General features: G+C 47.3%; 54 protein-coding genes and 1 riboswitch (1 of these 55 running past the window's edge). Of the genes, 11 read left to right on the top strand and 43 right to left on the bottom strand.

The window, feature by feature from the left end; translation table 11 throughout:
- Nucleotides 1–24 precede the first annotated feature (24 nt).
- A complete protein-coding gene (locus MHI52_RS07725) occupies nucleotides 25–708 on the bottom strand; it encodes a queuosine precursor transporter (protein ID WP_405158773.1) in 684 nt (227 codons plus the stop codon).
- 374 nt (nucleotides 709–1082) lie between these two features.
- Nucleotides 1083–2480 (bottom strand): L-cystine transporter, encoded by a 1398-nt coding sequence (locus tag MHI52_RS07720; RefSeq protein WP_405158772.1) that lies wholly within the window; start codon nucleotides 2478–2480, stop codon nucleotides 1083–1085.
- A gap of 352 nt (nucleotides 2481–2832) precedes the next feature.
- On the opposite strand from MHI52_RS07720, the gene MHI52_RS07715 reads away from it, so the two are divergent.
- Nucleotides 2833–4533, top strand: a complete 1701-nt coding sequence (locus tag MHI52_RS07715) for a methyl-accepting chemotaxis protein (protein ID WP_315371785.1) — start codon at nucleotides 2833–2835, stop codon at nucleotides 4531–4533.
- 128 nt (nucleotides 4534–4661) lie between these two features.
- Here MHI52_RS07715 and MHI52_RS07710 read toward each other — a convergent pair whose 3' ends face one another.
- The 11 genes from MHI52_RS07710 to cobD form a co-directional block, all read right to left on the bottom strand.
- A complete protein-coding gene (locus tag MHI52_RS07710; RefSeq protein ID WP_405159369.1) occupies nucleotides 4662–6206 on the bottom strand; it encodes a cobyric acid synthase in 1545 nt (514 codons plus the stop codon).
- Between the two features lie 125 nt (nucleotides 6207–6331).
- Nucleotides 6332–7222 (bottom strand): adenosylcobinamide-GDP ribazoletransferase, encoded by an 891-nt coding sequence (gene cobS / locus MHI52_RS07705; RefSeq protein ID WP_405158771.1) that lies wholly within the window; start codon nucleotides 7220–7222, stop codon nucleotides 6332–6334.
- Complete coding sequence (gene cobU / locus MHI52_RS07700; protein WP_211084100.1) at nucleotides 7219–7779, bottom strand: bifunctional adenosylcobinamide kinase/adenosylcobinamide-phosphate guanylyltransferase; 561 nt, start codon at nucleotides 7777–7779, stop codon at nucleotides 7219–7221. The genes cobS and cobU overlap by 4 nt, the downstream gene beginning before the upstream one ends.
- A complete protein-coding gene (gene cobT / locus MHI52_RS07695) occupies nucleotides 7776–8897 on the bottom strand; it encodes a nicotinate-nucleotide--dimethylbenzimidazole phosphoribosyltransferase (RefSeq protein WP_405158770.1) in 1122 nt (373 codons plus the stop codon). Before cobT ends, cobU begins: the two co-directional genes overlap by 4 nt.
- A gap of 45 nt (nucleotides 8898–8942) precedes the next feature.
- Nucleotides 8943–9755 (bottom strand): ABC transporter ATP-binding protein, encoded by an 813-nt coding sequence (locus tag MHI52_RS07690; protein WP_036610732.1) that lies wholly within the window; start codon nucleotides 9753–9755, stop codon nucleotides 8943–8945.
- Nucleotides 9752–10798: an iron ABC transporter permease gene (locus MHI52_RS07685; protein WP_036610733.1), complete on the bottom strand. Its 1047-nt coding sequence runs from the start codon at nucleotides 10796–10798 to the stop codon at nucleotides 9752–9754. Before MHI52_RS07685 ends, MHI52_RS07690 begins: the two co-directional genes overlap by 4 nt.
- The gene (locus MHI52_RS07680; protein WP_405158769.1) at nucleotides 10795–11793 is read right to left on the bottom strand and encodes an ABC transporter substrate-binding protein; all 999 of its coding nucleotides are present in this window, start codon (nucleotides 11791–11793) and stop codon (nucleotides 10795–10797) included. The genes MHI52_RS07685 and MHI52_RS07680 overlap by 4 nt, the downstream gene beginning before the upstream one ends.
- Before the next feature lie 410 nt (nucleotides 11794–12203).
- A riboswitch (cobalamin riboswitch) is annotated at nucleotides 12204–12322 on the bottom strand.
- 179 nt (nucleotides 12323–12501) lie between these two features.
- Nucleotides 12502–13188 (bottom strand): histidine phosphatase family protein, encoded by a 687-nt coding sequence (locus tag MHI52_RS07675; protein WP_405158768.1) that lies wholly within the window; start codon nucleotides 13186–13188, stop codon nucleotides 12502–12504.
- On the bottom strand, nucleotides 13179–14159 hold the full coding sequence (gene cbiB, locus MHI52_RS07670; protein WP_405159368.1) for an adenosylcobinamide-phosphate synthase CbiB: 981 nt from the start codon (nucleotides 14157–14159) through the stop codon (nucleotides 13179–13181). Before cbiB ends, MHI52_RS07675 begins: the two co-directional genes overlap by 10 nt.
- Nucleotides 14160–14203: 44 nt before the next feature.
- Nucleotides 14204–15034, bottom strand: coding sequence for an adenosylcobinamide amidohydrolase (locus MHI52_RS07665; RefSeq protein WP_405158767.1), 831 nt, complete (start codon nucleotides 15032–15034; stop codon nucleotides 14204–14206).
- Nucleotides 15031–16221, bottom strand: coding sequence for a threonine-phosphate decarboxylase CobD (gene cobD / locus MHI52_RS07660; RefSeq protein WP_405158766.1), 1191 nt, complete (start codon nucleotides 16219–16221; stop codon nucleotides 15031–15033). Before cobD ends, MHI52_RS07665 begins: the two co-directional genes overlap by 4 nt.
- A gap of 189 nt (nucleotides 16222–16410) precedes the next feature.
- On the opposite strand from cobD, the gene MHI52_RS07655 reads away from it, so the two are divergent.
- Complete coding sequence (locus MHI52_RS07655) at nucleotides 16411–17415, top strand: lipoate--protein ligase (RefSeq protein ID WP_036610740.1); 1005 nt, start codon at nucleotides 16411–16413, stop codon at nucleotides 17413–17415.
- A gap of 241 nt (nucleotides 17416–17656) precedes the next feature.
- Complete coding sequence (locus MHI52_RS07650; RefSeq protein WP_282319017.1) at nucleotides 17657–18460, top strand: Cof-type HAD-IIB family hydrolase; 804 nt, start codon at nucleotides 17657–17659, stop codon at nucleotides 18458–18460.
- A gap of 327 nt (nucleotides 18461–18787) precedes the next feature.
- On the opposite strand, the gene MHI52_RS07645 is transcribed toward MHI52_RS07650, so the two are convergent.
- Nucleotides 18788–20314, bottom strand: a complete 1527-nt coding sequence (locus MHI52_RS07645) for an NAD(P)/FAD-dependent oxidoreductase (protein ID WP_405158765.1) — start codon at nucleotides 20312–20314, stop codon at nucleotides 18788–18790.
- 156 nt (nucleotides 20315–20470) lie between these two features.
- Here MHI52_RS07645 and MHI52_RS07640 point away from each other — a divergent pair, with 156 nt between their 5' ends.
- Nucleotides 20471–21040 carry a TetR/AcrR family transcriptional regulator gene (locus MHI52_RS07640; RefSeq protein WP_405158764.1) on the top strand — a complete coding sequence of 190 codons (570 nt, stop codon included), beginning with the start codon at nucleotides 20471–20473 and terminating at the stop codon, nucleotides 21038–21040.
- Between the two features lie 64 nt (nucleotides 21041–21104).
- Here the strand turns inward: MHI52_RS07640 and MHI52_RS07635 are convergent, their stop codons facing one another.
- The gene (locus tag MHI52_RS07635) at nucleotides 21105–22043 is read right to left on the bottom strand and encodes a DMT family transporter (RefSeq protein ID WP_036610747.1); all 939 of its coding nucleotides are present in this window, start codon (nucleotides 22041–22043) and stop codon (nucleotides 21105–21107) included.
- 120 nt (nucleotides 22044–22163) lie between these two features.
- Between MHI52_RS07635 and MHI52_RS07630 the strand changes: the two genes are divergently transcribed.
- A complete protein-coding gene (locus MHI52_RS07630; protein ID WP_405158763.1) occupies nucleotides 22164–23585 on the top strand; it encodes a PLP-dependent aminotransferase family protein in 1422 nt (473 codons plus the stop codon).
- A gap of 149 nt (nucleotides 23586–23734) precedes the next feature.
- Here MHI52_RS07630 and MHI52_RS07625 read toward each other — a convergent pair whose 3' ends face one another.
- From MHI52_RS07625 to MHI52_RS07595, 7 genes are all read right to left on the bottom strand, one after another.
- On the bottom strand, nucleotides 23735–24361 hold the full coding sequence (locus MHI52_RS07625; RefSeq protein ID WP_405158762.1) for an ABC-2 transporter permease: 627 nt from the start codon (nucleotides 24359–24361) through the stop codon (nucleotides 23735–23737).
- The gene (locus MHI52_RS07620; protein ID WP_076319127.1) at nucleotides 24354–25220 is read right to left on the bottom strand and encodes an ABC transporter ATP-binding protein; all 867 of its coding nucleotides are present in this window, start codon (nucleotides 25218–25220) and stop codon (nucleotides 24354–24356) included. Before MHI52_RS07620 ends, MHI52_RS07625 begins: the two co-directional genes overlap by 8 nt.
- Before the next feature lie 5 nt (nucleotides 25221–25225).
- Entirely contained in the window at nucleotides 25226–25600 is a 375-nt protein-coding gene (locus MHI52_RS07615) for a GntR family transcriptional regulator (RefSeq protein ID WP_036610760.1), read from the bottom strand.
- 227 nt (nucleotides 25601–25827) lie between these two features.
- A complete protein-coding gene (clpP, locus tag MHI52_RS07610) occupies nucleotides 25828–26409 on the bottom strand; it encodes an ATP-dependent Clp endopeptidase proteolytic subunit ClpP (RefSeq protein ID WP_036610761.1) in 582 nt (193 codons plus the stop codon).
- An 18-nt stretch (nucleotides 26410–26427) separates the two neighbouring features.
- Entirely contained in the window at nucleotides 26428–27300 is an 873-nt protein-coding gene (locus MHI52_RS07605; RefSeq protein WP_405158761.1) for an RNA polymerase sigma factor, read from the bottom strand.
- A 118-nt stretch (nucleotides 27301–27418) separates the two neighbouring features.
- Nucleotides 27419–28225, bottom strand: coding sequence for an MBL fold metallo-hydrolase (locus tag MHI52_RS07600; protein WP_405158760.1), 807 nt, complete (start codon nucleotides 28223–28225; stop codon nucleotides 27419–27421).
- Nucleotides 28226–28508: 283 nt separating this feature from the next.
- Nucleotides 28509–28955 (bottom strand): hypothetical protein, encoded by a 447-nt coding sequence (locus MHI52_RS07595; protein ID WP_076327244.1) that lies wholly within the window; start codon nucleotides 28953–28955, stop codon nucleotides 28509–28511.
- Nucleotides 28956–29224: 269 nt separating this feature from the next.
- On the opposite strand from MHI52_RS07595, the gene MHI52_RS07590 reads away from it, so the two are divergent.
- The gene (locus MHI52_RS07590) at nucleotides 29225–29953 is read left to right on the top strand and encodes a C39 family peptidase (protein WP_405158759.1); all 729 of its coding nucleotides are present in this window, start codon (nucleotides 29225–29227) and stop codon (nucleotides 29951–29953) included.
- Between the two features lie 60 nt (nucleotides 29954–30013).
- On the top strand, nucleotides 30014–31264 hold the full coding sequence (locus MHI52_RS07585) for a hypothetical protein (RefSeq protein ID WP_405158758.1): 1251 nt from the start codon (nucleotides 30014–30016) through the stop codon (nucleotides 31262–31264).
- A gap of 193 nt (nucleotides 31265–31457) precedes the next feature.
- On the opposite strand, the gene MHI52_RS07580 is transcribed toward MHI52_RS07585, so the two are convergent.
- Genes MHI52_RS07580 through cysT form a run of 4 tightly spaced genes read right to left on the bottom strand, consistent with a single transcriptional unit; the run spans nucleotide 31458 to nucleotide 35223 of the window.
- Nucleotides 31458–32522 carry a sulfate ABC transporter substrate-binding protein gene (locus tag MHI52_RS07580; RefSeq protein WP_405158757.1) on the bottom strand — a complete coding sequence of 355 codons (1065 nt, stop codon included), beginning with the start codon at nucleotides 32520–32522 and terminating at the stop codon, nucleotides 31458–31460.
- Nucleotides 32523–32547: 25 nt separating this feature from the next.
- Nucleotides 32548–33612, bottom strand: coding sequence for a sulfate/molybdate ABC transporter ATP-binding protein (locus MHI52_RS07575; protein ID WP_036610770.1), 1065 nt, complete (start codon nucleotides 33610–33612; stop codon nucleotides 32548–32550).
- 1 nt (nucleotide 33613) lies between these two features.
- Nucleotides 33614–34411, bottom strand: a complete 798-nt coding sequence (locus MHI52_RS07570) for a sulfate ABC transporter permease subunit (protein ID WP_017689977.1) — start codon at nucleotides 34409–34411, stop codon at nucleotides 33614–33616.
- Nucleotides 34408–35223 carry a sulfate ABC transporter permease subunit CysT gene (cysT, locus tag MHI52_RS07565; RefSeq protein ID WP_405158756.1) on the bottom strand — a complete coding sequence of 272 codons (816 nt, stop codon included), beginning with the start codon at nucleotides 35221–35223 and terminating at the stop codon, nucleotides 34408–34410. The genes MHI52_RS07570 and cysT overlap by 4 nt, the downstream gene beginning before the upstream one ends.
- Before the next feature lie 494 nt (nucleotides 35224–35717).
- Here cysT and MHI52_RS07560 point away from each other — a divergent pair, with 494 nt between their 5' ends.
- Nucleotides 35718–36119, top strand: a complete 402-nt coding sequence (locus MHI52_RS07560) for a secondary thiamine-phosphate synthase enzyme YjbQ (protein WP_405158755.1) — start codon at nucleotides 35718–35720, stop codon at nucleotides 36117–36119.
- 189 nt (nucleotides 36120–36308) lie between these two features.
- Here MHI52_RS07560 and MHI52_RS07555 read toward each other — a convergent pair whose 3' ends face one another.
- The 5 genes from MHI52_RS07555 to tkt form a co-directional block, all read right to left on the bottom strand.
- Nucleotides 36309–36911 carry a TetR/AcrR family transcriptional regulator gene (locus tag MHI52_RS07555; RefSeq protein WP_405158754.1) on the bottom strand — a complete coding sequence of 201 codons (603 nt, stop codon included), beginning with the start codon at nucleotides 36909–36911 and terminating at the stop codon, nucleotides 36309–36311.
- Nucleotides 36912–36916: 5 nt separating this feature from the next.
- A complete protein-coding gene (locus MHI52_RS07550; protein WP_036669098.1) occupies nucleotides 36917–37549 on the bottom strand; it encodes a YigZ family protein in 633 nt (210 codons plus the stop codon).
- Nucleotides 37550–37725: 176 nt separating this feature from the next.
- Nucleotides 37726–39081 (bottom strand): glucose-6-phosphate isomerase, encoded by a 1356-nt coding sequence (locus MHI52_RS07545; protein WP_017689982.1) that lies wholly within the window; start codon nucleotides 39079–39081, stop codon nucleotides 37726–37728.
- Nucleotides 39082–39317: 236 nt separating this feature from the next.
- Complete coding sequence (locus tag MHI52_RS07540; protein WP_017689983.1) at nucleotides 39318–39635, bottom strand: pyrimidine/purine nucleoside phosphorylase; 318 nt, start codon at nucleotides 39633–39635, stop codon at nucleotides 39318–39320.
- A 370-nt stretch (nucleotides 39636–40005) separates the two neighbouring features.
- Nucleotides 40006–42048 (bottom strand): transketolase, encoded by a 2043-nt coding sequence (gene tkt / locus MHI52_RS07535; protein ID WP_405158753.1) that lies wholly within the window; start codon nucleotides 42046–42048, stop codon nucleotides 40006–40008.
- 437 nt (nucleotides 42049–42485) lie between these two features.
- Between tkt and MHI52_RS07530 the strand changes: the two genes are divergently transcribed.
- Nucleotides 42486–42965, top strand: a complete 480-nt coding sequence (locus MHI52_RS07530; protein ID WP_405158752.1) for a hypothetical protein — start codon at nucleotides 42486–42488, stop codon at nucleotides 42963–42965.
- 74 nt (nucleotides 42966–43039) lie between these two features.
- On the opposite strand, the gene purU is transcribed toward MHI52_RS07530, so the two are convergent.
- Nucleotides 43040–43933: a formyltetrahydrofolate deformylase gene (purU, locus tag MHI52_RS07525; protein WP_017689986.1), complete on the bottom strand. Its 894-nt coding sequence runs from the start codon at nucleotides 43931–43933 to the stop codon at nucleotides 43040–43042.
- Nucleotides 43934–43975: 42 nt separating this feature from the next.
- Nucleotides 43976–45082 carry a deoxyribonuclease IV gene (locus MHI52_RS07520; protein ID WP_405158751.1) on the bottom strand — a complete coding sequence of 369 codons (1107 nt, stop codon included), beginning with the start codon at nucleotides 45080–45082 and terminating at the stop codon, nucleotides 43976–43978.
- Between the two features lie 170 nt (nucleotides 45083–45252).
- Between MHI52_RS07520 and MHI52_RS07515 the strand changes: the two genes are divergently transcribed.
- Together MHI52_RS07515 and MHI52_RS07510 are read left to right on the top strand one after the other, a co-directional pair.
- Nucleotides 45253–45720: a DUF2621 domain-containing protein gene (locus MHI52_RS07515; RefSeq protein ID WP_036610792.1), complete on the top strand. Its 468-nt coding sequence runs from the start codon at nucleotides 45253–45255 to the stop codon at nucleotides 45718–45720.
- A 159-nt stretch (nucleotides 45721–45879) separates the two neighbouring features.
- Nucleotides 45880–46791, top strand: a complete 912-nt coding sequence (locus MHI52_RS07510; protein WP_036610794.1) for a TIGR01777 family oxidoreductase — start codon at nucleotides 45880–45882, stop codon at nucleotides 46789–46791.
- 12 nt (nucleotides 46792–46803) lie between these two features.
- Here MHI52_RS07510 and MHI52_RS07505 read toward each other — a convergent pair whose 3' ends face one another.
- The 10 genes from MHI52_RS07505 to MHI52_RS07460 all read right to left on the bottom strand — a co-directional run.
- Nucleotides 46804–48531 carry a DUF6382 domain-containing protein gene (locus MHI52_RS07505; RefSeq protein ID WP_405158750.1) on the bottom strand — a complete coding sequence of 576 codons (1728 nt, stop codon included), beginning with the start codon at nucleotides 48529–48531 and terminating at the stop codon, nucleotides 46804–46806.
- A gap of 343 nt (nucleotides 48532–48874) precedes the next feature.
- Nucleotides 48875–49390 (bottom strand): prepilin peptidase, encoded by a 516-nt coding sequence (locus tag MHI52_RS07500; protein WP_076251552.1) that lies wholly within the window; start codon nucleotides 49388–49390, stop codon nucleotides 48875–48877.
- Nucleotides 49391–49401: 11 nt separating this feature from the next.
- The gene (locus MHI52_RS07495) at nucleotides 49402–50433 is read right to left on the bottom strand and encodes a pilus assembly protein (RefSeq protein WP_405158749.1); all 1032 of its coding nucleotides are present in this window, start codon (nucleotides 50431–50433) and stop codon (nucleotides 49402–49404) included.
- A gap of 29 nt (nucleotides 50434–50462) precedes the next feature.
- On the bottom strand, nucleotides 50463–52580 hold the full coding sequence (locus MHI52_RS07490; RefSeq protein WP_405158748.1) for a hypothetical protein: 2118 nt from the start codon (nucleotides 52578–52580) through the stop codon (nucleotides 50463–50465).
- A gap of 91 nt (nucleotides 52581–52671) precedes the next feature.
- Nucleotides 52672–53349 (bottom strand): TadE/TadG family type IV pilus assembly protein, encoded by a 678-nt coding sequence (locus tag MHI52_RS07485; protein ID WP_405158747.1) that lies wholly within the window; start codon nucleotides 53347–53349, stop codon nucleotides 52672–52674.
- The gene (locus MHI52_RS07480) at nucleotides 53330–53521 is read right to left on the bottom strand and encodes a Flp1 family type IVb pilin (RefSeq protein ID WP_282319039.1); all 192 of its coding nucleotides are present in this window, start codon (nucleotides 53519–53521) and stop codon (nucleotides 53330–53332) included. The genes MHI52_RS07485 and MHI52_RS07480 overlap by 20 nt, the downstream gene beginning before the upstream one ends.
- Nucleotides 53522–53532: 11 nt before the next feature.
- Complete coding sequence (locus MHI52_RS07475; protein WP_282319040.1) at nucleotides 53533–54402, bottom strand: type II secretion system F family protein; 870 nt, start codon at nucleotides 54400–54402, stop codon at nucleotides 53533–53535.
- A 12-nt stretch (nucleotides 54403–54414) separates the two neighbouring features.
- On the bottom strand, nucleotides 54415–55158 hold the full coding sequence (locus MHI52_RS07470) for a type II secretion system F family protein (protein ID WP_051153986.1): 744 nt from the start codon (nucleotides 55156–55158) through the stop codon (nucleotides 54415–54417).
- Nucleotides 55159–55198: 40 nt separating this feature from the next.
- Nucleotides 55199–56503, bottom strand: coding sequence for an ATPase, T2SS/T4P/T4SS family (locus tag MHI52_RS07465; RefSeq protein WP_339287112.1), 1305 nt, complete (start codon nucleotides 56501–56503; stop codon nucleotides 55199–55201).
- Nucleotides 56500–57671, bottom strand: partial view of a hypothetical protein gene (locus tag MHI52_RS07460; RefSeq protein ID WP_047842031.1) — the 3' portion only. The gene runs 46 nt beyond the window's last position; only the last 1172 of its 1218 coding nucleotides appear in the window; the start codon falls outside the window, past its right edge; its stop codon occupies nucleotides 56500–56502. The genes MHI52_RS07465 and MHI52_RS07460 overlap by 4 nt, the downstream gene beginning before the upstream one ends.

Genomic DNA, 57671 nt, shown 5'->3' with positions numbered 1-57671 from the left:
TAAGTGATACTCTTTGAATATTGTCTAAGCTTCATCCTTAAACTTAAAGCTACGTGCAGCATACAGAAACGGCGTTCCAACCGCAGTTAATACAAATTTGATAATATACGTCGTCAGGAAGATTTCCAGCCAAACATCCCAAGGGTAAATGAACGCAAACGCGATCGTGCAAAACACCAGTGTATCCACAAATGAACTGATGATGGAACTACCGTTGGTGCGAATCCACAACTGATTGCGCCCTGGAGCCACCTTGCGCAGCCAGGAGTACAATCGAACATCCAGGAACTGACTTATGAAGTATGCCGTCAGACTTCCGAGTGCCAAACGTGGCAGCAGACCAAACAATGTTTTCATCGAATCCTGTGCAAAGTCCGTTGATGCCGGGTCAAAGTACAACACCATCTGCATCAGAACCGTTGTCATGATGAGCGTGAAGAATCCAAACCATACGGCTTGGCGTGCCTCACCTGGTCCATATTTTTCATTAAGAAGGTCACTGGTCAGGTACATGCTGACATACATCGTGTTACCAAGCGTCAGCACAATTCCCATGATATCTATCGTTTTGGTCACCTGAATGTTGGCTATAACCGTAGCCACACCAATCCAGGCATAGAGACCTTTTTTACCGAACAAACGGTAACACAACAGGAAAAATCCATAAGTTACGAGAACAAAAACTGCTCCCCACCCTAAGTTAAACATAAATACATACACTGCCTTCCTAGTTTTGATTACGCGGGATGGTTACGAACCGCGGTTTGGCTCAGGGCCAAAACATGAATACTCTATCACATTTCTCGTCCCATGAACAGAACTAAATAACTCCAAGTGTGCCTGAGTGACTACGACCCCTTCTATATTCCTCCCGCTTCCCTCTCGACCATACTAGTTTTTCCTACCTCTATTCCCCTTGCACCGTGTATCGAAAAAGAAGACTGCTTCACCACCGTGCACAGCATAGTTTGATTGCCGCAAAAAAACCGCCCTCCGGATTCCTCCGAAGGACGGCTTTTCTCACTTGATTTGTAGACGGCTCTAGTTATCTTAATGTGAGCTTCTATTTAATCCATTTTGTATTAAGCCTGAGCCGCAGAATCCAGCTCACGGCTCTGATCGTTAAACGTGTCCCGATCGTTTTCCTTCAAAATTCTGCTCGTCACGAGTCCTGATGTCATCGACCCGTTCACGTTAAGCGCTGTACGACCCATGTCGATCAGCGGCTCCACGGAAATGAGCAGTCCAACCAGAGCCACAGGCAGATTCATAGTGGACAATACGATTAGGGAAGCGAAGGTTGCCCCGCCGCCAACGCCAGCCACACCAAACGAACTGATCATGACTACGAGGATCAAAGTCACAATGAAGTCCCAGCTCAGCGGGTCGATGCCGACCGTCGGAGCAATCATAACCGCCAGCATGGCCGGATAGATCCCGGCGCAGCCGTTTTGCCCAATCGTAGCCCCAAAGCTTGCAGACAGGTTCGCAATGCCGTCCGATACGCCGAGTTTCTTCGTCTGTGTCTCCACATTCAGCGGGATTGCCGCTACACTTGAACGGGATGTAAAGGCAAATACCAGTGTTGGCAGCACCTTCTTCAAATACGTAATCGGGTTGAACCCGGACAGCGAGATAATGATCAGGTGAATAATAAACATCACGATGAGGGCCACGTAGGACGCAATGACGAATTTGATGAGCTTTAATATCTCTTCCGCATTGGTTGTCGCCGTTACCTTTGTAATCAGTGCTAGAATCCCGTAAGGCGTAAGCCTCAGCACCAGCGTAACAATTCGCATAACCACCGCATATACCGCATTAACCATACCGCGGAACGTCTCCGCCTGCTGAGGTTTTTTGCGATCCAGTCCAAGTACGGCTACACCGATAAACGCGGAGAAGATAACCACCGCCAGTGTGGATGTACGACGTTCTCCTGTCATATCTGCAAATGGATTCGAAGGAATGAATTCCAGCACTTGCTGCGGGATGGTCTGATCCTTCACATCAACAAGCCGTTCCTCCACCTTCTGAATCTGCGCATTCTCCCGGTCTCCTCCTTGAATCTCAATGGAAGTCAGGTTGAAGCCCAGACTGGTCACAATGCTGACCCCTGCGGCAATCGCTGTGGTGATCAACAGAATGGCAATAATGGAAACACTCATCTTGCCGAGATTTTGCTTGCCCTTCAGATTCATAATGGCTGAGATGATCGACACCATGATCAATGGGATCACGACCATTTGCAACAAACGAACATATCCTGAACCGACCAGATTGAACCAATCGACTGATTTCGTAACTACATCAGAACCTGATGTGTACACCAATTGAAGAATAACCCCGTAAACAACCCCCAGTCCCAGACCCGCAAATACGCGTTTCGTAAAGGAGATATGCTTTTTCTGCATCCAGTAGAGGATACCAAGTAAGGCAAGTATAACCACTACATTCAATATGACTAGAAAAGTATCCATTTCTTTAAATCCTCCTCAGGCATGTGTGTAACCGGAGAATATCCGGTTTTCTCTTCTATCTTTTGTACTTCCGACAAAGACATTTTACAATATAACATATAACAAACTATTCTGGTAGGTATTAATTGATATTATGTAATATGCATGTAACAGATTCATCTATTTCTGAAAAAAATACACCAAATCGTGAAAATTGTTCTATTCAACCTCCGGTTAATTTTGTAATATAGGTATATCCGCTTATTCCCAAGTTTTCTCAATGTTCAATTTAGGTCTTTCTTCATTGGTAGATAGGTCTTAGGATTACGGAAAAGTGACAATGTTAATGAACTTGACGTGAAAGGATGATCATATGTTTCGTAATCGCACCGTTGCCGGTAAAATCAGAGGCACCTTGTTCCTCGTTCTGCTGGTTGCTTCCCTGTTGTTCAGTATTAGTTTTTATGCCGTATCGATGAATATTATTCAAAGCTACGTGCTACCGCAGTTTGACAAAGTCCTAAACACGTCCATTCAGGATATATACAAGAATACTTCAGCATCCAAAATCCTACAGGTACAGAGTGGCGGAGCCGGTTCTGAAGGTGCTGCCATGACCGTGGAATCGTACCTGGCAGATAAAGCAAAAGAACATAATTTGGATGCGGCTTACGTTGTTGCTATTCAAGATGGCTCAGCCAAAGTCGTTGTGGCCAACCCTTCTTCAAACATGAAGGCCCAGGATGAGATTAGTGTAGAACCCGCAATGAATGCAGCTATTGAGAACAAAGAAATGGTAATCAGTGAGGTCTACTCCGATTCCTTTGGTGTACATAAAGCAGCCTTTATCCCCATTGCAGGAAGTAACATGATTATGGCTGTGAGCATGGATGCCCAGTTCATTCAAGACAAGATTACCCAGATTTTCTGGTTGTGCCTTGGGATTACAGCATTAGTGTTTGTGCTCGGCTGGCTTATCTCCACTAGTATGATCAAAAGAGTTACCAAACCAATCATCAAGCTCGTCCAACATAGCAAACAAATATCCCAGGGTGATCTGACCGCTGAACTAGAGATCAAAGGTAAAGATGAAATTGCCCAGCTTGCCGCAAGCTTCCAGACGATGACGCATAACCTGAAAGAAATGATTAGCCGTGCCTTGTCCACGTCCAATGAAGTTGTATCAGGCTCCAATGACCTGCTTCAGCGAGTTGAATCGATGTCCGGTATGGTTCGAAACTCCAGCCGCTCTGCAGAAGATGCAGAAAAAGGCAGCATCAGCATTGCGTCAAGCGCATCCGAGAACGCCAGAGCTATGGAAGAAATTACGCAAGGTATCATGCATATTGCTTCTTCTTCTGCTGAAGTGTCTGACCAGATTGGTGAAGCAGCCAACGAGGCAGTTAACGGTAACCGACTGGCTCAGAATGCCATTGAGCAGATGGAGCGTGTAGGCCAGACAGCAAGCGAATCGTTGCGATATGTTGAAACTATGAATGAACGTTCGGTAGCCATCGGCGCCATTGTAGCTTCCATTTTTGAAATCACCAAACAGATTAACATGCTGTCACTCAATGCCTCCATTGAAGCAGCACGTGCCGGAGAGCATGGCCGCGGATTCGCTGTTGTTGCTGGAGAAGTTCGCAAACTTGCCGAGCAATCCAAGACAGCCACCGAAGAAATTTCGGATTATCTGGGTACCATTCGTGAAGATGCTGAGCGCTCGGTTGATGCAATGAACCGTGTAACCCAGGAGATTGGTTCAGGCACAACTGTTGTTCAACAAGCAGGCTCAGCCTTCCAGCAACTGAATGAATTGATTCAGAACGTGAATCTGACCATTCAGACCGTCTCTGCTTCTACACAACAAGTATCCGCTGGTGCTGAAGAAGTGAGTGCATCCGTTGAAGAAACGGCACAGATTACGACCAAATCCCGTGAAAGTATGCTACAGATTGCTTCAACAGCAGATCTTCAGCTCAGCGAGATGGATTCACATTCGAATACAGTTCGTCATCTGCATGAACAAGCTGTAGAGCTGCAATCCGCTATGAAAAATTTCAAAATAAACTAACAGGTTAACCATTAACCTATCATCACCTGTTTTAAACCTCATTTAATCATAGGATATACAATACACCCCCATGCCGCTAACATGCCGTTTCTAGAGAACGGTTTGTCGGACATGGGGGTATTGTTGTTTCACTCGGGTGCCTGAACACCCATAATCTCGTACACACGCTTCATATCCAATGCCGAACGCAACGATTCGGCTACCCGATCGAACTCCATCTCCTTACGCTCATGTGCACTATATGTCTCCTTAAGTGGAGCCAGTCCTTTTCCTGCACGCAAGGCATTTAGCCACGAACGTCGGAATTGATCACTTTCAAACAAACCATGCAGGTAGGTTCCCCACACCCTGCCATCTACTGAGCCCCAGCCTTCTTGGAAAGGTTGACCACCTGGATGCGAGATTTCAAACAACGCCGTTACACGTTCAGGCTCGTGGCACTCCGTAACGCCCATATGAATCTCATATCCGTTAATGGGTAATGAAGCATCTGCTACATCTTGCTCACCATACAGACGAAGCGGGTGATCAGGCTGCACCCGTCCGGAAGCTCTGACGGTCTGCTTTTCCTGAAGAAATGTTGTCGATAGCGGGAGCCAGCCAAGTCCTTTTGCTTCCTGGATCTGATTCGCCTCCACAGCAAACGGGTCCTTCAGATGACGTCCCAGCATCTGGTATCCGCCACATATTCCTACGAGCTGAACATGCTCACGCTCGGTCTGGCTCGCAATCGCCTGTTCCAGTCCAGACTCACGCAGAAATTCCAGGTCACCTATGGTATCCTTCGTACCCGGTAGAAGAATGGCATCCGGACTGCCCAATTCCTCTGGCGAGGTCACGTAACGCACATTCACATCCGGTTCACGGGAAAGTGTGTCAAAGTCTGTAAAGTTGGAAATTCGCGGATATCGGATCACCGCCAGATCCAGCTCGGTTTTGCCGGATTTACCATGACGCATGGAGTCCAGCACCACCGAATCCTCTGCTTCAATCTGAATATCTCTTATGTAAGGCAAAACACCTAATACTGGAATGCCTGTCCGTTCTTCGAGCCAGTCGAGTCCTGGTTGCAACAGGGACAGATCACCGCGGAACTTGTTGATAATGAACCCTTTGACTCGCACCACCTCATGGGGTTCCAGCAGCTCCAGCGTACCTACAATGGAAGCAAACACTCCGCCCCGATCAATATCGGAGATCAGAATCACCGGCGCATCGGCCCAGCCTGCCAGATTCATGTTGACGATATCCCGGTCCTTCAGATTGATCTCGGCCGGACTGCCCGCTCCTTCCATCAGCACAATATCATAGGTATCCCGTAGCCGGTTCAACGCATCCATAACCGTCTGCTTTGCTTCAGGCAGGAAATGCTGACGGTAGTCCGATGCACTCATCTGGGCAAAAGGTACACCATGTACCACGATCTGCGAATGCATGTCCCTCACCGGCTTGATCAGGATTGGATTCATATCGGTTGTCGCCTCAATACCACAGGCTTCGGCCTGTGCCCCCTGGGCCCGACCAATCTCCTTGCCATCTTCCGTCACATAGGAATTCAGTGCCATATTCTGTGACTTGAACGGAGCAGGCTTGAAGCCATCCTGCTTAAAAATCCGGCACAATGCCGTTGTGATGACACTTTTGCCTACATCGGAAGCCGTTCCTTGCAGCATCAGTACCGCCGCTGGTTGTGATGGCCTATCTTCCACACTCTCTCCCCCTGTCTCCGTGTTATATCCAGATCACCTTGCTCCCAACCTCATGCGTAACACTTTCCATACTGCTTCTTACTCAAAAGTTACAGCCAGAACAGTCCTTGAAGCACGCTCAGCACGGTCAACAAAGCCGCCTCCAGCAGCTCATTCATGGCACCATACGTATCCCCGGTTAAACCGCCGAGCCGTTCACTGATCCGGGCAGCCACGAATCGGCCGATATAATAACACGCCACAGGCAGTATAATAACTGCCGTCACCGGGTATAGCCACCATGGCAGTGTTCCCAGCCCACTCACCATCGCATCCGCAATCCCCATATCCGGCTTGAAAAGCCACACCGAGGCAAACGTAAGTGCCCCTGCGACCAAGGTCAGGCCCACAGCTGAACTTCGTGCACGCTGGACCTCCTTCCGCTCCCCGAGACCTTTAAACAATACAGCAAGTCCATCATCTTCGCGTGCATTCGGCCAGGCCGACATCGCATACACCATGAACCAGCGGCTCCAGATCATGGGCAGGATCAGCAACGCACCGTACACCCAGTGGCCCCGGGCAATAAAATCAGCGATCAGCGCAGCCTTCATCATCAGAAGCAACACGCAGGCAATCACGCCCATTGCCCCGACACGGCTGTCCTTCATAATCTCCAGCATCCGTTCACGGGTACGATAACTGAGCAAGCCATCCGCCGTATCCATCCATCCGTCAAGATGGAGTCCTCCGGTGAGCCATACCCATAACGTCAAGGTCAGGACGGCAGCCGGAAAGGCCGGAAGCACTGCACCGCTTAAGGCTCCCGCGAGCCAGACACACAGACCGATTACAGCACCGACCAGCGGATAAAAGACAACACTTTCCCGCAGCAACGGCGGGACAAAATCGATTTGCATTTTGACAGGGAAACGGGACAAAAATTGAAAAGCGGCTGCCGCCGCATGTTTACGCTGAGGAGCAGGCGTGCCATCCTTCATAAGCGGTACTCCTTGCTTTTTAGTTCAATCGCAATGCCTACGGTCACCAGAAACACTTCACCGCATATCGCCGCAATACGCTGATTCAGTACACCGGCCAAATCCCGATATTTCCTGCCAAGGGCATATTCCGGTACGATCCCGTCTCCCACTTCATTTGTAACCAGAACAAGCAAACCGGGATAGGTTCGAATCGCTTCAACCAACGCGTCCAAATGTCCCTGTAACACCTGTTTCTCGTCATGCTCATGTGCTAACAAAACATTTGTCAGCCACAGCGTCAGGCAATCCACCAGAATGGTGGGTGCAGAAGTCCCTGTATGCCCTTCACCCATGCGGCTTATCAAAGCAGGCAGATGTATCGGCTCTTCCATCGTGTGCCACAGATACCCTGATGCCTCGCGCTGATGCTGATGCATGGTGATACGCTCACGCATTTCATCATCGTACGCCTGAGCTGTCGCCACATACCAAGCCTCCGAGGAACGCTGCATGCAGAGACGCTCGGCAAAGGAGCTTTTGCCACTGCGTGCGCCACCTGTCACCAGTACGCTCATCGGGAACTCTCTCCTTGCACGGATGAATCACCCGACGGAGCGGAGTCCGAAGCAGGGCTTGTCCCGTCCGAGACACCCGCGCTTGCAAAGGTCGCCATCTCGTTCAGAATGAGACATGCTGCGTCAATCAGATGAAGACTAAGCACGCCGCCTGTGCCTTCACCCAGACGCATGTCCAGATCCAGCATCGCTTTCAGGTCCAGTTCACGCAGCAACGCTCCATGTCCATTTTCGTGTGACGTATGAGAAGCGATCATATAGGCTGTGCTCAGAGGTGCAAGTTGTCTCGCCACCAGCGCTGCCGCGGTAGAGATGAACCCGTCTACAACGACAGGGCAACGATGAGCAGCTGCTGCGAGAATAACCCCTGTGAGTCCGGCAATCTCCAGTCCACCCACCTTGCACAGAACATCCAGTGCATCTTCCGGGTTTGGTGCGTTTACGCTAAGCGCCCGGCTGACTACAGCAGCCTTGCGCTGCAAGCCTGCATCATCAATACCGGTTCCTCGCCCCACGGCGGCAGCTGGTGCAACTCCGGTTAACGCGCTCATTACCGCAGCACTTGCAGTGGTGTTGCCAATTCCCATCTCCCCGGTGACAAACAGCTGTGTTCCCTTCGCCACCTCTGCCGATACAACTTCGGCTCCTGCAAGGATAGCGCTGACTGCCTCATCCCGGGTCATCGCTGCACCCCGGGCCATGTTGGCCGTGCCTTTGCGAATTTTACGGGAAAGCAGGTCCGGATGTTCAAGATCGGCATTCACACCAATATCCACACAGATCACATCTGCTCCGGCGTGACGGGCAAGCACATTCACTGCCGCACCTCCAGCGAGGAAATTCAGGACCATCTGCGGGGTCACTTCAGCAGGAAAAGCACTGATGCCCTCTTCCACTACGCCGTGATCTGCGGCCATGACAATGACCACCCTGTGATCAAAACGTGGACTTGCATTGCCCGTCATACCTGCCAAGCGGATCACCAGCTCTTCCAATTTGCCCAGGCTTCCCGGTGGCTTCGTCAACGAATCCACATGCGCAGAGGTTTCTGCCGCCACTTCCTGGTCAGGAGCAGTAATCTTACTTGTTAAATGCTCCAACACCTGTTCATTATTCATATAACCAGCACTTCCTTCATCAAAATATGGGTTGCCCCGCTTCATTTAATCGATGTCCCGCCGCAGCAGCAGTTGAGGTATGGCATGGTCGGGATGAGAGACAATCGCGGGTTTGACGCGAAATATATCCTGGATATTCTCATCGTTGATCAACGTATGAGGTGTACCCTTTCCAACCGCCATGCCCTCACGCAGCGCCAGAATGTGATCGCAAAATAACGCGGCCAGATTCAGATCATGCAGCACAGCCACAATCGTAATGTTATTTCTCTGTCGCCATGCCGATAACAATTCCATGAATTGCAATTGATATTTAATATCCAGAAACGTGGTCGGCTCGTCCAGCAGCAGTAACCTCGGCTCCTGAGCCATAACTTTGGCTAGTGCGACCCGCTGCCGTTGCCCGCCGCTGAGTGCATCCAGCGGTCTGTCCGCCAGCTCTGTCAATCCAAGGTCTTCAAGCACCCTGTCCACTACAAGTGCCCCATCGCCCACTTCCCGCCCCAGCCAGTTCTGGTATGGATATCGCCCCATCTCCACCACGTCTCGCACGGGATAGGAGATGGCTGGCAAGCCATCCTGCTGCAATACAGCGATCATGCGCGACAGGTCCTTACGGCTGTAAGAGCCGATGTCTCGACCATCGATACGAATCTGACCTTCGTTTAACTGTTCCGTTCCGGCAATAAGCTGGATCAGGGTGGACTTGCCACTGCCGTTTGGTCCGACAACTCCCCACCAGTCACCTTCGCCAACATGCCAGTCTACATTGTGCAGTGCCTGATGATTGCCATATGACTTCCCTGCTCCCTTAATGGAGATAAGTGAAGTCGAGTTGGAACTGGTACTGGAATTCATGGCATCATCCCCTTCTGCAACTTTTTGTTCCGGTTCAGCAGGTAAGCAAAGAACGGCGCACCAACAAAGGCGGTGACAACACCGAGCGGAATTTCAGTTGGTGCCAGCAACGACCTTGCGATGGTATCGGCCCACACCATGAAGATCGCTCCACCAATGGCAGACAAAGGTACCAGCAGTCGGTAATCCGGTCCCACCAGCAGCCGCAACATATGCGGGATCACCAATCCAACGAATCCGATGACACCCGATACCGAGACAGCACCTGCGGTCAGCAGTGTGCCAACTGCCAGCACCGACAGCTTGAGCCTGTCCACTCCGATCCCGATATGTGCCGCTTGACGTTCTCCCAGTGCAAGTACATTCAACGAGCGTGCGCGGCTCCAGAGAAAGACCAGCCCTAACAGAAAATACGGGAAAAGGATGGCCGTATACGACCACCCACGCAGAGCCAGACTTCCCATCGTCCAGTATATAATTTCATTAATCGTTTGTTTCGACATGGTCGACAGGAAGGAAACAACTGCGCCCAGGAAACTTTGCATGACCACACCAGCCAGAATGAGGCTATGTGTAGGTATTTTACGCCCTTCACGAGCCAGTGCCATAACAAACCACAACGTGATTACACCCGTCAAAAACGCCACCAGTGGCAACGTCCAGATTCCGATCAGTGCATACTGCAATCCGAAGAAAATCAGAAAGGCTGCACCCACCGAAGCACCGGATGATACGCCCAGGGTGAACGGGTCTGCCAGCGGGTTCCGAAGAACCCCCTGAAATCCCGTACCGGCAATCGCCAACGATGCGCCCACGAGCACGGCAAGCAGTACACGTGGGAATCTGACTTTCCAGATAATCTGTTCGGCTGCCTTATTCCAATCCGGTGTAATCCAATCGCCTACCCATGGAATTTTGTGAATCAGGATGCCTGCAATATCCCGGATCGGCAACGCTACTGAACCAATGCCCGTGCAGATGAGCACGGTGAGCACCAGCAGCACCATGCCCGTCGTTCCGAACAGGATCAGCTTTTTACTCATTGGAACAAGTCAGGGTAGATCGCTTTGGCTACTTCTTTCAACCCTTGAGTTACACGTGGACCCGGACGGCTCAGCAGGTTGGCATCCAGGCCAATAACCGCGTCATTTTTCACAGCCGTAATTTCATCCCAGCCGCTGCGCGCCTTGATGATCTGATCCAGTGTTTTAGAGTTTTCGTCAATTACATCGTTGGCATACAGGATCACATCCGGGTTGGAGGCAATCACGTTTTCTTCATTAATTTCATACCAGCCCTCTTTGTCCGAAGCAATATTGGTACCGCCGGCTACGGTGATCAACTCATCCATGAACTCACCCTTACCTACGGTCCAACCTGGGGAGAACTCAATATATACTTTTTTCTTTTCCTCCGGTTTAACGGCTTTCACCGCTTCCGTCACATCCGCTACATCCTGCTTCATCTGTGTGATTAACTTCTGTGCCTGCTCCTGATGATCGGTAATTTTACCGAACGTTTCGATATTACTCATGACATCGTCGATGGATTTGGGATCCGTTTTGAATATGGTAATACCCAAATCACGCAGCTTTTTCACCGCATCCTCGCTCATTGAAATACCTGTGAACACGATGTCCGCATCTGCTGCAATAACCGTTTCTTCATTTGGCTTGTTAATGCCACCCATTTTCGCTTTGGTTTTTGCTGCTTCCGGGTAATCGTCATAATCGGATACACCAATAATCTCATTGTCCAGTCCGAGGGCAAACAAAGACTCCGTTTCAGCTGGAGATACAGAGACAATTTTGGTTGGCGCCTTTTCAAAAGTGAAAGACTCCCCCGTCGCATCCGTAATCGTCAGTGGATATTGGGTTTTGAGGTCCGTCTGCGCCTGGCCTTGGGACTGCTCCTGTGCCGGTTGCTGTGAAGTACCTGTACCCTCGTTTGTTGTTGCATTGCCACATCCGGCCAAAGCCAGTGCAAGTGCCGCTGCACTTAGCAGGGACGCTACGTTTTTCCAATTCTTGAAATTCATTCTGTTATTCTCCCCTTCTCTATTTGTACTATTTTCTTGCATCGTGCTCAAACTTTTACTCCCCATGTCTTGGTGTTCCTGTGTAAGGTTTGAACTGCAACATTTACACGCTAACGGAGAGTGCAGAACCAATCTGAAGAAACGAAGTGTTCGCCTTTATCACCGGATTTTCCATTTCAAAAAGGGAATCAAAAAATCTGGGGATAACAGCGATCGGAAGATGGTACTGCAATCGGAGTGACCTCGTGTAAAATTGGTCTCGGTTCATCTTACATGAACAATAAAAAAATCCCCAATCCTTGGACAAGGATCAGGGATGACGTCTCGCATATGGCGATCTGTACATGTTCAACCAAGGGTTGTCCATGCGCATAGAATAGCCCGAAACGCTGTCCTTTCCTCGAAGGAACACCGGTTTGTACGTCCAGGGCAGGTAACCTGACTTACAGGAATCATCCTGTTTTACAGTGGCGGGACCGTGCCGGATTTGCACCGGCTTCCCCATTTCACCCTTGTGTGTTTCATGACTCGTACTAAATTTGCCATGAAAACAGCCTTCACACGCGGGACCCTTGGTCGCTGATATGGTAAACCATTGCCGTGTAATTTCTGCATGCTACATACTCGTTCAGGCTTCACACCTGCAGCGTATCTGTATCCATGCTGAAGTCACACTTCTGTTGTGATTATAGGGTATATTGTACATCCTTACAACCCGATCGGCGGAAAAGTCACTATGCTGCCAAACCACTGATTCCCCTGTTGATCAAGCTGAACCTGAATCGCCTGTCCCGGTACGACATGTGTATCCCAGAACCCAAGCCCGGCAATCAGACGGGACAAGGCATACCGGATGACACCACCATGTGTGACCACAACTATGGTTGGCACTTGCCCCTCATCAACGTGCATCGAAGGACGATCCTCCAACAACATCTCTTGGAGAAAGGAATCCAACCGTCCGGTAAACTCCTGCCACGATTCCCCGCCGGGCGGAGTGACCTCCTGCGGGGTATCAATCCAGTTTCGGTACACAGGGTTATCCTTAAGCTGATCATACGTCAGCCCTTCCCACTCTCCAAAATCATTCTCGCGCAGACGCGAGTCGAACTTCACCTGTCCGATGGCATCGGGAAGAATCTGTTCCAACGTCTGCCGGCAGCGAAGTAGATCACTGCAATACACCTTGTTCCACGAAACACCGCTCAATTGTTCATGAAACGGAGCCAGTTCTTCTTTGGCATTTGGCAGCAGACCGATGTCGGTATGCCCCAGGTATCTTTTTTCCACATTCCACAGCGTTGTCCCATGACGGACCCACAGAATGTTTCGTTTCAGCGACCCGGGTTGATCCCTATGTACTTCATTGCCTGCATTCTCTTCATTTACGGCCATAACAGCGTCCCTCCTGCCAGCCACACACCCAGCGTTATGAACACGCATAGTACCACAAAAGCCCCTGCCGACCAGAACATCAGACGTGATGTTTGCACAATATCCTCGGCTTCCATCGGCCGTGTGGCCTCGCCCATGTAGGCACGAAATGAAGCAACGCCGTGATACACGTTATATCCGCCAAGCCGGATGCCCAGTGCTCCAGCCACCGCTGATTCGGGAAAACCGCTATTCGGACTTGGATGTAGTCTTGCATCCCGTGCAACCATGCGTGCTGCTCCTTTGGCGTCCAGCTTCATGACCCAGGCACCCACGATTAACAGAATCGCGGTCAGCCGGGCAGGTATCCAGTTCGCCACATCATCCAGACGGGCCGAAGCCCAGCCAAGATGCAGATACTTGTCATTTTTATATCCGACCATGGAATCCAGCGTGTTGACGGCGCGATAAGCCATCGCTAGTGGAGCGCCTCCAATGAGCGCATAGAATAAAGGCGATACAATGGCATCCACGATATTTTCGGCAACCGTCTCTACCGTTCCCCGCACAACCTCGGGTTCATCCAGATGCGCCGTATCACGTCCAACAATCATGCCCAGTGAACGTCTGGCCGCCGGCCAATCCTGCTGCTTCAGATAACGATACACTTCCATACCTGCATCCTTCAGCCCTTTTGAAGCAATGGTCGTTGCAATGAGCACCACTTCAGCTGCCGCTGCAATGACAGGGTTGATTAGTCCAAGCAGATATACGAATCCCCACGTGATCGCAAAAGAACCCCCCACAATCACAATCGGGAACAACAGCCCGGCTCTCTTCAGCCCCGAATCTGTGCGCACACGCGAGCGAATGACACGCTCCAACGCCGAGATGCCTTTTCCCATGCCAATCACCGGATGGGGAATCCAGCGCGGATCTCCGATACATCGGTCCAACAGGTACGCCAGTATAATAATCCAGGCTCCCGCCATGCCTGTCCAGAACGGCCAAGTCCATAGATGCTCCACCTCAAAAGTCATTTGTGCCTGATCCTCTCTTTCCATAACAGTCCGGCCTGAAGGCTCTCTGTCACCGTGTCGTATACCAATCTGCCTATCGCCGCCCCTGCCGTAGTCGCTGTCCCGGCATAAGTGATCATCGGCTGAGGTTCCTCCACTGCCTGACCTACCGCAATCACAATGGCGTCGGTTGTGGTGCCGGTAGCGGGCAACCCGTTCTCCGAATCCAGAACACCCGCATCCGCCAGCGCGGCCGCTTTGGCTTCCACCGCCGTCTGTACTGCATTCACCATCGCCCCGGTGGTCATGCGTCCATTCAACCAGAGCATGATGTTAATTGTACCCGGGACATAGGATGGCATCGTCAGATTACGTGCTGAAGGAGCAGAGCGCTCCCTGCCGGAAGACATCGTCTTATTTCCCGCCGTATCAAATACCGTTCTCTCCGACCCCGCTCGTGCGGCATTTGATACACCCGCAGTGGTGCAGCACAGAAGGCCAAATTCATCACTTGTATATTCCTGAATGGAGGTATGCTCCAGCCTTACGGCCGTCAATAATCCGGCACATTGATCACGCGGCTCATGCCATTCATTCAGCGCTTGTTCGATATCACGCGGCGGATCATCACAGCGGTAATGCCTGTCCACATAGATGTTAAATATGCGATCCAGTTCAAGCATCCCGCCGCCATATACCGCACTCGACAGCGCTTGGGCAGACCTTGGGCTCTGAGCTTTGATATGTCGTTCATGTGCGGATATGTTCAGTCCCGGCCAGGAAGAGGAAGCATATTCATTCTCTTCTGTTTCTCCATTCGTAAAGTAGTTATAAAACGGGAGTGTCATTGCCGCTTCCCTCCCTGTTCCTGTTCCGAATCTTTCGGCTGCTCCTGCTGACTTGATTCATGAATGGAGGTCTGATCGACATTCGGATATCCCTTGGTTTCCAGCACGCTGCCCAGCCCTTCCAGTAATGTAGCATTGGCATCTGCATCCTTGACCGCGAAACGTACATGCCCTTTGTCAAGCCCCGGATACATGGCACAGCTACGAATCAGAATGCCTCTTCGGCCCAGCGCCTCCTGCATTGATGCCGCTGTCCAAGGGGCCGGCACACGTGCCAAAATAAAATTCGCCTCTCCCGGTGTCACCGTACATCCGTACGCCTTCAGCCCTTCGATGAGACGCCCCCGTTCCCGCGTGATCTGTGACATGGTCTCCTGTTCGTACCGTTCTCCACTGCGCAGACAGGCTTCCCCTGCCATGAGCGCCAGACCGTTGACACTCCAGGTCACCTGTTTCTTTGTCATCGCCTGAATGTATTCGGCACGGCCCAGAGCATATCCGAGACGCAAGCCCGGTATGGCATAAAACTTTGTCATCGAGCGAATGATGATCACATTCGGATAGTCATTCAGATGTGTTGCCAGGGACTGACGCCGGTCTAACGGAATAAAATCCATAAAGGCCTCGTCAATGACAAGTACGGTTCCCGTTTCTTCCGCTTTGCGGGCAAGCCTTTGTAATACCTCAAGTGGATATTGTACACCGTTTGGATTGTTGGGCTGGCCGAGGAAGAGCAGGTCTACCTTTTCCATGAGCTCCTCGATTTCCTCGGGTTCCGCTCGCCACGCCAGTTCTTCTCTTCCCTCCGTATGCACAACCTCGGCACCGAATTGTCGTGCCAACGACCGGTACTCCGAAAATCCCGGTTCCACCGTACCCACCTTGCGCGGGGCAAGCCCCAGCAGAATGAGCGCCATGCTTTCGGCTGCGCCGTTGCCCACGGAAATCAGCTCCTGCATCACACCAAGACGCTCGCTCAGCAGTGCTTTGAATCCGCGATGCGCCGGATCGGGATACCGAATCACCGACTGCAATCCTTGCTGTATAGCCTCCAGCACCCCTCTGGGTGGACCGAGTGGATTAATGTTGGCACTGAAATCCAGAAAATCAGCGGCTTCCCTCCCAAATCGTGACGCAGCCGTCTCCACGTCCCCGCCATGTCCGAACACTTCGATATAACCGGTCATTCTTCCGTCATCCTTTCTGTATGTCCTTTTTATTATGGATGGCACGGGAGGTGTGGGTCAATCCTGTTTTCTTTGTGTCCCAACCATAATTCGTTTACAATAGAAGAGGAATTTCGGTTCCTTTTGATATACAAGGTTCACTACATAAGGGACTAGCAATCCCTCACATACATTAATGGAGGAATGACCATGCTGTTTGTAGACAACCAGGGCATTACAGATCCTTCTGTAAACCTTGCGATTGAGGAGTACATTCTGAAACATCTGCCGATGGAGGATGACAGCTATCTGCTGTTCTACATCAACCGTCCGTCGATCATCATCGGAAAACATCAAAATACGATTGAAGAAATTAATATCGAGTACGTTCAGGATAACGGTGTGCAGGTGGTTCGTCGTCTTTCGGGAGGCGGAGCGGTATATCATGATCTGGGCAACCTGAATTTCAGTTTTATTACAGCGGATGACGGTCAATCCTTCCATAACTTCCGCAAGTTTACCCAGCCAGTGGTTGAAGCTTTGCACGAGCTTGGTGTAAATGCCGAGTTGACCGGGCGTAATGATCTGCAAGTGGGCGAAAAGAAAATTTCGGGCAATGCCCAGTTCTCCACACGTGGGCGTATGTTCAGTCATGGCACATTGATGTTTGATCTGAATCTGGAGCATGTTCAGGCTTCCCTGAACGTCAATCCCGAAAAATTCAAATCTAAGAGCACCAAATCCGTGCGCAGCCGGGTCGCCAACATACGGGATCTGATTGACACCAACCTGACGATTGAGCAGTTCCGCGATGAGCTGTTACGTCACATTTTCAGAATGGAGCCACAAGACGTCCCGCAATACAAGCTGACTGACAAGGACTGGGACAAAATCAAGGAAATTTCCGCTGAGCGTTATAACAACTGGGACTGGAACTATGGCTTGTCTCCGGAAAGCAATGTGAAGCACACACGCAAATTCCCTGTCGGTATCATCGATCTGCGCATGAACATCAAGGATGGACGCATCGAAGATATCAAAATCTTTGGTGACTTCTTCGGTGTAGGCGATGTAGCTGATATCGAAAATATGCTGCGCGGCAAGAGGTATGAGGAAACCGAGGTGCGTACAGCTCTGGAAGGTCTGGATGTAAAACATTACTTCGGCAACCTTGAGCTGGAAGACTTTATCGGCCTTGTTTTTTTGGAAGAGTAAAATTTAGATGTAAGTATAGTTTTAGAACGAAGTCTAAGATTACACGTTAACGGAGAAGACAGAATTCATCGGGAGAAGCGAAGCGTTCGCCTTTATCAACGGATTTCCCCTTGGGGAGATGGAATCAAAAATCCGGGGATAACAGCGATCGAAAGATGAATCTGTATTCGGAGTGGCCTCGTGTAAAACTTATTTTTTCGTTCGTTAATATAGATACAGATAAAAAAGGAGAGAAACACAGATGAGCTACAAATTGATTGCAATCGACATTGATGACACCCTGATCAACGACAACAAGGAAGTAACCCCTGCTACACAGACTGCACTGGAACAAGCAGTTGCCCATGGTGTAACTGTAACGCTGGCGACTGGACGTGCTTATGCTTCCGCACAAGCACTGGCTCGTCAAACAGGACTTAACGTGCCGATCATTACGTATCAAGGCGCATTGGTGAAAAACCTGCTGGACGAAAAAGTCCTCTATGAGCGTTACGTTCCAAAGGAAGCTTCCCGCAAATTGTATGATTACTGCCTGGAGAACAATCTCCACCTTCAAACATACATTGACGATAAGTTATATGCCCGTGAGGAAAACGACAAGCTGCGTGATTATGCCAAATTAAACGGCACCCAATATTACATCGAATCTGATTTCATCAAAGTCATCGAACAAAAAACACCAAAGCTACTTATTATCGATGAGCCAGACTACTTGGATAAGGTTGCCGTTGACTTACGTGAATTGCTCGGACCTCAAGTGCACATCACAAAGTCCAAACCTTACTTCCTGGAAATCATGCACAATGAAGGAACTAAAGGTCACGCCCTGACCTTCCTGGCTGACCATTTCGGTCACCAGCTCAGCGAGTGTATTGCTATCGGCGACTCCTGGAACGACCATGAGATGCTCGAAGTTGCCGGTCTTGGTGTAGCGATGGGAAATGCCATCCCTGCGCTGAAAGAGCTGGCGGACTACATTACGGCAAGTAATAACGAAGACGGTGTAAAAGAAGTTATCGAGAAGTTTGTGTTGAACGCAGAGTAAATGAGATCAACGAACAGCCCAGTCGGCGAATTTCGCCGTACAGGGCTGTTTTTTTGATTTTAAAAATATGTTCATTATCCTATTTAGCGATTATATTTGGTATATTTTTCTGTTATTTTTTATGTTTTGAGAGCAACAATGCGGTAATCAAGGATAATTGTAGTGAAATCGTAATCGCCATAGATAAGATGACACGATTTGTATCTGGGACATCGGCAAAAAATAAAACAATAAAAAATACAATAAATGAGATTACAATGCTAGCTATGAAATTTAAAATTATTCGTTTCATGTTTTGCCTACTTTCACGCACCACGATTCATTGTTTTACTTGCTCATGGCATGCTGGAAAGACTCCAGCAGTTTTTTGATTTGCCCATCAAATTCCAGTTGAAATGACGGAATGATCTCATCTATTCTTTTCTGGAATAACTCCGGATCTTGGACACCAAGCTCTGCTCTTAACTCCATTTCTTCTTCGGAACCGTTGTCGTTCAGGATCATGTTCAGGATTTCACCTTTAAAGTATTCACTTGGAGGAAGGATTAGAGCATTCATCAGGAACTGGGTAAAAAAGAGATGTTTATTATTTTCCTGACTCGCCTTTTTCATCGCCTGCTTAGTAAACAAGTTTATATACTTCTGAGCAAACGCAACCCCTTTCATTCGGGAAGGCCCAACATGTTCGACCCCTTTCCAACGCAGATCGGCCACAGAACTAAGCCACCAGGCTGGTTCAATGGCCTGCTGCATACGAAGCAACACTTGGCGCTCAAACTGCGGCTCAGGATGCATTCGCTGCTCATCCAAGCATTTCCCTATGGTCTCGGCTTCAATTGCAGCGACCGTCATGCCTTGACCATGGATCGGATCGAAGCTGCAGAATGCATCGCCAAGGACAAGTAATCCGGAGGGCCAATTCTCCATCAGTTCAAAATGTTGACGAACAGACTCGGAAATACGGTATCCACGAGGCCCTTGAAAAGGCTCCAGCTGGTCTGCCAACGCTACGATTTCATCCGAAGCAAACAGATGTTTGATTTGCTCTTGGAACTCATCCGGATGGGTTGGAGGATATTCATCTCCTCCTGCGTTGAACAGTAACAGACCAGCGATATCATTTTCAATGCGCCACAACATGCCTGCACGAGTTCCTTGCACAGGATCGGACTCTGTTATCACCGTTCCCCAGTCATTTTGAATAGAGGATGGTATCTTATAATAGCGGGTGCTGTAACCAAGAGACACCTTTAGCACTTCCGGCTCAGGCACGGACAACCCTATCTGTTCAAGCCATCTGATCAATTTGGAAGAACGTCCCGCGGCATCAATAACCATATCTGCTACAAGCATTGCTTCCGGATTATCCCGGCCTCTTTCTTTGGTATACACGCCTGTAATCAAACGCTGATCTTCTGATGCCACTAAACCAGTAACTTCCGTGCTCGTTAAGAAGCTTATATGATCTATGTTCTGGACTCGCTGACGCAATACCCATTCCAGCAGAGCTCTGCTGCTCGATGCAATTTTGAATGAGGAAGCAGCATTCGCTTTATTAACTAATGTACCGTAGCGATTGGCAATCATAAACTTCTCTTCATGTGAAGGAATGGCACCAAGCGCGACCAATTCGTCATTGTATCCGGGAAAGTAATGTTCCAGAATGAGTCCGCCGCGCGGTAATACACGATGTGGATGAAAGGATTGAGGCACACCCTGCCGATTTGCCGGCTCAGAAGGCAATTCATCTCGCTCAATGATACATACCTCATCATAATAATCAGATAACATCCTTGCAGTGATTAACCCTGCAATACCTGCCCCGATCACCACAGCTTTTTTCATGTCGGACATCGCCACTTCATCCTCTCTAATCCATCATATTTTATCTACACTTGTAGCCCTATCAAAAAATTACTTATAATACCAATATACACTTGAAATCTCGTTCCATGTAAGAATCAATGTGTTGATACTATATAGCTAAACTACAATAAGGAACTGATGTAGATGAAAATGATTGATAAAAAGGTGGATTTGAGAGTTACCCGAACTCATAAATTGTTAACGATGGCGCTACTCGATCTGTTATGTGAGAAAGACCAGCTATTCAGCAACATCACAATTAATGAAATATGTGACAAAGCTATGGTTCACCGAACAACGTTTTACAAACATTTCAAGGATAAATTTGCTCTGCTGTCCTCCACCCTATCTTGGGTCCTTCGGGATTATTTACACATGAATGTAGAAGATCGATTACAGCAGCCTTTGCAAAGCATATCTAAAATTCTGTTTGGAAATGTACTGGAGACAATTGTGCAGAACCAACAGAAGGATGAGGGGTTTAAGAACTTTTTCATACATTATATCGGAGAGATATTCAGAAGGGATTTTCTGGAATTGAAGAGAAGAGGTAAACAATTTTCACTTCCCATAGAACTTGTTGCCGAGTTTCACTCGGGGGTGATTCGTTTACTTGTGATGTGGTGGATACAACATTTCGAAGAAAATGTTACGGCAGAACAGATGGATGAATATTACTACCTACTGGTTAACGAGAATATCATGTTGAAATAACAAACAGCTCAACCTAAAATCAATGGCTGATTTTGAGATTGAGCTGCATACCTTCAAACTTTACCTATTTTAAAACAGATTCGGAAGCCTGCACTGTCATCCTCGCACGACTTCTTTTCTTCAACCAGCCGCTCACCTTCTCATTCATCGCCAGCAGACCTGAAACGACCAGCACTACACCGATCCATGTAACCCAGCTGACATGCTCACCGTAGACAACAGCACCAAGCCCTACGGCAATGGGTGGTGAAATGTATAACCATGTTGCTGGAAACAACGGGTTGGTACGCGACATAATCCAATAGAACAGACTATGCCCCACCATGGAGCCGATGACAGTCAAATAGATCACCGACGAGACGGCAGGCACCCAGTCCAGAGCAGACATACTCCACGATTCCGTTCCGACCGAGAGCAGGGATAACAGCAGTCCCCCATACATCATCTGCACCGCATTGATCGCTACAGGACTAGCCTCCTTGAACTGATGAATGACCTTTTTGGAGTACAATGCACCTGCTGAATAACAGACTTCCCCTACCAGTACCGCGATACAGCCCCACATAAACAGGGAACCTGCACCAAGCGATACACCTGGCAACACAACCAGTACCACACCGGTGAACCCGATCAGGCAGCCCACAATCATACGGGCAGATGTTTTTTGCCGTAACAGCGCCGTCTGCATCAACATAATCATCAAAGGCCCTGTCGCCGACAGAATGGCACCCACACCCGAGCTCACATGCTGTTCAGCCCAATATAATGTGGCAAAAGTGCCGAAGGTCAGCCCCGCTCCCGTTAACAACATCTCCTTGCGGAACAGGAGCGACCAGCTCACTTTGCCCTTCATCCTCATCCATGCAAACATCAGCGCTCCCGCGATTAAAAATCGCAATCCGGCTGACAGAAAAGGCGGCATGCCTGCCTCTACTCCAATTTTAATAGCCAGAAATGTTGTACCGAAAATAAGACACATAACCGTAAATGCAATCCCCACCATGATAACCACTCCTTTATCTGTTCTCCATCATATCTCATGGTCTACAGAACAGAATGAACAAAACAGAACAGTTTTCTCTCATTAGCTGTTACAATAGAGTTCAAAAGGAGTGTGAGCCGGGTGGGCAGAACCATGATGATGACAGATAACAGCCTGAAATTATATGAGCAAGTAATTCATTATCTCGTTGTACGTATAGAAGCGGGAGAGTGGGCCGAACATGAAAAACTGCCATCTGTACGAAGCCTGTCCGAGCTACTCGGCGTACATCGTCTGACCGTATTCAAAGCCTATCAGGAGTTAAAGGAACGTGGGAGTGTTTATGTTAAGGACAAGTCCGGCTATTATGTCAGCCCAGCGACTCCATTCTCAGTAACGGATCAGGCGGATGATCCCGCCGTGTCTGCCTGGCTGCATTGGGATTCACTTGCACGGGTACAGTCCCTTGAAGCAGAATACCAATTTTCCAAATCGTTAATCGATCCCTCTCTGCTGCCCAACCGGTATTGGGGTGAACTAATGCGTGATCTGCTGGATCAATATCCCCGTTTGCTCGGAACGTATTCCACGATTCAGGGAGATCTGGAATTGCGAAGTGCGCTGGCAAGCCATCTAACGAAAAAAGAACGCTTCTACCTCTCTGCAGACGAAGTGCTCATTACTTCGGGGGCGCAGCAAGCGATTGATGTCATCTCGCGGACGCTGGTCAAACCCGGGGATCGGGTGTTGATGGAACGGCCTACGTATGGACCGGCAATGGAGATTTTCCGCAAACAAGGTGCTCGTCTGATCTTTACGGATATTCACTCGGATGGGTATGATCTGGAGCAGATCGAACATCTGATGAAGAGTGAGAAGCCGCGCCTCTTTTATATGACACCGACCTTTCAGAATCCAACCGGCCTTAATGTTCCAGTAGAACAGCGTAAGCAGTTACCTGAACTTGCAGAACAGTATGGTTGTTTTCTGCTCGAAGACGACAGTACCTATGATATCTATTTTAAGGAGAAACCTCCTGCACCCATTTTCACCTACGATACTACTGGACACACTCTGTACATCCGCAGTTACAGCAAGTATGTTGTACCCGGGCTACGGATTGCAGCCATCATATGCCGCCAGCGATTCATGCCAGGACTACAGGCTGTAAAATCACTGACAGATAACGGATCGCCCCTTCTGAACCAGAAGCTTTTTCTCCGTTATTTTCAGTCAGAACGCATGCATCAGCATCTGTCCAAGCTGCGGACCGCCATCCAGCTACGGATGGAAGTGATGGAACAATCTCTGCTGGAAACGGACTGGACGTGGACCCGGCCGGAGGGCGGACTCAACTTTTGGGTAGAGCTTCCTGAGGGTGTGGATACAGGGAGACTGCTCCACCGATGCATGGAACAATCCGTTGCCTTTGTACCCGGAACCGTATTTGATTCTTCGGATCATTCAGCCAGTCGCAAGCTGCGCCTGTCCTTCTCTTATGCACATGAGCAGCAGATTCGAGAAGGCATGAGCAGGCTCATTACGCTTGCGAAAGAAATGTAACATTTTGATACTCTTGGATTGAAGCCAATCCGAAGAATATCAAGTGCAATTTGTCACTCGTATCGCTGCATCAAAAAAAGTCGCCTTATGGCGACTTTACTTTTGGTGTTCTATAGTATTTACCTTATTTACCTGCACCCGCTCTGTGCTTAGAGGTCTTTTCTTGCAAACAAGCGAATGGTAATGAGATAGGACAGCAAAAACAAACCTATAATGCCTACAGAAACCAATGCCCTTGTCGTTGTGGTAATTATACCGTTCTCGTTGGCCATATTCATCAGGTACGCAACGGGTTGCGCCAGTATAATCATGCAGACCATGAATATCGCATTGATGATACCAGCACCTTTTTTGCTAAGTCCGTAGAAAAGAGGCATGTATATGGAAACTAATACAAGCACCATGCCTACGGCAATGACAATATCCCTAAGTGAATAATTCGGCTTGTTCAGTTCAGGATAATTCAGGTTCACAAGCTGGTGAATCCCAAACGACGCGAGTACCCCGAATAACGTATAGATTATAGCAGAAAGGTACTTGGCTTTTACAATCTGTTTGCGGCTAACGGGGAGTGTGACCAGGAAATTGTGATTATGGTTTTTGATATCAATCATGGTTGCCAGCATGACCGAACCAAAGGCTGTGTAGATGCCTACAAAATACATTGACATTTCACTCTTAGGTATAAAGGCGAGACTAAATACCACCAGGTATAACCCAATCGTCCACAGTGAACTTTTTAGTACAATGAAATCTTTACGAAGCAAGTTAAGCATATTTGCGTCCTCCCTTCGCCGTAAAATAAATGAGGTCTTCTAACGTAGGTCTTTGTAAAAGAGCTAACCTGCCAAATAACCGTTCGGCCTCTGCCTTATGATCCGACAATGCTTCAAAACCAACGGCTGTCTCGCGTATTCCGATGAAATGTTTCCGAATGTCGGAATCAAGCAGACCCATATCCCCTTTTACAATCGTATACCTTTCCAGCACATCATCTTTTGCCTCGTTAAACACCAGTTTCCCTTGATGAATAAACGTAATGTAGTCTGCAATACGTTCCAGATCCGTCGTAATATGCGTTGAGAAAATAATAGACCTTGTTTCGTCCTGTATCATATCTGCAAGCAGATCAAGCAGTTCCCGCCTAAACACAGGATCAAGCCCGGATGTCGGTTCATCCATAATCAGCAGATCCGCTTCATGCGACAAAGCTACGGCGAGAGAATACTTAATCTTCATGCCTTTGGATAGATCCTGGATTTTCTTTTTGGGAGACAGTTCGAACTGATCCAAGTAGTCATTGAACGCTTTATTATCCCATTTGGTGTAGAAAGGAGCGATCATTTGTGTCATCTCCCGGATCGTTAGATGCTCATAATAAAAGCATTCATCTGACACAATGCCAAGGCGTTGCTTGATATCAACTTCCTGATTTGGCATCTCACTGCCCAATGTCTTGAGGCTCCCCTTATCGGGCTGGATCAGACCCGTGATCATTTTGATCAAAGTACTCTTTCCCGCCCCATTCGGACCAATAAGTCCCGTGATATACCCTTTTTTCACATCCAGAGATACATTATCTACTTTAAATAAGGGATACGTTTTGGTTACATTACGTAATTCGATAGCGTTCATTATGCTTATTCCTCCTCAACCAACAATGTAAGATGATGGATTACATCCTGTGAACTCATGCCCAGTTCTCTGCTCTCACGAATCACTTCGAGCATCTTTTCTTCCAATTGTTTCATCCGCCGCTCTCGAATAAAGTCCTGATTGGCTCCGGATACAAAGCTCCCTTTGCCTACAACTGAATCGATCAGTTTCTCCTTCTCCAGCTCTTCATAGACACGTTTAGTTGTAATAACACTGACTTGCAGATCCTTGGCGAGCTGCCGAATGGAGGGAAGACTATCTCCAGCAACCAATTCTCCGCTCAAGATGCTCTGTCTGATCTGAGTTAGAATCTGCATGTAGATCGGATCGCTCGAAGCATTCGATATTAAAATGTTAATCTTTCCTCACCTCATTGATGTTACGTAGTTTCCAGTAGGTATAGTGTGTATATATAATATATACACTATACCTACCGATGGTCAATCTTTATTTCACATTATTCTCATTCTGATTCGATCCATAGACACGGGCTAGCTAATCTGGACGACAAAAAGAGGACGTCAGTTTCCTGTTCGTCCTCTTGATTAATCAAGCCCGAAAGGTCATATGACCTCCCAGGCTAATGTTATGTGCTGGATATGACCTTATCCACCAATCCATATTCGACTGCTTCCGCAGCGGTCAGGAAATAGTCTCGATCCGAGTCCTTCTCAATCCGCTCAATCGACTGCCCTGTATGGTCGGCTAACAGCTTGTTAAGACGCTGACGATGCTGAATGATACGGTTAGCATGAATCAGCATATCCGACGCCTGCCCTCGCGTACCGCCATGTGGCTGATGGATCATGATCTCACTGTTTGGCAATGCCATACGCTTGCCTTTTGTTCCACCTACCAGCAATATCGTGCCAAAGCTTGCCGCCATACCTGTACAGATTGTGGAGATATCCGGCTTCACAAATTGCATCGTGTCATAGATCGAAAATCCTGCGGTCACCGACCCACCAGGACTGTTGATGTACATCTGGATGTCCTTCTCCGGGTCCTCTGCAGTCAAAAACAACAACTGAGCCACGATGGCATTTGCCATCTGATCCTCAATTTCTCCAGACACCATAATGATCCGATCTTTGAGCAAACGTGAATAAATATCATAACTCCGCTCTCCGCGAGCTGTCTGTTCCACTACATAGGGTACTACATTCATGTGTGTCGCCTCCTCGGTTTAGGCAACCATGTTGACCGTGTACCCACCTCCATACGACATCGAGTTCATACTAGAAGTGGAGTACCCGTACATCATTGGCTGCATGGATGGAGACGGCAAAGCCTGCTGCAAAATCGTGCCCGCCACAGCCATCGGATCATCAGTCTGATTCAGGCACAGATCAATAATTCGAGCTGTATCTCCATTACGAAATGCCAGCAGATAGCTGCGCAGTTCCTCCCGATTGTCCTCGACTGCGCCTTCCTCATACTGAAATTCTGTGTCTGATTGTTCCAACCTGTGCCTCACTTCAGCTATGGCAGAGCGGGCTCGACTTAACGTTGCTTTCACAGCACCTTCTGTCGTATCCAACATCTCCGCAGTCTCTGCCGCCTTATAACCCATTAATTCACGTAATACATATATCACTCGCTGCCACGGTGGTAGCTTATCTACAAGAAGTTGAACGGCAGACTCCAATTCCTCAAATTGCCTTTCCTCCTCCATCTCGTGCAGGAGCGGCTTCAAGCTATCCAGTTTATAAGCCAATCTCTCTCGCTGACGTAAGATATCAATCCAGCTGTTGCGTGCAATACGAATCAGATAAGCTTCCCAGTTTATATCTTTATTCATCCCGGAAGTTCCAACCACTCTCGACGACAACACTTTGAGACAGGTCTCCTGAACCAGATCCTCCGTGTCTGGAACTGATTTCGTCAGAGATAGACAATACGCATACAACGAACCCATCAGATCGGGTAGTACGGTATGGATGCTTGGGTTCAATTGATTTTTTCTGTCGTTTCCATTTAATTCAATATCGAATTTATCTTGTTTACCATCATCATGTGGTCTGTTGATTCTGCAATCCACGGACTTCACAAAGGCCATCTTGGGGGCCCCCCTTTGCTGGTTCCTGATTGATTTTGACTTACACTATGTAAACGAAGAACCCCTTGTAAAGGATACGCTCTTCTGAATTTATTTTTGTTACGCTAGTTAAGTTGAGTTACGCATTCGTTTCCAGCTTTAATGTTCCAAGCGGCACCTTCATCCCGGTAAGGGCAATCGTAATACCTTGATCCAGATTATAATTCTGCCGTACATCGACGTCATGAGACATATGTGTAAAATATGTATGACCTGGCTTCAGTTCCCACAGCAGCTCCTGCGCCTCACGCATATCGTACACGGAACGTGTTGAGAATTCCGCAAGTTCATGCACAAAGCTTGTTCCAAGCACCAGCAGATCCAGTCCGTGCAACGGCTCTTTCTCGGCATCCTTCAGGTCAATAGCATCTGAACAGTACGCCCAGCTATACCCACCCTGATCCAATCGATAGGCGTACGAATACCCGTTATGTCCATGGCATACTTTCCAGGAATGTACCTTCCAGCCGCCTAGTTCAATATCATCATCCGTTTCCAGAAAGTCCATATGACGACCCAACCAGGGAAACTGTCCCTGAATGGTGGCAATCACTTCGCGTGGTGCATACAAACGCCCCTTTACACCCAACCACCGGCATGCATCCGCCCATTCTGGCAATCCTCCAATATGGTCAAAATGGGCATGAGTGATGAGCAGCGTATGCACCATACGCAATCCCTGATCCTCCATCTGTGATCTCCAGTCTGGTCCGCAGTCAATCATGAACTGTTCACCCTCACCATCCCCACCACCGTCAATCAGAACAGAAGAGCGTTTCCGTTTATTCTCTCCCGTAAGCCTCGCCTCTGTACATATTTCGCAATCACAATACACACGTGGAACGCCCATCGCATCGCCAGTGCCCAGAAATGTTAGCTGATTCAATCCGCATTCCCCCTGAATTAATGATATGTAGATTGTAATCGTCAACCTCTGTTTTTGCAAAAAAAAGACCATCCCGCTGCAGTTCTCCATTGCAATTCGGGACAGTCTGTGGTCTGACCGTTCACCGTCAGACTTTAATTCCATGCTTCGCTCCATTCGGGAGCGTACGCTTCGTCAGCATGTGGTGCAACCTTATAAGCGGGTCATCCGCATGAAGATCAGGCCTTACCTTTTAAACAGGCCACGACCGATTAATTCGAGTCACATCCACTCCACGCTGGAACTATACCAGTGCCCGCAGCTTCAACGTCAGTTCCTGACCCGCAGGTACATCCTTCGAATCCGTAATGACCCAGTTCGATGCAAGCCGCTTCGCCAGTACCTCTGCCTGCTCCGGTTTCAACTGTAATCCGGTGACGATTCCTTCACCCACCGTGAAGTCTTTCTCCGGCTGCACCTTAAAGGCCTTTTCCAACCAGATTCCGAGTCCACCACGCGTGTTAAAAGTAATCCGGTAGCCGTCTTTCACTGCTGCCTCCAGATTTTCACCATGCTCATCCGCATACGAGAAAAATTCGTTATATCGGTATTCCTCTTCAGACACGGCGTCAAAAGCGGAAACATCTTTGGCTTGAATGGCTTTTAATATTTCTTCCTCAGGCATCCCCTTACCGCGGGCCTGCTCCAGTCGAATCGCTGTACTTTGGGATAATTTGATCTCTGCACTCATCCAACTCACACCTTCCTGCTAGTACTATGTAACAATTATGATTCAGTATACCCCTATTATAACCTTTTGGCAGTAAAAAACCTCCATCTCTACTTCCATTGAAATGAAGAGTGAGCTTCCGGTCTCAAGTTTACTTTCATTATTTTGAAATAGTAACTATCATATTTAAATAGAACAAAATAAAAATATTTACATAATATACAATTTAACCTAATATATAGTTGTCCGGACTTAGTTCAAATAATCACATTGTTAAGGGAGGATTTTTCATGAAATTTGGAAAAATTTTAAAAAGCACTACTTTCACTCTGATTTTCACTGGTTTGCTAGCATCAAGTGCTTTAGCCGCTGGTACCGGTGATAATCCAACACCAACGAAAGATATTCCAAGCTTAAAACAACATCAAGTGCTTCCAAAAAAATTAAAAGATTTACAAATTCACAAGGATAAAGCCGAGAGTAAATTCCGAATAATGGCAATAGGTGACTTAAAAACGGTAGGTGTTACCCCTTTCAAACAGGAAACAACATATTGGTGTGGACCAGCTACGTCTAAGCAAGTATTAAATTACCTAAATGGCAGTTCAGAATCACAATCATATTATGCGCAAAAATTAGGAACCACAAAAGATGGAACTGACTTTACAGTTGTTGATGACGTACTAAATAATCTTCAATCAAACTATACTTATTCATACTCTACGTCACTTCCAATTGAATCATGGAAGTATGCCATCATGTATTCATCGGATAACTACCATCCAGCTGTATTAGATTTAAAAATTACCGGAAATGAATTAGAAAATTATACGGGAACTGTAAGCGGTCATATAATAAATGTCTCAGGTTATGATTTTAGAACAAATGATGCAAAAGTAAGACTCACTGATCCTTACGATCAAGGAAATAGAGGGAAAACGCATGGTAATAAGTGGTACACGCTTGAAAAAGTGTGGCAAGCTAATCAAAACCACTTTAGACAAGCAATTATATGGTAAAATCAGGTTAAAGAAGGGAAGCATGCTTCCCTTCTTTACTACTCTACAGGAGGCTTCAACATGAAAGAGAAGTATAGATGCATTTATTTCTATCTCATCATTGTGCTTATATTACTACTTACAGCCTGTAATCAATCAACTCCAGCAAATCAAACTATAGATCAACATTCACTTGAAAAACCTTCTAGTACATTGGAAACTGCACCTGAAACTAATTTAACAGATTTATCTCAAAAGCCAACGTTATCCGAACTTCCACAAGCTAAACCCGATGTTAAATTTAAGCTTCCTTACACAATCGATTCAATTACAATTAAAAATGATATTCTAGAGCGTAACACCATCGTTTCCAGCTATAAAAATGATAACGGTATCGTCATTTTTAGTAGAGATTTTTCTACAACTGAAGTGATGGAGATGGAAATCATTCAGTTTGACACGAAAAACAATACCTATATCCCCCAATATCGTGCTGCGAAAGGCATGATTATCAATACCCTAGTGTCCGTTGGTGATGACTTATTTTGGGTGGAAAATCCATCCAAGTCAACGGATAATACTACTCCATGGAAAATTAAACGAATGAAACGAGATGATCTTGATGCAACCGCTACCGTTTTTACCGAAGGGATTAGCGAAGATCAGATAGCTGTTCCAGTATTAAGATCCAATCAAGATGAAATTAGCTGGATAGAGAAGAAGATTACCAATCACATCGTGAAGAACGAAGCTTACATTTATAATGTTAAGACTCGTATTAAGACCACGGTTGCCACACAATTTCTAAATGAACAATCAAAGAACAGAGAAGGGATATTCCTTGATTTACAAAGGCCTGTTAAAGAAGGATTATTGATACAACAAACGGTTTTTGAAAATAAAGATTCGAATAATGAAAAACGGTTTGACATTGTTATGTATCCTAAAGACCATTCCGAACCTGAGCTGATTGTTAAAGATCGTGAAGACATTTATGATTTCACAGTAAATGAGCAATGGATTGTATTGACAACAGAGAGTAATACTGAAATCCTAGATAGAAAAACAAAGAAATTGATCTATTCCATTGTTCACGACAGCTCGCTACTCGGTGGATACTCGCCTTTTTTATTTAAAAATCAGCTTATCTACAAGCAATCCCCCTATATTATGGTTGTAGATTTGACTACTGGTAATAAACAACGATTAACAACAAAAGAAGGAAGTTATACACCTATTACTAATTTCGGGGATATTCTTACCTTTACTCGTATGGATCTTGGAAAGGACAGAACTCAAGCAGAATTATTTTTTGTTAACTTGAATCCTTAGAACACCATTAATATTGATTTAATAATATTTCTATAGAAACCCTGTTATAACTTACCCTCACTGTAAATGGACTCCCCATGGTTAGACATTATCTAACCATGGGGAGTCCATTTCAATAATAATCTAAACGATTATCGTACAAAGATTTAAGTCTCTGTACTAAGTAAACAAGCGTCCAACTTCATAATTGAACCTATATTCCCGCAAGCACCTGATACCACACGCCGCGTTTGGAGTACAACGTACTGCGTACCTCGTCCCATCCACCCAGATAGTTGATATCAAATAGTCCTTCTGGCGTTGGGAATGTCGACTCCGTCTGTGCAAATACTTCCGGATCTACTGAACGAAAACCATGCTTGGCAAAAATACGTTGCGCTTCTGGTGTACGCAGATATGCGACAAAGGCTTCTGCCAGTTCGCGATTTCCATGTTTATCGGCATATTTATTCACCACAACTGCCGGGTTCTCAATCAGGATCGTATTTTTTGGAATGACGATGTCATAATCTACACCTTTGGCGATCCGGGCAAGCAATTCATTTTCATACGTGACGATGACATCACCCACACCATATTCGAATGCCGCCATCGAAGAACGCCCACTCTTGTCCAATGATTCAACGTTACGATGTACCTGTTCGAGAAAAGCCTTGGCTACGGCAGGATCTTTCTTACCCTCTTGCTCCTCCGACAGTTTCAATCCGGCACCATAAATGGCATTAATGTCCCATTGTGCGCCTCCGGATGTCTTTGGATTGGGGTACAGTACCTTCACTCCTGGCTTGGTTAAGTCCTGAAAATCACGAATACCGAGCGGGTTGCCCGCTCTTGTGCCCAGAACAACAATTGAACGGGTGATCATGCCCTCATTAGGGGTCTGTTTCCAATCAGAGCTAACCAGATCGGCTTTGACCAACTTCTCGATATCACTCTCCATCGCGAGCAAGGCTACATCAGCCTCGAATCCACCAACGATGGCTCTTGCCTGTGTGCCCGAAGCTTCATAGGATTCTTGAAAGTTAATCGTCTGTCCGGTTTTTGCCTTCCACTCCTCTTGGAACTTGGGTAGCAATTCGCCTACAGCATCTTTCGCTACACTATAAGCACCAATCACCAGCGTATTGGATGAATCGTTACCAGAGGGCTCGTTCTGTTCACTCGACTCCTCCTGCTTGCTGCATCCAGCGGTCATGCAGACGAGCAGAAGCATGAGGGCAACATATAAGAGTATGGCTTTCTTCTTCCTCGTCTGCATGGGCAGCCCCTTTCTTCCACTTGATCTAAATCATCACCGGCATCGGATCTTCCTTCAGTCGGTTCTCAACCACCCAACTGTTGGAGTCATTGAACAGGTATGCACGGTGTACAAGGACTCGAATTTGTTGACCGATCTCCAATGTCGTTTTCTCCAGGGAACGATATGTGATTAACTTATGACCCTGTACGTCCACCTCTACCATCCATTCACTACCGCGGAAATGAAGATGTTTGACTGTACCTTTTTCCGTTGCAGACAACATGGTGAATTCGTTTTTCAAGCCGATTTCAATATACTCCGGTCGAATCAGCGCTTTGGTATGTTCACCCTCGACGGCATGTTCGAATCCTTTCAACTGGGAGGCATCCTCCACAACCGTAGACTCCCCGATAAATGTAGCCACAAACGGTGTCTGAGGGTTTTTGTAGATATCCCAAGGTGTGCCCTTCTGTTCCAGACGACCCTGACTGATAATCATAATCTCGTCCGCCACTTCAATCGCTTCATCCTGATCATGCGTTACAAAAATCGAAGTGATTCCCACCCGCTCGATTAGCTCCCGCAACCATGAACGCAGTTCCTGACGGATCTTGGCATCAATAGCCGCGAACGGTTCGTCCAGCAATAACAGCTGTGGCTCCGGGGCGAGTGCTCTGGCAAAAGCAACACGTTGACGCTGCCCACCAGATAACTGATGTGGATAGCGCTGTTCGAAACCTTTTAACCCGGTCAATTCAACCAGTTCCATCACCCGATCACGGATCTGGGCTTTTGGCGTCTTCTTGACCTTGAGTCCAAAGGCGATATTCTCAAATACCGTCATATGTTTGAACAAGGCATAGTTCTGGAATACAAATCCGATGCCCCGCTCCTGTGGAGGCAGATGGTTCACAACTTTTCCGTGAAAGCGAATCTCTCCGGAACCCGGATTCTCCAGACCCGCAAGCATCCGCAGGATGGACGTCTTCCCGCCTCCGCTGGGTCCAAGCAGACCGATCAGATGACCTTTGGCAATATCGAATGAGACATCTTTTACCGCATGAAAATCACCGAAATGTTTGTTCAGATCACGGACTTCTACATGCATATCAATGCACTTCCTTTCGCTTCTTGGCCCATTCCATCATGAGCAGCAGCCCGACGGAGAAGGTGACCAGCACCAATGCCACACCATTTGCGGCAGCTACATTAAAATTCTCAACATCCTGGTACACCAGAGTTGTTGCGGTCTGCGTTTTGTTCATAATATTACCGGATACCACCAGCACTGCACCGAATTCCCCAAGCGAGCGCGCAACCGTCAAGACTAGACCATACACTACCGCCCAGCGGATTGAAGGCCAGGTCACACTCCAGAACGTTCTCCAGCCGTAGGCGCCAAGTGTAGATGCGGCCTCCTCTTGCTGAGAACCGAGTTCCTGCAGGACAGGCATAACCTCTCTGACCATCAGTGGAAAGGTAACAAATAACGTTGCGATCACCATACCCGGGAAGGCATAGACCACATTGAATCCAATCCCTTCAAAAAAAGCGCCCATAATGCTGTTAGGTCCCAACATCAACACAATCATCAAACCGCCAATGACAGGAGATACGGCATAAGGCAGGTCTACAATGCTGTTTAGCAGCCCTTTTATCCGTTCACTCAGCCATCCGGCACGAACCAGATAAAGAGCCATCATGATGCCAAACAATGTATTTAACAGGGTGACCACCAGAACTACCAGTCCGGTCATCATCAAGGCATGTAACGCCTCAGGGCGCATTAACCCTTTCAGGAATCCACCTGCCCCGTCTTCAAATGCACCAATAAAAATGCGTCCAAGCGGGATGATCAGCAGTACAATAAATACCGCAAACGTCAGTCCGATTAACAGTCGTCTCATCGTCTTCTCCCCCGCATCTGCACCAGATTGATCAGCCAGAGGATCAGGAAGGAGAGCGTCAGGAGCAACACGGATACCGCAGCGGCTCCCGTTGGATTATCACTTTCAATCTCCCCGTAGATAAATACGGAAGCAGTCAGTGTTCTTCCCGGAATGTTACCAGCCACCAGCACAACAGCCCCGAATTCAGCCAGTCCTCTCGAGAAAGCCAGCATCCCCCCACTGATCATGCCAGGTGCCATGGACGGCAGAATAACCTGCATGAACGTGCGAGCCTTGGATGCCCCCATCGTGTACGAGGCCTCTTCCTCCGAAGGATCAATTTCTTCCAGCAAAGGCTGCACTGCACGGATAACAAACGGAAACGTGACAAAGGTCATCGCGATAACAATGGCGGGCTGGTGAAATACAATCTCAAATCCCATGGATTCTGCCAGTTTCCCGATGGCACTGACCGGACCCAAAAGTAGCATAATCATCAAGCCGCCCACCGCTGTTGGCAGTGCAAACGGGAGATCAACCAGACTATTAAGAAACGATCGGCCCATAAAGCGATATCTTGTCAACACCCAGGCGATCATCGTGCCCAAAACCACATTAATCAGCGTGGCAATCACGGCCAGCCGAATGGTCAGCAGTACGGCTTTCCACGCGATGGGGTCCATAATGCTCTGAACAAAGTTGCTCCATCCTTCAGAGAAGGAATTGACGTACACACCGATGATTGGAAGTACAATAAGTACGATAAAATATAACAATACGGTACTGCGGAATCCCCAAGTCCATCCCTTATGACGAAGAACGGTATTCATTGCTGCGTTCCCTCCCAGCCTCCGGCTTTAGCTCCGGTCGGCAGTCTTCCTGGATTTAATACGACATTTTTCCTAAGTTGGATGATATTACTTTAATATTATTCCCATTAGTCTACTTGGTTTTGCTTTTCTGATACTTTACCAGTTTGCAGTGCTAATCGTCAATGCTTTTATTGAATATAATTGGGCCACATATGAGATCAATTAATAAAAATCGCACTGTACACTGCGCGGTCAGAACAACCTTCCGATCACTGTTATCCCCAGATTTCTTTGATCCCCTTTTTTAAGGGGAAATCCGGTGATAAAGGCGCAGCTTATGCTTCCGAAGCAGCTTTCCTACAGAAAGCTTTTAGCTTCCGCTTCTTCAGGTTATTTCTGACCTCTCCGTTAATGTGCGATTCACATATCCGTCTTCATATGTGGTTTGTTTGGTATGTAGTGGTTAAGGTACAATCGAGGGTAAGAAATGAGATCCTAAGGAGTGATTTAACATGTTATACAAGAAGAATATATCCACTTCCACACGAGATGAAATGAAGGATATCACATGGGACGTAAAGCAGGTTGTCCAGAGTAGCGGGGTGCAGAATGGGACGGTGCTCATCTACTGTCCACATACGACGGCAGGTATTGCCATCAACGAAAATGCAGACCCGGATGTGAAACACGATGTCTTGTTACGCCTTGACGAAGTGTACCCTTGGGAGCACCCCAAGTATCGACACGCCGAAGGCAATACAGCCTCTCACCTCAAATCGATCACAACAGGACCATCACAGACGGTAATTATTCACGAAGGCAGGCTGCTGCTCGGCCGCTGGCAAGGCATTTACTTTTGCGAATTCGATGGACCACGTGAGCGGGAGTACTTTCTCAAAATCATGGAAGGTTAGTTGGGTCCATAGACCTGCCACCAACTCGTTCATTTTTTGCAAACACAAACAGGCGGTCCACCCTCATTCCGGGTCGGAGCCGCCTGACTTGGTCTGCTACGCATATTAACTTTCGCGAGACAACGTTATAAAGAATTAAAGTTATGACAAATCACCGCCCTGAAGTGTAGGGGTGCAACAACAGCGCCATTATTGGGCGCCAGGCTGCTGACCCAGATTGCGGCACAGCACTTTGACATGAGACAGCGCAGACGATTCAATCTCCACAAACGTTAAACGGTCCTGAATGTAATAAGAAATGAATCCGTGCATAGCCAAAAATAGCGTACGCGGTACCCTTTGAATATCCTCTTCCGTACAGTTCTCTTCATTCATATACTGCCTTATAATCGATGCAAACAATTCGAAGCAACGCCCCTGTTCGGTACGACAATAAGACAACAGTTCTTCATCCCTGATCATAAACATAATTTCGTATTGGTATGGGTTCTCCAGACCAAAGCGAATAAACTCCATCATAATGTGCTCTACCTTGCTCACATCATCACGAACCGGCCTGACCATGGCTTGTAGCAGCAAATGCCCCAGATGATTAAAATCTTCAACCACGATGGCATAGAACAGCTCTGCCTTTTCCTTAAAGTGATAATACAGCGACCCATGACTATAGCCCAGATGCTGGCCGATGCTTCGCATCGAAATGGCGCGGTATCCTTTGGTAATAAAAAGGTGCCTCGCCGCCTCCAGTATCCGCTCCCTCGACAACTCCTGTTCGACTGCTCTTCTAGCCATATATTTTATTCCCCTTCAATAAAATAAAGCCGCTGTCCCTCCGTGATCCGGGATTGCCCTTGCGTCAAATCCGTGATCCAGGCTATAAAAGCCTCGGTTTCACTATCCGGCGGAAGACAAGTCAACGTAACCTTATCGGTGAATCCAGTTTCACCTGTACGGACTTCCCGGCTTCTTAACTCATTTTCCACTTTACCCAGCCACGTATAATCCAGTTCAACAAACACTTCACGATGTAGCACGTTGGTAATGGCTTCTCCGGCTTCAATAGCTGCTACAGCTCCATCCGTATAAGCACGAATTAACCCGCCAGCTCCAAGCATAATTCCCCCGAAGTATCGCGTAACCACAATTGCCACATTTTTCAATTTCTGATTTTTGATCACTTCAAGAATGGGTTTCCCTGCTGTTCCGCTGGGTTCACCGTCATCGGATTGCTTCTGGATCTCGTCCCGCTCCCCAATCATGTATGCAGAGCAGTTATGAGTTGCATTCCAATGTTTTTTCTTGATCTCATCGATGAAGGCAACAGCCTCTTCCTCTGTCGTGACCGGCATAATATGACCGATAAATCGCGACTTCTTGATTACAATTTCCAGATTGCCCGGTCCTCGAACCGTGCGATAACGTTCAATCATCCTAAATCCAACTTTCTGATCTTTTCCTGAGTCCATTTTACAAGAAAGCAGTTCACCGCGCGAACGCGGACGAACTGCCCTGGTTATCTACATCCGGGAACCCTGCCTCTTACACGAACAGTGATTCCCGGTTAGATTTATATTACCTTATTCAAATATATGAGCAGACCGATGAATTATTCGGAAAGTCTCGCTTCGAGCGCTGCTTTCTCTTCTTCAAAGCCTGGTTTGCCCAGCAATGCGAACATATTTTTCTTGTAAGCTTCCACGCCTGGTTGGTCAAATGGATTGACGCCCAGCAGGTAGCCACTGATACCGCATGCTTTTTCAAAGAAGTATACCAGATATCCGAAAGAATATGGAGTCATATCTGGAATGTTCACAATCAGGTTTGGTACTTGACCATCCGTATGTGCAAGCAGTGTTCCTTGGAACGCTTTTTTGTTAACAAAGTCCATAGTTTTTCCTTCAAGGAAGTTCAAACCATCCAGATCGTCCGGATCGGATTTGATTGAGATATGCTCAGCAACTTCAGTAACCTGGATAACAGTTTCGAAGATATTCCGGCTACCTTCCTGGATGAATTGACCCATGGAGTGCAAGTCTGTAGAGAAATCAACGGATGCAGGATAGATCCCTTTGTAGTCTTTACCTTCACTCTCTCCAAACAGTTGTTTCCACCACTCGGATACGAAGTGCAGAGATGGCTCATAGTTTACAAGGATCTCAGTGCCTTTGCCTTTGCGATACAATGCGTTACGAACAGCAGCATATTGATATGCTTCATTCTCAGCTACGTTCGGGTTGCTGTATTCTTTGGATGCGTCAGCCGCACCTTGCATCATTTCTTCGATGCTGATACCCGCTGCTGCGATTGGCAGCAAACCTACAGCTGTCAGAACGGAGTAACGTCCACCTACATCATCCGGGATAATGAAAGATTCGTATCCTTCTGCATTTGCCAGTTCTTTCAATGCACCACGTGCTTTGTCTGTTGTAGCATAGATGCGTTTCCGAGCTTCTTCTTTACCATATTTCTCTTCCAGTGCTGCACGGAAGATACGGAAAGCAATTGCCGGCTCTGTTGTTGTACCGGATTTGGAGATAACGTTGACGGAGAAATCTTTGCCTTCAACCAGATCCAGCAAATGAGTTACATATGTGGAACTGATATTGTTTCCTGCAAAATAGATTTCAGGCGTTTTGCGTTTGTCTTTTGGCAGATTGTTATAGAAAGAGTGAGTCAGCATTTCAATCGCTGCACGTGCACCCAGGTATGATCCACCGATACCGATAACGATCAGTACTTCGGAGTCGCTTTGGATTTTGGCAGCCGCTTTTTGAATGCGAGCGAACTCTTCTTTGTCATAAGCCGTTGGCAGGTCAATCCAGCCCAGATAATCGGAGCCTGTTCCTGTTCCGTTGTGAAGCTGCTCATGAGCCAGACGAATCGGTTCTGCGAAATAATCCACTTCGTGCTGATTTACAAATTGCAATGCCGTGCTATAGTCAAATGTCACTTTTTTTGCCATGATCTCAAAAACCTCCTGATTTCGATTATAGTGCGTGTTCAAACTTTGTAATCAAAAGCGGACTTTTTGAACAACCTCTTATATTATGTCCGTATTCCATTCTAAACAACTTGCCTTAAGGATACTTCAAATCCACGGGGCTGACAAGCTTGCAGCTCGAACTTTGTCGTTAGAATTCAAGAAGCAAAAAGGGTAAACCGAATCCGCGGGTTGCGGTTCTGCTTACCCTTCTTATGTTATTCCGCCGGGTACGAGCAGACGTAGTCAGTAACGCTGCGTATCTCCAGTTTAAATTTGGATTCGGCAGGCACGTGGAACGTAGCTTGACCTTGAATCTCTTGCCACTCTTCTTCACCGGGAAGCAATACTTTCAGATCTCCGGACAGAATCTCCATAATTTCACGGGAATCCGTACCGAACTCATAACTGCCTGGAAGCATGATGCCCAGAGTCACTTTGCTGCCATCCCCCAAAATAACCGTTCTGCTGGTTACCTGACCATCATAATAAATGTTGGCCTCTTTCACTACACTGACTTGATCGAATTGTGACATGCGTACCCGCTCCCCTGAAGTTAATGAAAACAAAAGGCAAAACAGATCAAGGCGATAACGAGTTACCGCCCATGCTCTGCGGAAATAACTTACTGCCATGGATCAGGACAGCATGACGCCCTCCCAACCATAGCAGCGCTTATGAAGCTAATTGCGTATTCAAAAAGTCAGGTTTTCAGTACCGAGAAGATGGGATGAAGCTAGAAATGGAGTAGCGGAGCGTAGGAGAAAACTACGTGAGCAACTACAATGTTTCCGAAGGAAACATACTCCGTAAGCATATTCTTATTCGGCTGAATCCCATCTTCGACGCTGATGATGCCGTGAGGCATCCTTCGTAATCAAAAGCAGACTTTTTGAACAACCTCTATTACAGCAATGCTTTTACGCGGCTAACCACGTTTTCCACTGTAAAGCCATATTCTTGGATAACACGGTCGCCAGGCGCGGAAGCACCAAATGTGCTGATTCCGAGAATGTCACCTTGATCGCCAACATATTTCTCCCAGCCCATTGGATAAGCCATTTCAATCGCAAGACGAGCTTTAACATCAGGAATAAGAACGGACTCTTTGTAAGCTTTGTCTTGTTTCTCGAACAGATCCCAGCTTGGCATGCTGATTACGCGAACTTGGATGCCTTGTTCTGCAAGTGCTGCTTGAGCTTTAACAGCCAATTGCACTTCAGAACCTGTAGCGATAATTTGTGCTACCGCTTTGCCATCTTTTGCATCAGAGACAACATAAGCACCACGTTTCACGTTCTCACGTGAACCTTCAACCGTACCTTCCAGGATCGGCAGGTTTTGACGAGTGAGTACGAGTGCAACCGGGTTGCTCTTGTTCTCAAGCGCGTAAGCCCAAGCAGCCGAAGTTTCATTACCATCAGCCGGACGAATAACCGTCAGGTTAGGAATGATACGCAGGGATGCCAGTTGCTCGATCGGTTCGTGCGTAGGACCATCTTCACCAACAGCGATACTGTCATGAGTCAGAACATACGTTACAGGCAATCCCATCAGGGCAGCCAGACGAACAGCCGGACGCAGGTAATCGGTAAATACGAAGAACGTACCTCCGAATACTTTCACACCGCTGTGCAGTGCCATACCGTTCATTGCTCCAGCCATACCGAATTCACGGATACCGAAGTAGATGTTACGGCCGGAGTAATCTTCAGGTGTGAAGTTCTCCAGGTTGTTCAAGTGAGTCATTGTGGAGCTTTCCAAGTCAGCAGATCCACCTGTCAGTTGTGGCACGTTGTGCGCCAGACCGTTCAGAGCGTTACCGGATGCTACACGAGTGGAAAGAGCTTTGTCTGTTGCTGCATATTTAGGAAGATCACGGTCCCAACCTTCTGGAAGGTCGCCGTTAATCGCTGTTTCGAATTGAGCTGCCAGCTCAGGGAATGCTTTTTTATACTCGGCAAATTTCTCATCCCAAGCTTTGTTAGCAGAGATACCACGATCTTTCACTTGTGCAAAGTGATCGCGAACTTCAGCTGGTACGTGGAAGTTTTCTTCGTAAACCCATTTGTAATACTCTTTAGTCAATTTGGCTTCGTCTGCACCCAGTGGAGATCCGTGAGTACCGCCGTGGCCGCCTTTACCTTGTTTGTTCGGGCTACCATAACCAATAACCGTTTTAACTTCGATCAGTGTAGGACGCAGTGTATCTGCTTGACCTTCCTGAATTGCTTTTTCGATTGCAGGCAGATCGTTACCATCTTCAACGCGCAGCACTTGCCAGCCATAAGCTTCAAAACGCTTCGCGATGCTTTCGGAAGAAGACAGATCCAATTTACCATCCAACGTGATGTCATTGGAGTCGAACAACATGATCAGTTTGCCCAAGTGCAAACGTCCAGCCAGGGAAGCTGATTCATGAGAAACGCCTTCCATCAAGTCACCATCACCACAGATTGCGTAAGTGTAGTGGTCAACTACGTTGAATTTGTCTTTATTGTATGTTGCGCCCAGTTGAGCTTCAGCCATCGCCATACCTACAGCCATTGCAATACCTTGACCCAGTGGGCCGGTTGTTGCATCAACACCTGCAGTATGTCCGAATTCCGGGTGACCCGGAGTTTTGCTTCCCCATTGACGGAACTGTTTCAGTTCTTCCATTGGAAGATCATATCCGCTCAGGTGCAGCAAGCTGTACAGCAACATGGAGCCATGTCCTGCAGACAGGACAAAACGGTCCCGGTTAACCCAAGTTGGGTGGTCCGGGTTATGAGTCATCGTTTTTGCAAAAAGTTGGTACCCCATTGGAGCGGAGCCCATAGGCATACCCGGATGTCCGGAATTTGCCTTCTCAATTGCATCAATCGCCAAAGTACGTACGGTAGTAATCGACAGGTTGTCGATTGTAGTGTTCTCGTCCTTTTGAATCGCTTCGTTCTTGTCAGTCATGGTTTGTCCTCCTCATGTCTTTAGATAAGTCGGGTGCGCAAGCGAATCCCTCTCATCATACAAGCAAACCGAATTTCACAATAAGTGAATCCGCTTGAGTGTTTCATTTTGACTTATTCACTTTTGTATTGTATCACTTGGCGTGAAGCTTTTCCATAACCTTCTTTTAGAAGTTCGTGAAAAATTGGTGGTTTGTGATGAATAATCCTTGGCCTATCAAGCAAAAATCGCACTGTACAAGGTACTAAATTCCAAAAACAGACTTAAGGCGCCTCGCAAATCCATCGCATGAAGTATAACCTTTAACCTGAAAACCATGCATTTTTTAGATATTCATCCTCAATTCACATATAATGTTCCTTAATATGGATTACAAAATTCGGGCTGTGGTTTACTTTTTTCAGATGTACATGCGTCAATCATAGGAGGTCTCGATCATGCCAGATCCTGCTGCTCACCCATCAACATCGGCAAAACACTCATTACCCTGGATATCCGGTATTTTAACGGGAATTCTCTCGGGAGTTGTCCTGGGATTTTTCCTCAAAATGATTCAGGCCATCACAGGTGAACAAGTATATACTCTGCTGCTGAATATTGATTTTGTGCCTGGTCTTCCGCCAACCTTACCCGAATTCATTGAATTTGCTTTGCATCTCATCGTGTCCGTTGTCATCGGTATCTTCTATCTGTGGTGGGTAAGGCATTCAGGCCGCCCTATGAGCAAAGGAATTTTACTTGGTGCAGTCTCGTCCTTGCTCTATATCCCACTCTCTCAATTGTCATCACGTGTGCCAGACCTGTACGATGTGTCTGCCATCCTCTACTGGATTGTAGGACATCTGCTGTTTGGTATTATGCTTGGCTTGTGCGGAAAGTATATCAACACAACAAAAAAAGCGACTCCCGTTTCGTAAACGAATTGGGGTCGCTTTATTGTTAGTCTATTACGTGGTTCCGAATCAACCTTGCACAGTATTAAAGCGTGAGCTTAAAATACAACGGTTTTATTTTCGTGAACAAGAACACGGTCTTCGACATGCCATTTCACGGCACGTGCGAGCACAACACGCTCAATGGTACGTCCAATACGCTTCAGCTCGGTTACATCGTCCCCGTGGCTTACACGCTGCACATCCTGTTCAATAATCGGGCCGCCATCCAGTTCTTCCGTAACATAGTGCGCTGTCGCACCGATAATTTTGACACCGCGGTTGTACGCCTGCGCATACGGTTTACCACCTACGAAGGCTGGCAGGAACGAATGGTGAATATTAATGATTCGATTGCGGTAATGCTCAATGAACATCGGAGAGATAATCTGCATGTAACGAGCCAGAATGATCACATCCACATCGTTGCCGATGACGTCCAGTTGGCGCTGTTCCGCTTCTTTTTTCGTATCTGCTGTAACTGGGATATGATGATATGGAATGCCAAATGATTCTACATAGTCCTTCATGTCCAGATGGTTGCTGACCACAAGCGCAATATCTGCATCCAGGTCGCCTGCCTGCCATTGCCACAACAATTCAACCAGACAGTGATCTTCTTTGGACACAAAGATAGCCAGTTTCTTCTTGCGGCTGACCGCAGATAGCGTCCATTCCATCTGGAAACGGCTTGCTACTTCTGCAAAATCAGCTTCCAGTTTCGGCAAATTGACCAACAATTGCGGAAGATCAAACTCAATCCGCATAAAGAACATGCCGCCAGCAGGGTCCATTGTATACTGGTCCGACTGAACAATGTTTGCACCATGCTGGTGCAGGAAATGAGATACGGCAGCTACAATTCCTGGACCATCCGGACAGGAAATAAGCATGCGCGCACGATCGGCGCGGTTTTTAGAATCAGGGCGTACTTGTTTAGCGTGGATCTCCATCGGGTTATTCTTCCTCCTTCAATTAAGCCATGACCTGCGGGATTAACCCGCAAGCCATGCAATCAAGCGATGATTCAGTTGTTCTTCATTCAAATGCGGGAATAGTGCAGCTTCAGTCACCATGTCATAGAGGCGTTCCAGCGGTTCGCGCGGATCTGCCTTTTTGGCTTTGGCATCATTTTTGAGCAACGTCCACACATCCAGAATATACGAACGAGACTCAATCTCTTTACCTTTGAAAAAGTGTTGCAACTGTTCTACTTCTGTCAGGAAATCCTGGCCGAATCGACCGGCAACATCCCCACGAAGCAGCGCAATCTCCACCTCATACATTGGACGCTGTGTCTTGGCCTCTTTACCAATCCAAGGTGTCTCCAGAATAAATGGACGTCCTTGAAGCTTCTCATGGTTGACGATGCGGTTAATCGCTTCAAACCCGATCCAGCCAGAGCCAATTGGTGTATGACGGTCCTTGTGCGCACCCACAGCATTCTTACTATCATTAATATGCATTACGGCAATGCGGTCAAGTCCTACCGTACGATCGAATTGTTCCAGTACACCGTCAAAATCATTAACGATATCATATCCGGCATCATGAATGTGACATGTATCCATACACACAGTCAGGCGCTCGTTATATGTTACTTTCTCGATAATCTGAGCGATCTCTTCGAAACTGCGACCCATCTCCGTACCTTTGCCAGCCATGGTCTCCATAGCGATGTTCACATCTGTGTCTTTCACACCCTCCAGCACTTCATTCAATCCTTCTGCGATCCGTCCGATCCCATAGTGGGCATCTTTGTCTGTAAATGCGCCGGGATGTAATACGATGTTTTTCACACCAATAGCATGTGTCCGACGAATCTCTTCCTGAAGGAAATCTACAGCCAGTCTAAACGTATTATCTTTGTATGAGCCAAGATTAACAATGTACGGTGCATGGACAACGATATCTTCCATTCCACCCTCTTGCATGGCAACCTTGCCTTCTTCAATATACATGGACTCAATTGGCTTGCGACGTGTATTCTGTGGTGCACCCGTATATATCATAAACGAACTGGAACCGTACGAGGACGCTTCCTTCGTTGCACTCAATAATCCCTTGTCCGAAAAGGACACGTGGGAGCCGATTTTCAGCATTATTGATCCCCCTTATTCTGAATTATCCCTTATTCTAACGCGATTATCGAAATAAATCTAGAAATGCGCTATAATTCGGGATAGAGGCTATTTTTTACAGCTAATATGTGGAACATGGGTAGGCGGAATCCGTCTTTCCGTGAAAATCAATGAACCGAGGTGACTCCGCAATGATTTTCGACTCCTACGCGATAATACTAAACAGCTATTCCCCCAGCAATTGGTTTATGAATACGATCGCATTCTGGACTTTTTTATTGCTAGGCAGCATGTGTATCGGTGGATTTTTCATGATGCGCAAGTTTTTGAAAGTGCTACCAAAAGCAGACGGAAAGTCCAAACTGGATTGGCAGAATTATTGGGTTGAAGCCAGCCGTCACTTATGGACAGATGAAGCCAAAGCTTTTTTGGATCAACTAGTGGAGCCTGTGCCCGGGCCATTTCGTGACATCGCCAAACATTCCATTGCTGCAGAGATCGGTAAGATTGCAGTCGAAGACAATGCCACGGAAGTATCGAGAGATCATTGCATCAAAGGATACATTATTGCCACACCGAAGCGGGATAATAAGTTTTTGGTGAAATTTCTGGAGAAAAACAAAATCGATTATTCCCCTTATCAACATTTGATTAAATAAAATAAAAGATGAGTTAAGTCGCATATAGATTTGGTTAATTAGATACAGATATGCTCCGTCAGGTAAGTTGTTCCCAACAGGCATTGCTTACCGTACGGGGCTGTTTGTCGATCCAACGGTATGTATCAGCGCAGTGAAACTACAGAGAGGATGTTTGATATGAAAATTGCCATTTGTGGAGGTACCGGATTTGTAGGAGGAGCACTTGTAGATTACTGGTTGCAAGCCGGGCACCATGTGAAAGTTATTACACGAAAACTGCCTGACTTGCATAATCCAAGTAAAAATCTTACATATATATCATGGGAACAAGTCGAAGAACAACCTCACTTGTTGGAAGGTATGGACGCTCTCGTTAACCTTGCCGGAGAAACGCTGAATCAACGATGGACAACCAAGGCGAAGCTGGAGATTGTTGAATCCAGAGTCACGACCGTAGCGCGGGTAGCCCGATTGGTGGAATCCCTGGAACAAAAGCCGGAAGTCGTCGTTCAGGCTTCTGCCATGGCCATCTATGGAACCTCTCCTAATGAAACCTTTGACGAGAGCAGTCCGCAAAAATCAATGAATTTCCCGTCCCGGGTCTCGGAACAATGGGAAGTTGCTGCAGATGCAATCAAAAATGTAAGACTCGTTAAAATCCGGGTAAGTCTGGTTCTTGGACATAAAAGAGGTGCTTTTCCATTGATGAAACTTCCTTATATGCTGGGTGTTGGTGGCAAGATCGGCAGTGGCAAGCAATGGACTAGCTGGATTCACATTATGGATATCGTAAGACTCATTGATTTTAGCATTCAAAATAAACAAGTGTCAGGTCCGGTCAATGCTTCCTCACCGAACCCTGTTACCAATGATGAATTCGGTCGTACGGTCGGTAAAGTGTATCATCGCCCTCACTGGTTCCCCGTACCCAGCTTCCTGATTAAAACTTTGGTCGGAGAACTATCCGTTGTCGTGCTTCAGGGGCAGAGAGTCATTCCGCAAAAAGCTCTCGACCACGGATTCCAGTTCACCTTCCCAACCTTAACCCAGGCACTGGAAGATCTGAAACACCGCGGCTTATCTGACTGATTAAACTATGCCTTATCCAACCGACCGAAAAGTGTAAACAGATTCCGCAAGTGTAAATGTGTCTCCATCCGCCAATGGATACTCCTTATACGGAGCAAGAATATTGCCCTGAAGAATGGTTCCATTGACGGAACCCAGGTCCTTAATCACATAGCCCGATTTGTTCCGGCTCAATTCCACATGAGCACGGGACACCCCGGTCGCTGTGTCCACCCACTGAACCATGTCTGCTGATCTTCCGATGACAAAAGATGCTCCTTGCACATCCATCCGTTCATGTTGGTCACTGCTTCCCGATCTTCGTTCAAGATAATAAGACGCCATCACCGGGCCTGCCCCTGTAACATTACTTCCACTCAGATTCTGCAAATTCACGGTTGCCTCTGCAACTGCATCCTGTCGAATTAGCTCTGAAGTTGAAGCTACCGTTTCCACATGGCGTTGAACGAACGGTGGTTCGGAGTGTTCAGATGCCATATGCAAATTTTGAAAACGGGAATGCTCGCTACCACCTTCTGAGGCGGATGCAACCGTTTGGTTTATGCGTTCCTCTTTCCTATCAGCTGTATTCCAGCGCCAACTTTCCTGAAATTGTTCCTCTTCATCTTCCATTTGCTTACCTTTGTTCTTACCTAAATTGAATGAAAAAGACCGCTTATTCTCTGCGTTATTCTGAGGGCTTCCCTTACGCTTCCACGTCCATCCTGCTACACCAAACAAGCCAAGGCTGAGTACCATGCACAGGATCATCTGCGTCTGTCCCGGTTGCTCCATGTAAATAAATCTCCATACCAATGCCATGGCAACCATACAGCCCAATATGATATAAGTTACTTTGGAAGATCCGGGCTTTTCCTCCACTTCCATATCAACACGCTCTAGCGAATCATACAAGTTACTTCCTTTATTATCCATACCGTTTGAACTCTCTAATGGAACTTGCTCAGGTGAGCGCCTGCCTGGAAAGGTTCGAGATCTCACCGGAATGTCTTCAACCTCGAATTCACTTGTTTTCTGCGGCTGACGGAAATTTAGTTGCGGCCCCACAGGAGCATTTTGAACGGGAGCACCAAGTTGATATGGCAGAGAAGTACCAGTGGCTAGCCTGCTATCTCGCTCAGAAATCGACGAATGAAGATCACCTCTTGAATCAATGGTTGTTTCCAAAGTTCTGGACGAGAGAAATGCTGCGCCTCCTCCATTCTCTTGCTCGTCAGCGTATAACTCCAGCAGAAGCTCGCGCAACTGTCTGATATCCCAGCGTTCGTTGTCACATAACTGCAGAACACGCTGAATGCCTTCTCCCTGCAGTTCCTGTACATGTGCCATCAGTCTGATCACTAGCTCACGGAATTGCTGAGGCGTTGGATCAACTTCAACTGTATCCATGATTGGAACATATACTATCCCAAGCTCACCCTGTTCGAATGAACCGTTAATGAACAAAGACTCTTCCTGGATCAATAATTTACGAGGCTCCAACATATACTGTCGGCATTCCGTGAAGGCATCGGCTAGTTGGAACAACAAACCATACAGAACACGCAATTTAATTTTGCTTGACTTTAACATCTGAGATAACATCTTGTACCCTGATATCTCGTACTGCAAAGTTACATTTCGATCGACTTCCCGAATATGAACAGGAAGAAGTCGCGGAATCTGATTGGAGGACAACATCCCCATCTGTACACGGCTCAATTCCTCCATTCGTAACCCGTCTGCTTTCTCCAAAACCATGAAAGCCCCACCATTACGAATAAAATCTCTCGTTAGTCCATACATGCCAATCCTCTCTTTCCATTGTTATATAGGATCAACTAAAGAAAGTTACACTGGGTACTTCGATGACGGAACAACCTTCCGATCGCTGTTATCCCCAGATTTCTTGATTCCCTTTGTAAAGGGGAAAATCCGGGGATAAAGGCGAGCGCTCCGCTTCTTCAGGTTTTTTCCGTCCTCTCCGTTCTCGTGTAAAAAGTTTAGTTGATATAAGTTGAGTTACAATACACCACACTCTTCCACTCCAATCGCAGTGCTATCTTCGATCACTGTTATCCTAACGTTTTCCAGATTCCTGATATCAAGGGAAAAGTCCTGAGACAAGGACCGTGATAAACCCGGGCAATACGGCCAGCATAAACGGAAACTTTAATGTCTTCTCTTTGTTTACCAGCTTGAGCGAACCGAGCATAAAAAAACCTGCAAGACTACCTGCCATGCCTCGAATTCTCTTCGCTGAATCTTTACGGAATAGAAGTATCACTAGACCAATTGCGCCCGCGTACAAAACTGAGTAAATAATGACATGAATGCCAAAAGCAAGTCCCGTCCATGCGCCAATCCCACCAAACAATTTCACATCTCCTGCCCCTACGGCTCCAATCGCATACATCAGAAACAAAATGCCAAAACCTGCTGCAAATCCAGCGGCTGAAAACAAGAAACCATCCCAACCTCCCCATATGATATGGGCCAATACGCCAGCAACAGTCACGGGTAAAGTCAATCGATTTGGAATTTTCATTGAACGAATATCTGTAATAAAAGCTGCAATGATGTATATGCCACAGGCAATGTAAAACCACTCCACCTCCATCATCTCCTCACTTATTTTCTGGAGGCCACGGTAAACGTAGTCTCCGTCTTGGCACCGTCCCCTGTCTCGACAACAAAACTCCATGTTCCTTCTGTTGTCCGAGTACCAACAAACCAATTCCATTCAATAATTCCATTCTCATCTGCGGTGGCCCAGCCGATGTGCTTCGCAGAACTTTCACCTGACTTGTAAAATATCGTTAAGTTGGCTGTCGCTCCTGCTTCTACCTTCACCTTGATCGTTGCATTGTTGCCTATGTATGCCGGGTCAGGCTTCGACAGTACCGTTGCTGAACCCGCAGTATCCCCGTCTCCTGCACTGCCATCTGATCCTTCTCCGGTATCTCCAATCCATACCCGTTCTGCCGCAGCAGCCTGAATCCGAAGTGGTTTACTGAGAAAGGGGACTTTTATAGGCAATTCATAACTCAGTTCAAGTCGGAAGTATGGATTTGTTTTGTTTTTGAGATCTGGTATCGAAATACCATTCACATGAACACGTTCCATATTAAGCAACGTTGGCTCGATAAAAGGTTGAAGCAGCGGTTTTACCGTGGGATCAAGTACGGTTTCCAAGACGGATGTTTTGATCTCCTGTAGTGGCTGTTCACCACTGGCCGCCGCTGAACGTACCCAATCACTTAAAGGCTCGGGTAGAGAAGAAGCATAACCTTCTGCCCATTCCGTCAGTGATAACTCTGGTATCTTCCAGCCCCCTCCTGAACCTTCTCCGCCGGCAGAATCAGAAGGTGTGAATGCAAGCGAAACGGGATATATTTTCGTTGACAATTGCTTCACCGCTTCACCCGCCGTGCTCTGTAACGCTGTGGAGATTAGAGTCATTTGCACTATGAAGATGAGAAACATGATAAAGAATAGAAAGACAGGTAAGACCAGTGAAGCTTCCAGAACCATGCTACCCTGTTCCTTTTTTGGAGAACATATCTGCTTTTTGAGAGACTTCAAACGCTGCAATCTGATTATTCGTGTTAAACGAATCTGCTTTTGTGCGCTTTCTTTTTCATAATGTTGCTGCTTATCCATAATCCCTCCACCGAAACGATCCTAATTATTCAATAGGAATAATCCGCCTTCCGCTCAATGAAAAATCGCCCATCTTCAACCTGATCCTCACTACCCATAACTGCACCTATGCTTCTAACCACCCCTGGTAAAAACCAAAGTTTGATGCTACTACGCATGTTACCCGAAGCATACGTCTGTTTCTCATCTGGATTCACACCAGTATTCAATCGAATTAGCGCCAGCATTCTGGACATTTTGCGTTCATTGTTACTATGCATCAATAGGAACAATCGGAGATGGTCCCTGTACGTCAGTTTGACTTTGATATACTTGGACAATTCCACACTGCCCTCTTTTGCTAGTTTCATCATATCCGCGATGGCGTTTGTAATCCCGTATAAGATTGCCGCCGATAATACCAGAAGTGGGTTCCCAAGCTTGCTGTGCTCAATTAACCCTTCTGCCGTCCGAATAGCCAGCCGCATCCCAAATATCTCCGCATATGCCGCAGCGATATTACCCGAAGGATTATGAAACCCGTAGACGATATACTCCAGTTCCTGATTCTCCAGTTTGAAAACATCACCAGCATCTCCATCACCTTCAGTCCAGGTAAATAACTGACCAAAATCCATGGAGTTGAAATAGGCTAAAGCATATTCATTCTGAAATAATTCGTCGCCAAGACTGTCCAGCAGACCGGACATCCCGCCAAACAAACTATCCATTCCCTTCATGGCATCGCCACCAGAGTCATAGGGATCACCAGCAATCTCTGTCTTTTGGGCTTCCTCACGACTAGCCTCGTTAAAAGCAATATTAGCGTTGTAATATTCCTCCAACTGTTTGAAAGCGTCCATGGAACCCGAACTTCCATTCTGAATCTGCGACAAAATTCGTTTGACTTCCTTCAATTTCCCTTTGGATTCTTTGTCATTTGCTTTGCGCTGGGCATCCGACCCACGACCACTCTCCAGCTGCTGCTTACTTTGGAGGATGAGATTGGCAGGACCGCTACGTACATAGGTGTCCATATATCGTTCCGTAACCTGACTTGCCTGTCTGACCGCCGGTTTAATCGGAACACCGCTCATGGCCGTGACACTGCGAAGCTGTGTATTCAATTCCATGTTGTCTCTTCTGACGTTAGAGAAGTCTGAATTCTGGGAAACAACCCGCGCCTTCAATTGATCAAATAGGCTATCTGCCCTCACAAGCTCCGAAGCAAGAGAACGTGTACTTTTAGCTTCAGTGCCTGATCCAGTAGATGCAGGACTCGTCCCAGGCAAATTCGAGTTGCCGACGTTGTCATAGCTCGCATTCTGCGAACGGTTCTCCCCCTCCGCGATCACACGTTTCATTTCCTCATTAATCTTGCGTGCTTCTTCGATTTTGGACTGCGCTTCCTCCAGCTTCGTTTGATGGGCCTGTAACGCGGGCTGTATGATCATGCTGATGCCTGTCACCACATTACCAACACCAGTCCGATAACGAGCCAGTTCCAATATGTATTGTTGCTCTCTGAACGGCAGCCCCTCATCCGCCTGTTTCTTGTTCAGATAATCTGCATAACGTGCAGCTGCCTCGGCAGCTGTCTCTGGTGTATCTTCCAGCATCTCTTCATAGATGGCCGGTGAAGGCGGGTCCATGATCAACTTCGGAAGATTCTTCAGTTTCTCCGCGGATTCCGTCTGATTAGCAATGGCTTCATCCAGTAATTCTTCACGTTTGTCATATAACTTCTGTAATTTTTTCAGCAAGTCTACCGTGTGTGCAGCTTCCTTCATCTCGTCTGATATCGGTTTGAACCGATTGATCACTTCAAGGGTAAAATCAACCGGAGCCCGATACTTCATATCCTCCTGAATCTGGCGATTAAATATATCGTATCTGCCCAGTTCACGCTCCATGCTCAGCGAAGTTGTATCCCACTGGATATCCAGAATGGGAAATCCATCTTTTACAGCTGAAGGCTTCACGCTATCATTCAACACTTTAGCCATAATTGCATCCCCACTGCTGTCCCCATACCCGAATAAACCATACTCCCGGAGTGATGTGTCATAGGCTGACATGACGGATCTCATCGCAGCATGAGTCATTCGTTCGGTCTGCACCTTGAATGCCGCTATACGAGCGTAATCAATAAATATTGCGACAAACATATAAACTCCGGCCAATATTAATATTAAAAAAAGGGTTACGGCTCCCAATTCACCGTCTTTTTTTCTAAACAGCTCCGCCCTCCTCCTTTTCTCACTTTTTGCTTTTGCCAAAATGCTGCACAACCTGTCCGGCTTCTGCCGCTGTACTGGTCGCCGCACCGCCTTTTCCTTTAAACTTGGCTGCGTAATACCGGATTAAATCTACCGTTCGAATGAATTCAACTGGTTCAACAACTGCGGACGATCCTTGAGTGAGAACACGGTTACCTGAATCGAACAAAAAAGAAGGAAGAGGCAGAGAGATTACCTGGTCCAGCTTGGTCGTTATCTTCCGCTGAATTAGAGAATTCTGATACTCAATCGTTCCTTTCATGGGTGAGGGCATATGTTGCACCGCTTGTGCTAATTTCTGTTCCGAGAGACTTCCGCCTTCACCAGCTGGTACAGAAACGCTAACCTGATTGTCCGCTCCCGCCCAGCCAAACAGTGCGCCAAGCATACGATCGTCCGTCAGTCTCCAGTACAGATTGTCATGCTCTCCAGCGACAAATTCACCCGTCATCGCCTGCTTGTGGCTGTTGTCCCAGCTATAGGCTGCACGTTCGGAAGCTGCATAGGCGTGTTGATTCAAAAATGTCTTTTGATACATGTACATGGTGAAAAAGAGCAACAACACAAGAATAAACAGCACGACAGGGAAGATCAGGGAGGCTTCAACGGTGAAGCTCCCTTCTTCCTTTTTCAGCCTGTTAACCCGGGAAAAAATCATTACTTTTTGTGTCCACCTTGTTAAGAAGACCCGTTACTATGCGTTCAATTTCCTTCCTGAATAACAGCGCAATAATGATAATAACCCCGATAATCAGAATCAGCTCCAACGTGCCGAGTCCGTCCTCTTCTTTCCAAAATGCGCTTACCTTGTTTTTTAACACTTCCATCATCCCAATTCCTCCTACATATTCATCATCATAAAAGCAGGTGCCCCGATCATGACCACAATCGTAAAAAAGATTAGTACCATCGGAAACACCAGTTTGGAAGAAGCCTGTTCTCCCTTCGACCGACTAACAGCCTTGCGTTTCTCCCACAACACATGTGACAGATCCCGCAGCGCCAATACAAAGTCACCTCCCCCACGCCGGAAATTCAGCAGTACCGTCGTCGTGAAAATCGTCACTTCCTGCACGCCACAGCGGCGGCTGAACTGTTCAAATGATTGTTGAAATGAGTAACCATTATTCCAATCTCCCACGGTCTTTCTGAGTTCGTTGTACAGCGGATGATCCCGTTCTCCCTGGCTTGTCACACAGTGAACGATGGCACGCTGAACGGTCTCCCCAGCGCCTACCAGCAGAACAATTCGATTCAATAGCTCGGGCAGCTCCATGAGGATGTCCTGATCTCTTCGTTGGACCTTGGTATTGAGGTCTTTATAGAGTGCAAAAGGTAACGCGATACCCAACGCAAGTCCACCTACCATGCCTCCAATGCCCATATCTCCAACGAGTGTTAACAGACAACCTATCAGCAACATGAGCCACGTATAGGTCAGCATTTCAGCACAATAGAGCATCGTTTTCTCCCCACTGTGCTGTATGCCATACATTTTCTGAATGGCATGTTGCATTCGAAACATGAGCACAGGCAATCTGCGTCCAATCTCGAACTTGTCCAATAGAAACAGGAAAGGACCATGCAATTTTTTCAGTCGTAATCCTTCCATATCCAGCTTGCGCAGATGCCGGTAGGTCTGCCCCCGGGTTCGATCCAGCACCAGCCATCCCGCTCCGAGCATCCCTGCGACTATAACGGGAAGCAGCATCGTTTCAGCTCCTTATACTTTGATATCCATAATTCGAGTAACCCACAGATAACAGCAGGCCAGTACTGCCAATGCACCACTAGAGATGAGGTACCCCATCCCGCTATATAACGGCTCCATAAAGTCCTTGGCGGTCAGATTGAGGAATATCAGAAAAATAAATGGAGCGGCAAACATCACCTTTGATTCGAACTTTTTCTGCGATACCGCGACCATAATATCCTGCTGAATGTCCAGCTTCTCACCAATCACCGCAGAGGTACGACGCACAACCTCAACCAGATCCCCGCCAGTTCGTTTGCACGTAATGAACACATCTGCAAAGTTCGTAATATCTTCAATCTGCGCCCGATCCGAAAAATCCTGTAGTGCCTCTTCAATTGGTTGTCCATACTCCATCCGTGTCCGCAATATCGTGAACTCACGAATCAGATCGGTATCCGCTTCCGGGTTCAACATCCGCAGATCCTCTACGGATTCCTTGAATCCATTTTCCACCGATTTTCCTGCGGCAAGTGCCGAAGATAATGCATATAATGCTTGCTTAAAATGTAAACTGAGTGTCATTCTTTTTCGTTCCAACAGCACTTTAGTCCAATGTTTTGGTACCCATATGCAACCCGCAGCCAGGATCGCTCCAGCCAACCAGTGATGGTAGAACAGAATTCCGATGCCAAAAAACAGCAGACCACTAATCAGCATACAGACCATTCGTTGTCTCCGGGAAAGCGTATATACGGTGTAATCCGTCAACATCTGTCTGGCTTCACCCAACAGTAATCACCTTCCAATAACTTCAATTCAGGTTGTTATCTGATGAATCTATTCCAACACTATATTGTTCTATGTATTCATCCAGCCATTCCCCGAGCCCAGCCATCTGAATTTTATCCACCTGATTCAACTTTCCAACCTGTACTAACCCGCCAATAATTTTGCCTTCACGCTCTTCTTGTTCCTGGAAACGAAACAGTGGATTCAGCATAACCTCACCGTCCTGCATGCCAATCACTTCACTGATCTCTGTCACCCGCCGTGAGCGGTCTCGTAGCCGGGACAGATGTACAAAAATATCGATTGCTGAACTAATCTGCTGCCTTACAACCGCAATAGGAAGATCCGCACCGCTAAGCACCATCGTTTCGAGTCTACTGATCATGTCCGAGATGGTATTCGCGTGCCCTGTAGACAAAGATCCATCATGGCCAGTGTTCATGGCCTGTAACATATCCAGCGCTTCTGCGCCCCTGACTTCCCCAATCACAATCCGGTTCGGACGCATCCGTAAGGAAGATTTGATCAGATCCCGAATAGATATCTGTCCCTTGCCTTCGGTGTTTGCATTCCGCGTTTCCAGCGATACCAGATTGGGTACCGTAACAATCTGTAACTCAGCCGAATCCTCAATGGTAATAATCCGCTCATCGGCAGGGATGAACTGTGATAATGCGTTCAGAAAGGTCGTTTTTCCCGATCCGGTCCCGCCTCCAATGAAGATGTTGTATTTGCTCCTTACCAACTGCTGCAATAATTCTGCCGCTTCTTCATGCAGGGCTCCCTTTTCAATCAGATCGGACATCTTCATCGGTTCACTGGGGAATTTACGAATCGTCATCGTGGGACCTTTCAAGGCAATAGGCGGCAACACGATATTGACCCGGGAACCATCCTTTAAACGGGCATCTACGATTGGAGAAGACTCATTCACAATCCGGTTTACCCCGGACACAATCATCTGGATAATATCCTCGAGCCGTTCCCTTGACTCAAATTCAAGGGTGATCTGGCTGACTTCACCTTCCTGCTCCACAAAAATCTCCTTGTGACTATTGATCATAATTTCCGTAATATCGGGATGATCCACAAGTGGTTGCAAAATATCCAATCCACGAAAGGAGTCAAATAATCGCTGTACCAGCGTATGACGCTCTCCTGAGGTCAGATCATCCAGCTTCGGGTCGGTGAGAACTTTGCGTTCTATCCCCTGCCACAGTTCATCATCTCCTGCGGAAGAGGTTAAATCGAGGCCAGCCCTGACTTCCCTGCGCATCATCTGAAACTGTTCTTCACGCTCCAGTATTCGATTGGATGAATCCGTCATAGTGCCCACCGATCCTGCTTCTGAATTCGTCCCGTCTGCTTCAATTCTTCTTCGCCATCTTGTACCAGCATGGCACATAATCTCTTCACTTCACGTTGGAAGATCGGAGAACTAAGCATGACTTCCTCCTGACTGAGTTGCTTCCAAGAAGGAATATAGGGCAACACTGCATCCAGATGCAGATCAGGGCGTGGGAGTACATTGACGACATTGTCCCGATATTTGTTAACCACAAAGCGTGAACGCTCGAGCATACTTTCATACAAATCTGGCTTCGTACGCTCAGCATGCTGTAACCATTGTCCCCAACGATGCATGGCAGATATATCATCCTCAACCAACCAGACAAATGCATCTGCTGCATCCAGCACCCCTTCACTGCGCCCATCCCAACCGGAATCCCCATCCAGAATCAGCACGTCATACTGTCCACAATCCGTTAAATAACGAAGCAGATTCGACGTATCCTCACGAGTCATTTGCAACAGTTCTTTCCGATTCGATAATGGCCAGAACACATCGGATTTCAACGCTTCATGCCGGACCACATATCCGTCTACGCCCTTCGATTGTACCTGTAACTGCTTGCCGGATTCCTTCCTGCCCACCTTCAGATCGTATAACAGGCGGGACAATCCCGTCTCCGCATCCGGGTGACGCTGCCCACTTCTAGTTAGTCCCTTTTCCAGAAACGGGAGCGTACTGTCCAGCGTCTCCAGATTCAGATAGAGAACAGCATAACCTGCAAGTCCCAATTGCTTCGCCATATGCAGGGCCACTGCCGTTTTGCCACTTCCACCCGAAGCGGATACTACACCGATGGAGAGAGTCTCTTGCCCTGGATGGTGAACCTTCTTACGGCGCGGCTGCCGGCAAGCATGCATCACAGCATCCAGCAAAGCAGGCAAGGGTTGATATTTCATCAGCCGCTTAGCCTCATCCACCTCCTCCATCCCTTCACTAAGCATTAGCCAAGGTACACCTGATACTTCTCCCCCGTTATTCAGCCAGTCATTCAGAAACTCCGGTTCCGCAATAACCAGATCCGGTAATTCTCTACCTTCTTGCTCTTTCATGTGATCCTTGAACGAATCCCCTTGGGAGAATGCTGTGAAACGCACATGAAGACCAGATGAATTTCCCTGTACATAATCAAGCCAAGCGCTAA

This window comes from Paenibacillus sp. FSL H8-0283, assembly GCF_045040675.1.
Classification (GTDB): Bacteria; Bacillota; Bacilli; order Paenibacillales; family Paenibacillaceae; genus Paenibacillus; species Paenibacillus amylolyticus.
The sequence above is the reverse complement of the archived record's forward strand: the minus strand, read 5'-3'. Positions and strand labels throughout refer to the sequence as shown.

Coding starts and splice junctions, on each gene's coding strand:
- cobU (WP_211084100.1), bottom strand. CDS start 7,779: ATGAGCGTACTGGTGACAGGTGGCGCACGCAGTGGCAAAAGCTCCTTT.
- MHI52_RS07685 (WP_036610733.1), bottom strand. CDS start 10,798: ATGAGTAAAAAGCTGATCCTGTTCGGAACGACGGGCATGGTGCTGCTG.
- MHI52_RS07575 (WP_036610770.1), bottom strand. CDS start 33,612: ATGCATGTAGAAGTCCGTGATCTGAACAAACATTTCGGTGATTTTCAT.
- MHI52_RS07665 (WP_405158767.1), bottom strand. CDS start 15,034: ATGACACTCCCGTTTTATAACTACTTTACGAATGGAGAAACAGAAGAG.
- MHI52_RS07720 (WP_405158772.1), bottom strand. CDS start 2,480: ATGGATACTTTTCTAGTCATATTGAATGTAGTGGTTATACTTGCCTTA.
- MHI52_RS07560 (WP_405158755.1), top strand. CDS start 35,718: ATGTTATACAAGAAGAATATATCCACTTCCACACGAGATGAAATGAAG.
- MHI52_RS07675 (WP_405158768.1), bottom strand. CDS start 13,188: ATGGCCGTAAATGAAGAGAATGCAGGCAATGAAGTACATAGGGATCAA.
- MHI52_RS07580 (WP_405158757.1), bottom strand. CDS start 32,522: ATGCAGACGAGGAAGAAGAAAGCCATACTCTTATATGTTGCCCTCATG.
- MHI52_RS07650 (WP_282319017.1), top strand. CDS start 17,657: ATGAGCTACAAATTGATTGCAATCGACATTGATGACACCCTGATCAAC.
- MHI52_RS07555 (WP_405158754.1), bottom strand. CDS start 36,911: ATGGCTAGAAGAGCAGTCGAACAGGAGTTGTCGAGGGAGCGGATACTG.
- cysT (WP_405158756.1), bottom strand. CDS start 35,223: ATGAATACCGTTCTTCGTCATAAGGGATGGACTTGGGGATTCCGCAGT.
- clpP (WP_036610761.1), bottom strand. CDS start 26,409: ATGAATGTAGTACCCTATGTAGTGGAACAGACAGCTCGCGGAGAGCGG.
- purU (WP_017689986.1), bottom strand. CDS start 43,933: ATGGAGATCCACGCTAAACAAGTACGCCCTGATTCTAAAAACCGCGCC.
- MHI52_RS07635 (WP_036610747.1), bottom strand. CDS start 22,043: ATGGTGGGGATTGCATTTACGGTTATGTGTCTTATTTTCGGTACAACA.
- MHI52_RS07725 (WP_405158773.1), bottom strand. CDS start 708: ATGTTTAACTTAGGGTGGGGAGCAGTTTTTGTTCTCGTAACTTATGGA.
- MHI52_RS07480 (WP_282319039.1), bottom strand. CDS start 53,521: ATGATGGAAGTGTTAAAAAACAAGGTAAGCGCATTTTGGAAAGAAGAG.
- MHI52_RS07645 (WP_405158765.1), bottom strand. CDS start 20,314: ATGTCCGACATGAAAAAAGCTGTGGTGATCGGGGCAGGTATTGCAGGG.
- tkt (WP_405158753.1), bottom strand. CDS start 42,048: ATGACTGACAAGAACGAAGCGATTCAAAAGGACGAGAACACTACAATC.
- MHI52_RS07690 (WP_036610732.1), bottom strand. CDS start 9,755: ATGAATTCCAGTACCAGTTCCAACTCGACTTCACTTATCTCCATTAAG.
- MHI52_RS07590 (WP_405158759.1), top strand. CDS start 29,225: ATGAAATTTGGAAAAATTTTAAAAAGCACTACTTTCACTCTGATTTTC.
- cbiB (WP_405159368.1), bottom strand. CDS start 14,159: ATGGCGGGAGCCTGGATTATTATACTGGCGTACCTGTTGGACCGATGT.
- MHI52_RS07520 (WP_405158751.1), bottom strand. CDS start 45,082: ATGCTGAAAATCGGCTCCCACGTGTCCTTTTCGGACAAGGGATTATTG.
- MHI52_RS07530 (WP_405158752.1), top strand. CDS start 42,486: ATGCCAGATCCTGCTGCTCACCCATCAACATCGGCAAAACACTCATTA.
- MHI52_RS07470 (WP_051153986.1), bottom strand. CDS start 55,158: ATGTTGACGGATTACACCGTATATACGCTTTCCCGGAGACAACGAATG.
- MHI52_RS07715 (WP_315371785.1), top strand. CDS start 2,833: ATGTTTCGTAATCGCACCGTTGCCGGTAAAATCAGAGGCACCTTGTTC.
- MHI52_RS07485 (WP_405158747.1), bottom strand. CDS start 53,349: ATGATTTTTTCCCGGGTTAACAGGCTGAAAAAGGAAGAAGGGAGCTTC.
- cobT (WP_405158770.1), bottom strand. CDS start 8,897: ATGAATAATGAACAGGTGTTGGAGCATTTAACAAGTAAGATTACTGCT.
- cobS (WP_405158771.1), bottom strand. CDS start 7,222: ATGAAGGATGGCACGCCTGCTCCTCAGCGTAAACATGCGGCGGCAGCC.
- MHI52_RS07495 (WP_405158749.1), bottom strand. CDS start 50,433: ATGGATAAGCAGCAACATTATGAAAAAGAAAGCGCACAAAAGCAGATT.
- MHI52_RS07655 (WP_036610740.1), top strand. CDS start 16,411: ATGCTGTTTGTAGACAACCAGGGCATTACAGATCCTTCTGTAAACCTT.
- MHI52_RS07595 (WP_076327244.1), bottom strand. CDS start 28,955: ATGAGTGCAGAGATCAAATTATCCCAAAGTACAGCGATTCGACTGGAG.
- MHI52_RS07640 (WP_405158764.1), top strand. CDS start 20,471: ATGAAAATGATTGATAAAAAGGTGGATTTGAGAGTTACCCGAACTCAT.
- MHI52_RS07510 (WP_036610794.1), top strand. CDS start 45,880: ATGAAAATTGCCATTTGTGGAGGTACCGGATTTGTAGGAGGAGCACTT.
- MHI52_RS07545 (WP_017689982.1), bottom strand. CDS start 39,081: ATGGCAAAAAAAGTGACATTTGACTATAGCACGGCATTGCAATTTGTA.
- MHI52_RS07550 (WP_036669098.1), bottom strand. CDS start 37,549: ATGATTGAACGTTATCGCACGGTTCGAGGACCGGGCAATCTGGAAATT.
- MHI52_RS07605 (WP_405158761.1), bottom strand. CDS start 27,300: ATGGCCTTTGTGAAGTCCGTGGATTGCAGAATCAACAGACCACATGAT.
- MHI52_RS07500 (WP_076251552.1), bottom strand. CDS start 49,390: ATGGAGGTGGAGTGGTTTTACATTGCCTGTGGCATATACATCATTGCA.
- MHI52_RS07625 (WP_405158762.1), bottom strand. CDS start 24,361: ATGCTTAACTTGCTTCGTAAAGATTTCATTGTACTAAAAAGTTCACTG.
- MHI52_RS07540 (WP_017689983.1), bottom strand. CDS start 39,635: ATGTCACAATTCGATCAAGTCAGTGTAGTGAAAGAGGCCAACATTTAT.
- MHI52_RS07465 (WP_339287112.1), bottom strand. CDS start 56,503: ATGACGGATTCATCCAATCGAATACTGGAGCGTGAAGAACAGTTTCAG.
- MHI52_RS07490 (WP_405158748.1), bottom strand. CDS start 52,580: ATGTTTGTCGCAATATTTATTGATTACGCTCGTATAGCGGCATTCAAG.
- MHI52_RS07515 (WP_036610792.1), top strand. CDS start 45,253: ATGATTTTCGACTCCTACGCGATAATACTAAACAGCTATTCCCCCAGC.
- MHI52_RS07475 (WP_282319040.1), bottom strand. CDS start 54,402: ATGCTGCTTCCCGTTATAGTCGCAGGGATGCTCGGAGCGGGATGGCTG.
- cobD (WP_405158766.1), bottom strand. CDS start 16,221: ATGACCGGTTATATCGAAGTGTTCGGACATGGCGGGGACGTGGAGACG.
- MHI52_RS07680 (WP_405158769.1), bottom strand. CDS start 11,793: ATGAATTTCAAGAATTGGAAAAACGTAGCGTCCCTGCTAAGTGCAGCG.
- MHI52_RS07620 (WP_076319127.1), bottom strand. CDS start 25,220: ATGAACGCTATCGAATTACGTAATGTAACCAAAACGTATCCCTTATTT.
- MHI52_RS07570 (WP_017689977.1), bottom strand. CDS start 34,411: ATGAGACGACTGTTAATCGGACTGACGTTTGCGGTATTTATTGTACTG.
- MHI52_RS07585 (WP_405158758.1), top strand. CDS start 30,014: ATGAAAGAGAAGTATAGATGCATTTATTTCTATCTCATCATTGTGCTT.
- MHI52_RS07505 (WP_405158750.1), bottom strand. CDS start 48,531: ATGGTTTTGGAGAAAGCAGACGGGTTACGAATGGAGGAATTGAGCCGT.
- MHI52_RS07710 (WP_405159369.1), bottom strand. CDS start 6,206: ATGCTGCAAGGAACGGCTTCCGATGTAGGCAAAAGTGTCATCACAACG.